This is a genomic window from Tepidiphilus olei, from assembly GCF_006980705.1.
Taxonomy (GTDB): domain Bacteria; phylum Pseudomonadota; class Gammaproteobacteria; order Burkholderiales; family Rhodocyclaceae; genus Tepidiphilus; species Tepidiphilus olei.
Genome location: NZ_SBHO01000006.1, coordinates 1 through 56,546, shown reverse-complemented (window position 1 = coordinate 56,546; position 56,546 = coordinate 1). Strand labels below are relative to the sequence as shown.

51 protein-coding genes, 1 tRNA gene and 1 rRNA gene (1 of these 53 running past the window's edge) are annotated in these 56,546 nt (G+C 63.4%); 38 read left to right on the top strand and 15 right to left on the bottom strand.

What is annotated here, in order from left to right:
- A protein-coding gene (locus EPD80_RS07650; protein ID WP_142810830.1) for a UvrD-helicase domain-containing protein crosses the window boundary here: on the top strand, window positions 1-760 show its final stretch. It extends 1,427 nt beyond the left edge of the window; only the last 760 of its 2,187 coding nucleotides appear in the window; its start codon lies beyond the left edge, outside the window; it ends in the stop codon at window positions 758-760.
- Here EPD80_RS07650 and EPD80_RS07645 read toward each other — a convergent pair.
- The 4 genes from EPD80_RS07645 to flgA all read right to left on the bottom strand — a co-directional run bounded on the left by EPD80_RS07645 (window position 757) and on the right by flgA (window position 3,233).
- Window positions 757-1,551, bottom strand: a complete 795-nt coding sequence (locus EPD80_RS07645) for a ParA family protein (protein ID WP_142810828.1) — start codon at window positions 1,549-1,551, stop codon at window positions 757-759. The genes EPD80_RS07650 and EPD80_RS07645 overlap by 4 nt on opposite strands.
- A 71-nt stretch (window positions 1,552-1,622) precedes the next feature.
- Window positions 1,623-2,108, bottom strand: a complete 486-nt coding sequence (locus tag EPD80_RS07640; protein ID WP_142810826.1) for a flagella synthesis protein FlgN — start codon at window positions 2,106-2,108, stop codon at window positions 1,623-1,625.
- A complete protein-coding gene (gene flgM, locus EPD80_RS07635; RefSeq protein ID WP_142810824.1) occupies window positions 2,105-2,416 on the bottom strand; it encodes a flagellar biosynthesis anti-sigma factor FlgM in 312 nt (103 codons plus the stop codon). The genes EPD80_RS07640 and flgM overlap by 4 nt, the downstream gene beginning before the upstream one ends.
- Window positions 2,417-2,537: 121 nt before the next feature.
- Complete coding sequence (gene flgA, locus EPD80_RS07630) at window positions 2,538-3,233, bottom strand: flagellar basal body P-ring formation chaperone FlgA (protein WP_142810822.1); 696 nt, start codon at window positions 3,231-3,233, stop codon at window positions 2,538-2,540.
- 171 nt (window positions 3,234-3,404) lie between these two features.
- Here flgA and flgB point away from each other — a divergent pair, with 171 nt between their 5' ends.
- The 12 genes from flgB (at window position 3,405) to EPD80_RS07570 (ending at window position 14,297) form a co-directional block, all read left to right on the top strand.
- Window positions 3,405-3,806 (top strand): flagellar basal body rod protein FlgB, encoded by a 402-nt coding sequence (flgB, locus tag EPD80_RS07625; protein WP_142804386.1) that lies wholly within the window; start codon window positions 3,405-3,407, stop codon window positions 3,804-3,806.
- A 22-nt stretch (window positions 3,807-3,828) separates the two neighbouring features.
- Window positions 3,829-4,233: a flagellar basal body rod protein FlgC gene (gene flgC, locus EPD80_RS07620; protein WP_142804387.1), complete on the top strand. Its 405-nt coding sequence runs from the start codon at window positions 3,829-3,831 to the stop codon at window positions 4,231-4,233.
- 58 nt (window positions 4,234-4,291) lie between these two features.
- Window positions 4,292-4,969 carry a flagellar hook assembly protein FlgD gene (locus tag EPD80_RS07615; protein ID WP_142810820.1) on the top strand — a complete coding sequence of 226 codons (678 nt, stop codon included), beginning with the start codon at window positions 4,292-4,294 and terminating at the stop codon, window positions 4,967-4,969.
- 14 nt (window positions 4,970-4,983) lie between these two features.
- Complete coding sequence (flgE, locus tag EPD80_RS07610; protein WP_142810818.1) at window positions 4,984-6,264, top strand: flagellar hook protein FlgE; 1,281 nt, start codon at window positions 4,984-4,986, stop codon at window positions 6,262-6,264.
- 25 nt (window positions 6,265-6,289) lie between these two features.
- Entirely contained in the window at window positions 6,290-7,033 is a 744-nt protein-coding gene (gene flgF / locus EPD80_RS07605) for a flagellar basal-body rod protein FlgF (RefSeq protein ID WP_142810816.1), read from the top strand.
- Window positions 7,034-7,179: 146 nt separating this feature from the next.
- Window positions 7,180-7,962 carry a flagellar basal-body rod protein FlgG gene (gene flgG / locus EPD80_RS07600; RefSeq protein WP_142810814.1) on the top strand — a complete coding sequence of 261 codons (783 nt, stop codon included), beginning with the start codon at window positions 7,180-7,182 and terminating at the stop codon, window positions 7,960-7,962.
- 12 nt (window positions 7,963-7,974) lie between these two features.
- Window positions 7,975-8,679: a flagellar basal body L-ring protein FlgH gene (locus tag EPD80_RS07595; protein WP_142810812.1), complete on the top strand. Its 705-nt coding sequence runs from the start codon at window positions 7,975-7,977 to the stop codon at window positions 8,677-8,679.
- Between the two features lie 10 nt (window positions 8,680-8,689).
- Window positions 8,690-9,838 carry a flagellar basal body P-ring protein FlgI gene (locus tag EPD80_RS07590; protein WP_142810810.1) on the top strand — a complete coding sequence of 383 codons (1,149 nt, stop codon included), beginning with the start codon at window positions 8,690-8,692 and terminating at the stop codon, window positions 9,836-9,838.
- A 14-nt stretch (window positions 9,839-9,852) separates the two neighbouring features.
- Window positions 9,853-10,944 (top strand): flagellar assembly peptidoglycan hydrolase FlgJ, encoded by a 1,092-nt coding sequence (gene flgJ / locus EPD80_RS07585; protein ID WP_142810808.1) that lies wholly within the window; start codon window positions 9,853-9,855, stop codon window positions 10,942-10,944.
- Window positions 10,945-11,010: 66 nt separating this feature from the next.
- Window positions 11,011-12,675, top strand: coding sequence for a flagellar hook-associated protein FlgK (gene flgK, locus EPD80_RS07580; protein ID WP_142810806.1), 1,665 nt, complete (start codon window positions 11,011-11,013; stop codon window positions 12,673-12,675).
- Between the two features lie 14 nt (window positions 12,676-12,689).
- Window positions 12,690-13,736, top strand: a complete 1,047-nt coding sequence (gene flgL / locus EPD80_RS07575) for a flagellar hook-associated protein FlgL (RefSeq protein ID WP_142810804.1) — start codon at window positions 12,690-12,692, stop codon at window positions 13,734-13,736.
- 9 nt (window positions 13,737-13,745) lie between these two features.
- A complete protein-coding gene (locus tag EPD80_RS07570) occupies window positions 13,746-14,297 on the top strand; it encodes a hypothetical protein (protein WP_142810802.1) in 552 nt (183 codons plus the stop codon).
- On the opposite strand, the gene EPD80_RS07565 is transcribed toward EPD80_RS07570, so the two are convergent.
- A complete protein-coding gene (locus tag EPD80_RS07565; protein WP_142810800.1) occupies window positions 14,264-14,830 on the bottom strand; it encodes an NUDIX hydrolase in 567 nt (188 codons plus the stop codon). The genes EPD80_RS07570 and EPD80_RS07565 overlap by 34 nt on opposite strands.
- A gap of 190 nt (window positions 14,831-15,020) precedes the next feature.
- On the opposite strand from EPD80_RS07565, the gene EPD80_RS07560 reads away from it, so the two are divergent.
- The 5 genes from EPD80_RS07560 to EPD80_RS07540 all read left to right on the top strand — a co-directional run bounded on the left by EPD80_RS07560 (window position 15,021) and on the right by EPD80_RS07540 (window position 21,105).
- On the top strand, window positions 15,021-16,271 hold the full coding sequence (locus tag EPD80_RS07560) for a tyrosine-type recombinase/integrase (RefSeq protein WP_142810798.1): 1,251 nt from the start codon (window positions 15,021-15,023) through the stop codon (window positions 16,269-16,271).
- On the top strand, window positions 16,261-17,040 hold the full coding sequence (locus EPD80_RS07555) for a hypothetical protein (RefSeq protein WP_142810796.1): 780 nt from the start codon (window positions 16,261-16,263) through the stop codon (window positions 17,038-17,040). Before EPD80_RS07560 ends, EPD80_RS07555 begins: the two co-directional genes overlap by 11 nt.
- Window positions 17,041-17,146: 106 nt before the next feature.
- Window positions 17,147-17,344 carry a helix-turn-helix transcriptional regulator gene (locus EPD80_RS07550; protein WP_141056590.1) on the top strand — a complete coding sequence of 66 codons (198 nt, stop codon included), beginning with the start codon at window positions 17,147-17,149 and terminating at the stop codon, window positions 17,342-17,344.
- Between the two features lie 3 nt (window positions 17,345-17,347).
- Window positions 17,348-20,101 carry a hypothetical protein gene (locus EPD80_RS07545; protein ID WP_142810794.1) on the top strand — a complete coding sequence of 918 codons (2,754 nt, stop codon included), beginning with the start codon at window positions 17,348-17,350 and terminating at the stop codon, window positions 20,099-20,101.
- 233 nt (window positions 20,102-20,334) lie between these two features.
- The gene (locus EPD80_RS07540) at window positions 20,335-21,105 is read left to right on the top strand and encodes a hypothetical protein (protein WP_142810792.1); all 771 of its coding nucleotides are present in this window, start codon (window positions 20,335-20,337) and stop codon (window positions 21,103-21,105) included.
- A 540-nt stretch (window positions 21,106-21,645) separates the two neighbouring features.
- On the opposite strand, the gene EPD80_RS07535 is transcribed toward EPD80_RS07540, so the two are convergent.
- Window positions 21,646-21,738: transfer RNA gene (locus tag EPD80_RS07535), tRNA-Ser, on the bottom strand.
- Window positions 21,739-21,797: 59 nt separating this feature from the next.
- On the opposite strand from EPD80_RS07535, the gene EPD80_RS07530 reads away from it, so the two are divergent.
- The gene (locus EPD80_RS07530) at window positions 21,798-22,034 is read left to right on the top strand and encodes a sulfurtransferase TusA family protein (protein WP_142804399.1); all 237 of its coding nucleotides are present in this window, start codon (window positions 21,798-21,800) and stop codon (window positions 22,032-22,034) included.
- 180 nt (window positions 22,035-22,214) lie between these two features.
- Here EPD80_RS07530 and EPD80_RS07525 read toward each other — a convergent pair whose 3' ends face one another.
- A complete protein-coding gene (locus EPD80_RS07525; RefSeq protein ID WP_142810790.1) occupies window positions 22,215-22,877 on the bottom strand; it encodes a TetR/AcrR family transcriptional regulator in 663 nt (220 codons plus the stop codon).
- A 113-nt stretch (window positions 22,878-22,990) separates the two neighbouring features.
- On the opposite strand from EPD80_RS07525, the gene EPD80_RS07520 reads away from it, so the two are divergent.
- The 15 genes from EPD80_RS07520 to EPD80_RS07450 all read left to right on the top strand — a co-directional run bounded on the left by EPD80_RS07520 (window position 22,991) and on the right by EPD80_RS07450 (window position 41,487).
- A complete protein-coding gene (locus EPD80_RS07520) occupies window positions 22,991-24,604 on the top strand; it encodes a long-chain-fatty-acid--CoA ligase (protein WP_142810788.1) in 1,614 nt (537 codons plus the stop codon).
- Window positions 24,601-26,154, top strand: coding sequence for an acyl-CoA synthetase (locus tag EPD80_RS07515; RefSeq protein WP_142810786.1), 1,554 nt, complete (start codon window positions 24,601-24,603; stop codon window positions 26,152-26,154). Before EPD80_RS07520 ends, EPD80_RS07515 begins: the two co-directional genes overlap by 4 nt.
- A gap of 14 nt (window positions 26,155-26,168) precedes the next feature.
- Window positions 26,169-27,788: an acyl-CoA carboxylase subunit beta gene (locus tag EPD80_RS07510; protein ID WP_142810784.1), complete on the top strand. Its 1,620-nt coding sequence runs from the start codon at window positions 26,169-26,171 to the stop codon at window positions 27,786-27,788.
- Window positions 27,789-27,817: 29 nt separating this feature from the next.
- A complete protein-coding gene (locus EPD80_RS07505; RefSeq protein ID WP_142810782.1) occupies window positions 27,818-28,978 on the top strand; it encodes an acyl-CoA dehydrogenase family protein in 1,161 nt (386 codons plus the stop codon).
- The gene (locus EPD80_RS07500) at window positions 28,975-29,823 is read left to right on the top strand and encodes an enoyl-CoA hydratase/isomerase family protein (RefSeq protein ID WP_142810780.1); all 849 of its coding nucleotides are present in this window, start codon (window positions 28,975-28,977) and stop codon (window positions 29,821-29,823) included. The genes EPD80_RS07505 and EPD80_RS07500 overlap by 4 nt, the downstream gene beginning before the upstream one ends.
- 9 nt (window positions 29,824-29,832) lie before the next feature.
- Complete coding sequence (locus EPD80_RS07495; protein ID WP_142810778.1) at window positions 29,833-31,788, top strand: acetyl/propionyl/methylcrotonyl-CoA carboxylase subunit alpha; 1,956 nt, start codon at window positions 29,833-29,835, stop codon at window positions 31,786-31,788.
- A 32-nt stretch (window positions 31,789-31,820) separates the two neighbouring features.
- Window positions 31,821-32,969, top strand: a complete 1,149-nt coding sequence (locus tag EPD80_RS07490; RefSeq protein WP_142810776.1) for an acyl-CoA dehydrogenase family protein — start codon at window positions 31,821-31,823, stop codon at window positions 32,967-32,969.
- Window positions 32,970-32,981: 12 nt separating this feature from the next.
- Window positions 32,982-34,826: an acyclic terpene utilization AtuA family protein gene (locus EPD80_RS07485; RefSeq protein WP_142810774.1), complete on the top strand. Its 1,845-nt coding sequence runs from the start codon at window positions 32,982-32,984 to the stop codon at window positions 34,824-34,826.
- Complete coding sequence (locus EPD80_RS07480; RefSeq protein ID WP_142810772.1) at window positions 34,819-36,000, top strand: acetyl-CoA C-acetyltransferase; 1,182 nt, start codon at window positions 34,819-34,821, stop codon at window positions 35,998-36,000. The genes EPD80_RS07485 and EPD80_RS07480 overlap by 8 nt, the downstream gene beginning before the upstream one ends.
- A gap of 103 nt (window positions 36,001-36,103) precedes the next feature.
- The gene (locus EPD80_RS07475) at window positions 36,104-36,874 is read left to right on the top strand and encodes a 3-hydroxyacyl-CoA dehydrogenase (protein ID WP_142810770.1); all 771 of its coding nucleotides are present in this window, start codon (window positions 36,104-36,106) and stop codon (window positions 36,872-36,874) included.
- A gap of 73 nt (window positions 36,875-36,947) precedes the next feature.
- Window positions 36,948-38,597, top strand: coding sequence for a class I adenylate-forming enzyme family protein (locus EPD80_RS07470; protein WP_142810768.1), 1,650 nt, complete (start codon window positions 36,948-36,950; stop codon window positions 38,595-38,597).
- Window positions 38,594-39,067, top strand: coding sequence for a PaaI family thioesterase (locus EPD80_RS07465; RefSeq protein ID WP_142810766.1), 474 nt, complete (start codon window positions 38,594-38,596; stop codon window positions 39,065-39,067). The genes EPD80_RS07470 and EPD80_RS07465 overlap by 4 nt, the downstream gene beginning before the upstream one ends.
- Entirely contained in the window at window positions 39,064-39,507 is a 444-nt protein-coding gene (locus EPD80_RS07460) for a PaaI family thioesterase (RefSeq protein ID WP_142810764.1), read from the top strand. The genes EPD80_RS07465 and EPD80_RS07460 overlap by 4 nt, the downstream gene beginning before the upstream one ends.
- A 67-nt stretch (window positions 39,508-39,574) precedes the next feature.
- Window positions 39,575-40,210: a CoA pyrophosphatase gene (locus EPD80_RS07455; RefSeq protein ID WP_142810762.1), complete on the top strand. Its 636-nt coding sequence runs from the start codon at window positions 39,575-39,577 to the stop codon at window positions 40,208-40,210.
- A gap of 92 nt (window positions 40,211-40,302) precedes the next feature.
- Window positions 40,303-41,487 carry an acetyl-CoA C-acyltransferase family protein gene (locus tag EPD80_RS07450; RefSeq protein ID WP_142810760.1) on the top strand — a complete coding sequence of 395 codons (1,185 nt, stop codon included), beginning with the start codon at window positions 40,303-40,305 and terminating at the stop codon, window positions 41,485-41,487.
- A gap of 28 nt (window positions 41,488-41,515) precedes the next feature.
- On the opposite strand, the gene rsgA is transcribed toward EPD80_RS07450, so the two are convergent.
- Complete coding sequence (rsgA, locus tag EPD80_RS07445; protein WP_142810758.1) at window positions 41,516-42,424, bottom strand: ribosome small subunit-dependent GTPase A; 909 nt, start codon at window positions 42,422-42,424, stop codon at window positions 41,516-41,518.
- Between the two features lie 87 nt (window positions 42,425-42,511).
- Between rsgA and orn the strand changes: the two genes are divergently transcribed.
- A complete protein-coding gene (orn, locus tag EPD80_RS07440; protein ID WP_142805270.1) occupies window positions 42,512-43,078 on the top strand; it encodes an oligoribonuclease in 567 nt (188 codons plus the stop codon).
- A 9-nt stretch (window positions 43,079-43,087) separates the two neighbouring features.
- Here orn and pgi read toward each other — a convergent pair whose 3' ends face one another.
- From pgi to rpmE, 3 genes are all read right to left on the bottom strand, one after another.
- Complete coding sequence (gene pgi, locus EPD80_RS07435) at window positions 43,088-44,716, bottom strand: glucose-6-phosphate isomerase (RefSeq protein WP_142810756.1); 1,629 nt, start codon at window positions 44,714-44,716, stop codon at window positions 43,088-43,090.
- On the bottom strand, window positions 44,709-46,334 hold the full coding sequence (locus tag EPD80_RS07430) for a hypothetical protein (RefSeq protein WP_142810754.1): 1,626 nt from the start codon (window positions 46,332-46,334) through the stop codon (window positions 44,709-44,711). Before EPD80_RS07430 ends, pgi begins: the two co-directional genes overlap by 8 nt.
- Before the next feature lie 130 nt (window positions 46,335-46,464).
- Window positions 46,465-46,683, bottom strand: coding sequence for a 50S ribosomal protein L31 (gene rpmE, locus EPD80_RS07425; RefSeq protein ID WP_028874876.1), 219 nt, complete (start codon window positions 46,681-46,683; stop codon window positions 46,465-46,467).
- Between the two features lie 133 nt (window positions 46,684-46,816).
- On the opposite strand from rpmE, the gene trmB reads away from it, so the two are divergent.
- Window positions 46,817-47,527 (top strand): tRNA (guanine(46)-N(7))-methyltransferase TrmB, encoded by a 711-nt coding sequence (gene trmB / locus EPD80_RS07420; RefSeq protein ID WP_142810752.1) that lies wholly within the window; start codon window positions 46,817-46,819, stop codon window positions 47,525-47,527.
- On the opposite strand, the gene EPD80_RS07415 is transcribed toward trmB, so the two are convergent.
- The 4 genes from EPD80_RS07415 to acnA are packed head-to-tail and all read right to left on the bottom strand — an operon-like array spanning window position 47,477 to window position 53,222.
- Entirely contained in the window at window positions 47,477-48,328 is an 852-nt protein-coding gene (locus EPD80_RS07415; protein ID WP_142810750.1) for a phosphorylase, read from the bottom strand. The two genes, trmB and EPD80_RS07415, sit on opposite strands and share 51 nt — an antisense overlap.
- A gap of 2 nt (window positions 48,329-48,330) precedes the next feature.
- Window positions 48,331-50,058, bottom strand: a complete 1,728-nt coding sequence (locus EPD80_RS07410) for a potassium channel family protein (RefSeq protein WP_142810748.1) — start codon at window positions 50,056-50,058, stop codon at window positions 48,331-48,333.
- A gap of 12 nt (window positions 50,059-50,070) precedes the next feature.
- Entirely contained in the window at window positions 50,071-50,454 is a 384-nt protein-coding gene (locus EPD80_RS07405) for a DUF6394 family protein (protein WP_142805276.1), read from the bottom strand.
- Window positions 50,455-50,504: 50 nt separating this feature from the next.
- A complete protein-coding gene (gene acnA, locus EPD80_RS07400) occupies window positions 50,505-53,222 on the bottom strand; it encodes an aconitate hydratase AcnA (RefSeq protein WP_142810746.1) in 2,718 nt (905 codons plus the stop codon).
- A 256-nt stretch (window positions 53,223-53,478) separates the two neighbouring features.
- Between acnA and acnB the strand changes: the two genes are divergently transcribed.
- A complete protein-coding gene (gene acnB / locus EPD80_RS07395; protein WP_142810744.1) occupies window positions 53,479-56,076 on the top strand; it encodes a bifunctional aconitate hydratase 2/2-methylisocitrate dehydratase in 2,598 nt (865 codons plus the stop codon).
- A 399-nt stretch (window positions 56,077-56,475) separates the two neighbouring features.
- A 16S ribosomal RNA gene (locus EPD80_RS07390) occupies window positions 56,476-56,546 on the top strand; the annotation flags it as partial.

Genomic DNA, 56,546 nt, shown 5'->3' with positions numbered 1-56,546 from the left:
ATTGCCTGAGCTCGTCGAGCGGGTGATCGGCGGCTCGGGGTTGCGCACGCACTACGCCGCCGAGCGCGACGGGAGCGACCGGTTGGAGAACCTCGACGAACTCGTGAGCGCGGCGAGCGATTTCGTCGCCCAGATGGCGAGCGAGGGGATCGAGGCGCAGGGACACGAGATGCTCGCCTTCTTCCTGCAACACGCCGCGCTCGAATCCGGCGAACAGCAGGCCGAGGAGGGCCGGGCGGCGGTGCAACTGATGACGGTGCACGCCTCGAAGGGGCTGGAGTTCGACGTCGTCTTCCTCACCGGGCTGGAGGAGGGGCTCTTTCCCCATCAGAACAGCCTGTACGCCGACGGCGGGGTGGAAGAGGAGCGGCGCTTGATGTACGTGGCGGTGACCCGGGCGCGCCAGCGCCTTTATCTCTCCTGGGCCGACATCCGCATGCTGCACGGGCAGACCGAATACCATCAGCCCTCGCGCTTTCTCGAGGAGATTCCGGCGGAGCGCTTGCTGTGGCTCAACGCGAGGCGTCGCGAGCAGAAAGCGCCACAGCCGACACCGTCGCGCGCTTCCGCCCCGGCGCCGGCGACGACGGCAGGCAACGGTTGGCGCAGCGGCGAGCGGGTGCGCCATCCGCGCTTCGGCGAGGGGGTGATTCTGGCGGTGGAAGGCGCGGGGGCACACGCTCAGGCGAGCGTGCGCTTCGGCTCCGCGGTGGGCATCAAGCGGCTGTTGTTGTCGGTGGCGCCGCTCGAACGGCTCTAGGCAGCGTTTCCCTGGCCGGTTGTGCGCGCTTCGATCGCCTCGAAGAGGGCGGCGAATTCCTGCGCCAGCCGATGGCCGGGTTCGAGCGCGACGAGCGGCAAGCTCTTCTGGTGCGACTCTTTCACCTTGACCGAGCTCGAGAGGTAGGGCGAGAGTATGGGCAAACCTTGGGCAGCGAGTTCGTCCACCGCCTGTCGCGGCAAGGTGGCGCGGCTCTGGAATTGGTTGACCACGATACCCGCCAGTTGCAGTTCGGGGTTGTGGTCGGCGCGGACCTCTTCGAGCGTTTCGAGGAGTTGCAGGAGGGCGCGCCGGGCGAATTCGTCGCAGTCGTAGGGGATGAGGCACCAGCGGGCGGCGATGAGCGCCGAGCGGGTGTAGAAGTTGAGCGCCGGCGGGGTATCGATGTAGATGCGGTCGAACCGGGCGGAGAGCTCGCGCAGGGTTTCACGCAGCTTGAAGATTTTGTAGCGGGATTCGAGCTTGCCCTGGAGTTCTTCGAGCGCCCCGTGACCGGCGAGCAGGGCGAGATTCTCGTGCGCCGTGGGCAAGACGAATTCCTCGGTGCTCCTCGGGTTGAGCTTGAAGTTGAGCGTCTGGTCGAAAAACTCGGCAAGCGTCGGTTCGGCGGTTTCCGCGGTTTCGCCCAGCAGGTAGCGCGTGGTGTTCGCCTGCGGGTCGAGATCGACCACGAGGGTGCGCAGCCCGCGTCGGGCGGCGATGGCGGCGAGATTGACGGTGATGGTGGACTTGCCCACCCCGCCTTTTTGGTTGAAGACGACGGTGATCATGACGCGAGGCTCCGGCGATCGGCCAACGGGTTGCATTGTGGCAGAAAATGCCCGTTTCGACGACGGGGCGTTCAGGCCGAGCCCAGCGGACGGCGGGTGGCGGTGCGCAGGCGCGTGGTGCCGAGCGCGTCGTAGGTGGTGAGGCGCTCCTGGGCGCCGAGGAGCACGTCGAGCGCCTGCTGGTTGAGCGCGAGTCGCTCGCGGATGAAGGTGCCGTTCTCGAGGTTGGCGCGCTGGCAGCGTTCGGCGAGCGTTCGGATGCGTTCCCATACGGGGGCGATCGAAGGCTCCTGCATCCATTGCTGGAGCACGGCGGCGGCCTCCTGCTCGGTTTTGCCGGTGCTTTTTGCCGCCAGCAGCAGTTTCTGCCGACCGCAGTTTTGTAAGGATTCGGTAATCTCGTTCTTACGCTCCACGCTCGACGTGATCGCCTCGACTTCGCCTGCGAGAAGGGCCCGGCGCTCCTCTTCGAGCACGGCGAGGAAACGTTCGAGCGCACGCTCTTCTTGCGCGAGCAGTTGGGAGAGCAGGGCGAGGGCGGTGGGAGAGAGGCTCATCGGTTCTCTAGGATGAGGAAATCGCGTACGCCGGCAAGCAGGCCGTCGGCGATGCGCTCGGGGTCGATGTGAAAGCGCCCGTCGCGGATTGCCTGGGATATTTCCTGGACGCGGGTGGCGTCGATTTCGGCAGTGGTTTCCATCGCGCGTTCTCCCTGCGCCAGCAAATCCGCCAGGCGTGAAACGGCCACCGAGTCGTTCGTGCTGCCAGCACGCGGCGTGGCAGAGGGCGCCTGGCCGCCGGCAGGGCTCGGCCTCAGGGCTTCCGCCCCTCCCGTCGTGGGCGGCGTAGGGGTTCCGATCTTCATCGCCTTTCCTCTTCGAATCCGGTGCGTCGATGGGGGAGGTAACGGCAAGTCATGAGAAAACTTTAGCATTTTCCGCACGGAATCGCACGATGCCGCCGTACGGTGGGTGATGCTCGCCACCCTAAGGGCCGAGCGCTACCGAGCCATCTGGTTGGGCTTGACCCGAAACGACGCGCCCGCCCTCGAGCCGCACCCGTACCGTCTCGCCCGGGGCGGCGCGATTGAGCGCCTTGCCGCGATTCTCCACCACGAAGCCCGGGCCAGTGGCGCGGACGACGACGTCCATTCCCGGCGAGACGACGTCGGGCAACACGATCTGGCTCTGGCGCAGGGGCTGGCCGGCCGCGAGGCTGCCACGCAGGCGTGCGCCCACCACGCGGGAGGCATCGAGCACCACGTCTTCCGGCAGCGCCGTGAGTTCTCCTTCTTCACGGCGCAGATCGTCGGGCGAGAGGACCTGCCCCGCGCGCAAGGGGCGGGCGCTCTGGTAATAGGCCCCGAAAACCGCGACCCTGGCCGTGAGATAGGCCGTCCATGGCGTGGGTTCGGTGCAGCGCACGCCCACCGCCACCCGTCCCCACAGCCGCACGTTCTCCGGCACGAAGGCCTGCAGCTGGCGGCAGGGAGGGAGCTGATTGTAGGGGTCGAACGGATCGACCTCGATCTGCACCCGCCCCGGCAGCCCCGCCGTCGCCTGCTGCAGGAAAGCCCGTACGGTCTGCTCCACTGCCTGCGGCTCCTGGCGCGCTTCGGCCGCAAGGCTACACAGCCCGAGGGCGAAGGCAAAGAAAAAGGCGAAAAGGCGGACGGCGTTCATGGGCCGAAGTTCTAACACGGATCGGCAAGCCCGGCAATCCTTGCCGGCAGGCAAGCGCGAATTTGCCGGGAAGAATCCCGTATGTTCCGCCCTTTGCCTTGACGGGCAGGGACTTATCCTGTCAGGCATGGAAAGTGCTCATTACCCGTCGTCCCAAACCGGAGGATGACCATGTTGGAAAAACTCGAACAAGCCCTCGCTTTTCAGCGCCATGCGCTCGAAGTGCAAGCCCGCAGGCAGCAGCTCATCGCCTCGAACATCGCCAACGCCGACACGCCCGGCTACAAGGCGCGCGACCTCGATTTCCGCGCCGCCCTCACCCAGGCCCAGTCGAGCCGCAGCGCCCCGGGGCTCAAGAAAACCGACCCCAAGCACCTCTCGGCCGGGGGCGAGGATCCGCTTACCGAATACGAGGGCTACCGCACCGAAGTGCAGTCGTCCGTCGACGGCAACACCGTCGACATGGACCAAGAACGCACGGCCTTCGCCGAGACGGCGTTTCACTACGAGGCGAGCCTCAATTTCATCAACCGGCTGCTCAAAGGGATGCGCACCGCCATCACCGGGCAGTGAGTGATAGGGCAGGGAGATCGTCATGGCAATGCTCGACGTGTTCAAGGTGGCGGGCTCGGCGCTCACGGCGCAGTCGGTTCGCCTCAACACCACCGCCTCCAACCTCGCCAACGCCGAGAGCGTCGTCGGCCCCGACGGCCAGCCCTACCGCGCCAAGCAGGTGGTCTTCCGCACCATCCCCATCCGTGACGGCGAGGCCCAGGGCGTGCAGGTGAGCCAGATCGTGCAAAGCGCCGCCCCGATGCGCCTCGTCTATGAGCCCAACAACCCGGCGGCCGACGAGAACGGCTACGTGCAGATGCCCAACGTGAACGTGGTCGAGGAGATGGTCAACATGATCTCCGCCTCGCGCTCGTACCAGAACAACGTCGAGGTCATCAATACGGCACGAAGTTTGCTACAGAAAACCCTGACGATCGGGCAGTGAGTGGGGTGCGGGTTACGGCACCGTCGCCGATCGATGACGAACCCACCGGAGACGGACGATGAGCACGATCAATTCTTCTACCGCCACCACGGCGAATTCGATCCTGGCGCAATACGGCCAGCGCGAGACGAGCAAGAGCGTAACGGCTGGCGCCATCGAGGACATGCAGAACCGCTTCCTCACGCTCCTGACCACCCAGCTCAAGAACCAGGATCCTTTGAACCCCATGGACAACGCCGAGGTGACCTCGCAGCTGGCGCAGATGAGCACGGTGCAGGGCATCGAGAAACTCAACCAGCTCGTTTCGGAGCTCGCAGGCACGGCGCAGATGACCGACATGGCGTCGCTCGTGGGGCGCGGGGTGCTGGTGGCCGGCAACCAGATCATGCTCACGAATTCAGGAGGCATCGCTGGGGTGGATCTGCCCCTCGCGGCGAGCAGTGTCAAGGTGACGATCACGGATCAGGCCGGAGTGCTCGTGCGCACGCTCGATTTGGGATCGCTCGACGCCGGTAGCCACAATTTCGTCTGGGATGGCAAGGCCGACGACGGACAAACCGCCCAGCCCGGCATTTACAAGATCAAGGTCGAGGCCAAGAACGGCAGCGACACGGTCAATGCCAGGCCGCTGCAGCTCGGCCAGGTCACTGGCGTGGTCAAGGGCCCCAAGAGTATCGACCTCCAGGTGGGTGATCTGGGTATCTTCACCCTCGACGAGGTCAAGCAGATCATCTGACAAAGGAGAAGATTATGGCATTCCAACAAGGCTTGAGCGGCCTATCCAGCTCCTCGCAGGCGCTCGACGTCATCAGCCACAACGTGGCCAATGCCAACACCAGCGGCTTCAAGGCGAACCAGGCGGTGTTCGCCGACGTCTATTCCTCCACGCTTGGGGCCGATCCATACAAACAGGTGGGCAGCGGCTCGCGTGTGGTCGCCGTACGGCAGAATTTCAGCCAGGGCAGCATCACCGAGACGGGCAATTCGCTCGACATGGCGATCAACGGCGATGGCTTCTTCATGGTGAAGCGTCCCGTGCTGGGCGACAACCAGACGTTCTACACCCGTGCCGGGGAGTTCCAGCTCGACAAGGATGGTTACGTGACCACAGCCACGGGCTACCAGCTGCTCGGCTATCCCGGTACTGCTGGGGCCGGGGATGCAGTGCCGATTCAAGTGCCCTACGATACTGGCACGCCGCGGGAAACTTCTACCGTCAGCTTGACGTTCAATTTGGATGCCAACCAGCCGGTAATCGATCAAACTGCCAATCCATTCAACCCCAGTGATCCCAAAACCTATAACTTCTCCACGACGGTCGTGACCTACGACTCGCTTGGAATCGCCCACAACTTAAATTTGTATTTCGTGCGAACAGGACCGACAGAAAATGACCCAAACTCGACGTGGGATGTCTATGGCACCCTTTCAGGTGATGAGTCATCAGATCCTTCGCTTGTCTCACCACCAGTATCACTAACGCCTCTGGAAACTTTGCAATTCAATGCTTCGGGGGCTTTGACCAGTGGTTCTTCCTTGTCTTTTTCTGGTATTACGCTGGCCAATGGCGCCACGATCGGTGGCGACGGAGACGGTAGCATCAACATCAACCTCAACGCCACCCAATTCGCCCTCGCCTCCGCCGTGAATACCATCAGCCAGGATGGCGTTCCCGCTGGGGAACTGGCGAGTGTATTGGTGATGCCTACCGGTCAAATCCAGGCGCGGTATACCAACGGTAACGTGGTCACGGTGGGGACGGTGGCGATCGCTGCCTTCCGCAATCCGAATGGCTTGGTGTCGATGGGCGACAACCTGTGGATTTCCTCGCTTGAATCGGGACCGGGCGTGGCGGGAACGCCCGGCGCGGGCACGCGCGGCTTCATCAGCGGCGGTGCGGTCGAAGCCTCCAACGTCGATCTCACCGCCGAGCTGGTCAACATGATCGTGCAGCAGCGCGCCTATCAGGCGAACGCCCAGTCGATCCGCACGCAGGATCAGATCCTGCAGACCATCATCAATCTGCGCTGATATCCGGCGCTGAAGGAGGACCGCGATGGATCGCATGCTCTACATCGCCATGACCGGCGCGAAGTACACCCTGGAGCAGCAAGGGGCGGTGGCGAACAACCTCGCCAACGTGGATACCGCCGGGTTCAAGGAGGCGATGCACCGGCTGCGCGCGGTCGAGGTGCAGACCGAGGCGCTGCCCTCGCGCGCCTTCACGGTGGATGCCACTGTGGCGACCAACTTCGAATCCGGCCCGCTCGATTACACCGGGCGGCCGCTCGACGTGGCGATCGCAGGCCCTGGTTGGTTCGCCGTGCAGATGCCTGACGGCGGTGAAGCCTACACGCGCGCCGGCAATTTCCAATTGAGCCCCAACGGCATCCTGCAGTTGCCCGGCGGCCAGCCGGTGCTCGGCGAGGATGATCAGCCGATCGCGCTGCCGCCGGATCGGGAGTTTCTCGTAGGCAAGGACGGAACGATCTCGGCCATGGACCCGGCCGACACCCAGGTCGTGGAAGTCGTGGGGCGGCTCAAGCTGGTCAATCCCCCGGTGGAGAATCTGCAGCGCGGAGACGACGGACTCTTCCGCCTGCAGGGCGGAGGAGGATCGCCTCCCGATCCCAACGTGGCGGTGAAAGCCGGCTACGTGGAGAAATCGAACGTGTCGCTCGTCGATCAGATGGTACGCATGATCGCGCTCTCGCGCCAGTTCGAAATGAACACCAAGGCGATCACCACCGCCCAGGAGAACGACGCCCGGGCCTCGGCCATCCTCTCGCCGGCACGCTGAGGGAGCAGCCGGCGGAAATGAGGCGGCAAAACGCCGGTTTTCCAGCGACGGGCAGCGAGGCGGCGGACGTAAGATGAAATCATGCAACGTAGCAACCGCGCCGCTCCGTTTTCCTCGAACGTGGCGGCGCCCATAGGAGAACGATCATGATCCGTTCGCTCTGGATCGCCCGCACGGGGCTCGACGCACAGCAGACCCAGCTCGACGTCATCTCGAACAACCTCGCCAACGTGTCGACCAACGGTTTCAAGCGCCAGCGCGCCGTGTTCGAGGATCTGCTCTATCAGACGCTGCGTCAGCCGGGCGCGCAGCAGACGCAGCAGAACCAGATCGGCAGCGGCCTGCAGATGGGCACCGGCGTGCGCCCCGTGGCCACGGCGCGCATCTTCACTCAGGGAACGCTGCAACAGACGGGCAACCCGCTCGACGTCGGCATCCAGGGGCGAGGCTTCTTTCAGATCGAAATGCCCGACGGCACCCTCGCTTACACGCGGGACGGATCCTTTCAGCTGGACAACCAGGGGAACGTGGTCACCGCCTCGGGCTATCCGCTGGCCGATGCGATCAACATTCCCCCGGACGCCCTCTCCGTGACCATCGGCAAGGACGGCGTGGTGAGCGTGTTGCAACCAGGGGCGGTCGCGCCGGTACAGGTGGGACAGATCCAGCTCGTCACCTTCGTCAATGAAGGCGGCCTGCAGGCGCTGGGCGAGAACCTCTTCGCCGAGACGCAGTCGAGCGGCCCGCCGGCGGTGAACATTCCTGGCAACAACGGCGCCGGCGTGCTCAACCAGGGCTACGTGGAAAACTCGAACGTGAACGTGGCCGAGGAACTGGTGAGCATGATCATCACCCAGCGTGCCTACGAGCTCAATTCCAAGGCCGTGCAGACCTCGGATCAGATGCTGGGGCGTCTGACCCAGCTGTAAGGGGGAATGGCCATGAGACGGCGAACCGCTACCTTGCGTGCCCCGTTCGAGCGCGCCAACCCGTGGCTGCTGCTCGGAGTGCTCGTGCTGTCGGGCTGTGCGGCGCTCGACACCACGCCGCCTGCCATTGTGCATCAACCGATGACGGCGCGTCCGGCGCCTCAGTCCGCGCCGCCCAACAACGGCGCCATCTATCAGGCAAGCGCCGTGCGTCCGCTCTTCGAGGATCGCAAGCCGCGCTACGTGGGCGATACGCTCACCATCAACCTCGTCGAGAATACCTCGGCAAGGAAGAACACCGGGGCCAATGCCAGCAGGAACACCAATTCGGAAGCCGGTATCAGCGGAATGACGCGACTTCCCTTGTCAGGCCTGGCCGGTCTGAGTCTGAACGCCGGGTCCGATCAAAGCCTCGAAGCCAAGGGCGGCGCCTCGGCCGACAACAGGTTTCAGGGCACGATCACCGTCACCGTGATCGACGTCTACCCCAACGGCAATCTCCTCGTCTCCGGCGAAAAGCAGCTGGCCATCAATCAGGGGCGGGAGTACATCCGTTTCTCCGGCGTGGTCGATCCGGTGACCATCAGCGGCAGGAACTCGGTCGAATCCACCGCGGTGGCCGATGCGCGCATCGAATACGTCGGCAGCGGCTACATCGACGAGGCGCAGCGCATGGGCTGGCTGCAGCGCTTCTTCCTCAACTTCCTGCCGTTCTGAGGAACTGGTCATGAATGGGACTTTACGCGTGCGCGAATTCCTCCTCGGGCGAACGCTCCTCGCCGTGGCGCTCGTCTGCACCTTGGGCTTATTCGGGCTCGGTGCGGCATGGGCTGCCGGAGAGCGCATCAAGGATCTCGCCACGATCGGAGGGGTGCGCGACAACCAGCTCGTCGGCTATGGTCTGGTGGTGGGGCTCGATGGCAGCGGCGACCAGACCACGCAAACGCCGTTCACCGTGCAGAGCGTGGTCAACATGCTGCGCAGCCTGGGCGTGAACCTGCCGCCGGGCAACATGCAGCTCAAGAACGTGGCCGCCGTCATGGTCACGGCCGAACTGCCGCCTTTTGCTCGCGCAGGCCAGCGCATCGACGTGACCGTTTCGTCGCTGGGCAACGCCAAGAGCCTCAAGGGCGGCACCTTGGTGATGACGCCGCTCAAGGGGGCCGACGGGCAGATCTACGCCATCGCTCAGGGCAACGTCGTCGTCGGCGGGGCCGGCGCACGATCCGGGGGCGCGGCGCAGCAGATCAACCATCTCTCGGCCGGGCGCATTCCGGCGGGCGCGACGGTGGAGCGGGAAGTCGGGAACAATTTCGCCCAATCCGAGATCATCCAGCTCGAGCTGGAAGAAATGGATTTCGGCACGGCCGCAAAGATCGTGCGGGCGATCGAGACCGCTTTCGGCTTCGGCACTGCCCAGGCGCTCGACGGCCGTACCATCGCCGTTCGCTCTCCGCCCGACCCCAACGCGCGTATCGCGTTTCTTGCCCGCCTTCAGAACCTCACCGTAGAGCCCGACGTACAACGTGCCAAGGTGGTGGTCAACTCCCGCACCGGTTCCGTGGTGATGAATCAGGCCGTGACGTTGCAGCACGTGGCGGTGGCGCACGGCAGCCTCAAGGTCACCATCGGACAGGATCTGGCGGTGAGCCAGCCGGATACGCCGTTTGCCGGTGGAGCCGCGGTGGCGGCCCAGCAGGGGCGGGTGGAGATCGAGCAGCCCGTCGCCGTGATCCAAGACGTCAAGGGCGGGGCGAATCTGGCCGATGTGGTCAAGGCGCTGAATGCGCTCGGCGCCACCCCCATGGATCTCATCAGCATCTTGCAGGCGCTCAAGTCTTCGGGCGCCCTGCGGGCCGACCTCGAAGTGATCTGATAGGGAGAGGGAAGATGAGCGTGCCGAGCGTTCCCGCTTTCGATCCGCGTTCCCTGCGCTCGCTGCAGAATCTGGCGCGTCAGGGCGACTCGCCCGAAGCGTTGCGCGCCGCCGCCAAACAGTTCGAGGCGGTGATGCTGCAGCAGATGCTCAAGGCCATGCGTGCCACCGTGCCCGCCAACGCCTTCACCTCGAGCGATGGCGAGCGGACCTTTCAGGACATGAGTGACCAGCAGCTCGCCCAGAATCTCGCCATGGGCCGCGGCATCGGGCTCGGTGAGATGCTCGCGCGGCAATTGGAACAGCGTCTCGGGAATCAGAACGAAGCCGCGGCGTCTGCCGCGGGCGTCGGTGAGCAGGGCGAACTCCCCCCGAGCGGAGGTTTTTCACTCGCCAACGTGCTGCGTCGCCCGGCAAATCCTGCCGGCAACCGGCAAGGAGTGGCAACGGAGGAAGCCGCTGCGCTGGAAGAAAAGGGCTTTTTTGCCGCCCTGGGCGGTGCCTCGGGCAAGGTCGGGGACGAGGCCGTGCCGCTCGTGTCCTTGACGCAAGACGACCCGACCCCCCTCTTCCCCTCCTTGGCCGAGACTGCCTCGGCGGTGCGCCGCGCCGAGACGAACGAGACGTCGGTGCCGGAGAAGATCCGTCGCTTCGTGCAGGAGACCTTGCCACAGGCCCGGCGAGCCGCCGCCCAACTGGGCGTACCGCCGGAATTCCTCGTCGCCCAGGCTGCCCTCGAGACGGGGTGGGGGAGCGCAGTCATCCGCACCCCGGATGGTCGCTCCAGCCACAATCTCTTCAACATCAAAGCGGGCAGCAGTTGGCGCGGGCCAACCGTGACCCTGCCGGTTACTGAATACGACAACGGCCGGGCGGTGACCGAAAACGCGAAATTCCGCGTCTATTCGTCCTACACCGCTGCCTTCGACGATTACGTTCGCCTCATTCAGAACAACGAGCGCTATGCCTACGTCCCCGGCAGCCGCACACCGCGTGACTTCGCCGCGGCGCTGGTGCGCGGCGGCTACGCCACCGATCCCCGCTATGCCGACAAGATCGTCTCCATCCTGCAGGACCAGCGCTTCCGCGCGGCCTTGCCCGGTTGATCTCGAAAGCATGGCACATAAATTGCTAGTTTACTGGCGACATCCTTCTCGCGCCGGGAGCAAACCATGGCCGATTTTCTCAACATCGGATTGACCGGGCTGATGGCCGCGCAGGCCAAGCTCACCGTCGCCAGCCACAACATCGCTAATGCCGACACGCCCGGCTACAGCCGCCAGAGTGCGGTGCAGACCACCCAGCCGTCGCAGTACATGGGCTACGGCTACGTAGGGCAGGGCGCGCGCGTCGTGGACGTGCAGCGCAGCTACGACCAGTTCCTGCAGCGGCAACTGCTGCAATCGCAGAGCCAGGCGAGCTACTACCAGATCTATCGCGACCTCATCGCACCGATCGACGATCTCATCGCCGACCCGGATCTGGGGATTTCCTCGGCCATGGCGCAGTTCTTCGACTCCGTGAACGAAGTGGCGAACAACCCCTCCAGCATCCCCGCGCGGCAGACGATGCTCTCGCAAAGCGAGGCCCTGGTCAATCGTTTCCACCTGCTCTCGGGCAGGATCAACGAGATCGACGCTGCGTTGCAACAGAACGTCTCACTTGCTACCCAGCAGATCACCCAGTACGGGCAAGAAATCGCCCGGCTCAACCAGGAAATCACGCGGGCGCTCGGCGTGGGCAACGGCGCCGCGCCCAACGACCTGCTCGATCAGCGCGACCAGGCGCTCGCCGAACTCTCCAAGCTCGTCAACGTCCATGCGGTGGTCGATGATCGCGGCATCATGAACGTGTTCATCGGCAACGGGCAGGCGCTGGTGCAGGGAATGGAGAGCGCCACGCTCGCCACCCGGCCCGATCCCGCGCAGCCCATGCGCACCCAGGTCACATACCAGATCGGCACCGGAGCGGCTCAAGTCCTCCCCGAGCAACTCATCACCGGAGGCGAACTGGGCGCCATGCTCGCCTTCAGGCGCGACACGCTCGAACCAGTGCAAGACCAGCTCGGTTTTCTTGCGCTCGCTCTCGCAGTGAAATTCAACGAAGTGCATGAGTTGGGCTATGGATTGGATGGATCGACCGGGAACGCCTATTTCTCCGGAATCGATCTCTCCCAGCCCGTGGAGACCACCGGTTCGGCCGGCAGCGACGTCACCGTTTCGTTTGTCTCTCCGGTCGACCCTGGGGCGCTTCGCCTAGACACCTACATTATTCTGAGCGAGAACAATGGCACGCTCAGGGTGACGCGGCAGAGCGACGGTAAAATTTTCGATGATTTGACCCAGCCGATCGACGGCCTCGATTTCTCCAGCGTGGTTTTGGAGCCGGGCGAGACCGCCGTCATCGCGCCCACCTACCGCAACGCCGCCTCCACGATCGGTGTGGCGATCACCGATCCGAGACAGATCGCCGCGGCGGAAGAAGACCCGACCGGTACGGTCGCTCCTGGAAGCGGTCCGGCCGACAATCGTAACGCGCTCAAGCTCGCCGGCATCCAGACCGACAAATTTCTCTACGATGAGACCGCCACGCTGCAGTCCGCCTACGCGCGCACCGTGTCTATGGTCGGCGCCAAGGCGAGCGAGGTGATCAACGGCGCCACCGCTTCTCGGGCGCTGCACGAGCAGATCCAGGCGCAGCGAGACAGTCTCGCCGGGGTCAATCTGGATGAAGAGGCCGCCAATCTGATACGCTTCCAGCAAGCCTATCTGGCCGCGAGCAAGGTGATGCAGATGTCACAGAGGCTCTTCGATTCCGTGCTCGCCATCGCCAGCTGACCGGGAGAACGACCATGCGCATCTCTACTGCCCAGATCTTCGACCGCAACATCGCGGCCATGATGAACAACCAGACGCAGCTCGCGCAAACCCAGTTGCAGGTTGCCACGGGGCGCAAGATGCTTCGCCCCTCGGACGATCCCGTGCGTGCTGCGCGCAGCCTCGAGCTGCAGCAATCCCAAAGCGTGAACAAGCAGTTTCTCGCCAATATCGGCTATGCCAAGGATCAGCTCGCGCTCACCGACACGCGGCTCTCCACCATGACCGACACGCTGCAATACATGCGGCAGAAATTCATCCAGGCGGGCAACGGCGGGCTCAGCGCCCAGGACAAGGCGGCGATCGCTTCCGACCTGCGCAGCCAGCTCGACAACCTCGTCGCGCTCGCCAACAGCAAGGACGGGCAGGGTGAATACCTGTTCGCCGGCTACAAGAACGACACGCCGCCGATCGTTTTCGGCGACCACGATGGCGACCCAGACACGCCCGATCTCTATTACTACCAGGGCGATGTCGGCACCCGGCAGATGCAAGTCGGCCCCGAGCGGCGGATGGACATCGGCATCCCCGGTTCGGCCTCTGGCGGAGGAGGGTTGTTCGAGGTGGATCAGAGCGCCTATGTGCCAGCGATTGCGCCGACCGATCCATCCGATCCTACGACCGGCACACCTCCCCAATACCCCCCCGCCGAATTCTTCAACCGTTTGAAGACCGCGATCGACGCGATCGACAACCCGGACACGACGACGCTACCGCCGGAATACGTGGATCCTGAGACGAACGTTCCGGATCCCACCAGTTATGGCCTCGACATAGTCGACGCTTTCATGGAACGCATCGCCGTATATCAATCCAAGGTCGGCTCGCAGCGCGCCGAGCTCGATTCGCTCGACTATGCGGGGCAGACGCTCGATCTGCACTATGCCACCGCCCGTTCGCGCATCGAGGATCTGGATTACAACGAAGCCCTGAGCCGGCTCGCCCAGCAGCAGCTCGTCCTGCAGGCGGCGCAGCAGTCCTTTGTGCGCGTGGCCAATCTCTCGCTCTTCCAATACCTCTGAGAGACCGCGATGCGCACCCTCGGTCGTTCGATCCCGCTCGCCGCACTGATCCCGCTTGCACTCGCCGGCTGTGCCGGTTCGAGCGCGGACTGGGCCAAATACGACGCGCCGCTCGCCGGGGCCGTGGGAAGCGCCCTGATCCTGTCGGAATCGTCGCTCAACATCGACGGCGGAGTCACCGCGGCCGGAGGAGATGCAGCGGCGGGCGGAGGTGCCGGTGCAACCTCCTCGGTCACCTCCGTCTCCCACGCCGCCTTGCTGCGTCAGCTCGGGGGCGCAGCGCTCATCGCGTATGCGCTCTACGACCCCTTCGAACCCAACTGGCGCATCCAGGTGCTCGAATCGCCCGACGCCAAGGTGGCCCGCATCCGCATGAACATGCGCACGCTCACCACGGGCGGACAAGGCGAAGCCTATACCGTGTTTCGCCGCGCTGCTCAAGAAATCGTCACGCGCCGCGGTGCCACCGGATTCGAAATCCTGAGCTACGAAGAAGGGGTGCATTCCACGCGACCGCTCGCGCAGCGCTATGCCGTAGGGGAAGTGCGCCTATGGCGCTGATCCGACGAGCCTTTCGACCCCAGCGAGGTTACCAGGATTCCCCCGCCGGGCGCATCCACCTCGTGGCGCAGCGCAAGGCGCACCGTTTCGAAAGCCAGTTCGCCCCAAGGGATGTCGTCTAGACGGAACAACCGGGTTTCCAAGCTTTCCTCGCCCGGCGCAATGTCGAGCCGCAGCAAACGCGCACGGTAGAAGAGGTGCACTTGCTGGATGGGCGGTACGTCGATGAGCGCGTGCAGATCTTCCACCTCGATGAGCGCCCCGGCTTCTTCCCAGGTTTCGCGCATGGCCGCTTCCATGGTGGATTCACCGTTTTCCATGAAACCGGCCGGCAGGGTCCACCAACCCAAGCGCGGCTCGATCGCCCGGCGACACAGCAGGACGCGATCTTCCCAGCGAGCGATGGCGCCCACCACGACTTTAGGGTTCTGATAGTGTACCTCGCCGCAGTGACCGCATACGTGCCGTGGTCGATTGTCGCCTGGGGGGACGGCCACCCGTAAAGGATGGCCGCAAAGGGAACAATATTTCATCACGGCCGCCTCGATGCTGCGGGAGAAGGGGCTTGGATGTTGGCGGAGATGGAGACCGCCATAGACGTATAATACACCATTTCACGCCGTTTCAAATAGTATTGTAAATCAAGACACTTAGGCTACAATCTGCCTCATCGTGTTTCGCCATGCGCCGTAAAATGATAAGGCAAGCGATAAGGCAGGATTTATGCCAACGGTAATCAACCGGCTCACCCCCCGGACGCTGGCGAGGCTGCCGGACGGCTACCACGCCGACGGCCGCAATCTCTATTTGCGGGTGCGCGGCGTCTCGCGTAGCTGGGTGCTTCGCTACCGGTTCAACGGCAAGATCAACGAGCTCACTTTGGGGTCGCTCGATGTGCTGGCGCTGGCCGATGCGCGGCAAAAGCGCGACGAGCTCTTGCGCGTGCTCAAGCTCGAGAAGCGCGACCCGGCCGAGACGCTGCGCGTGAAGCGTCATGTCGCGCTCACCTTCGCCGAATGCGCCGCCAGGCTCATCGAGGCCAAGCGCGCCGAATGGACGAACGCCAAGCACGTGCAGCAATGGGAAAACACCCTTGCGCAGTTTGCTTTCCCCATCATCGGCCACCTGCGCCCCGCCGAGGTCGAGACGCGCCACGTGCTCGCCATCCTCGAGCCGATATGGACGACGAAGACCGAGACGGCATCGCGCTTGCAGAAACGCATCGCGGCCGTGCTCGACTGGGCGGCGGCTCACGGACTGCGCGGCGGCGAGAACCCGGCGCGGTGGAAAGGGCATCTCGACAAGCTGCTACCGGCCCCGTCCAAGGTGGTCGAAGGCGAGAACATGCCCGCGCTCGACTACGCCGAGGCCGCCGACTTCTGGCGGGTGCTCGACGCCAAGACGAGCACGGCCGCCCGGGCGCTCGCGCTGCTCATCCTCACGGCCGTTCGACCCCTCAACGTGCGCTTTGCCCAATGGCAAGAGTTTGACTTCGAGGCGCGCGTCTGGCGCATCCCCGGCGCCAGCGACTACGGGCAACGCATGAAGACCAAGCGCCCCCATGCCGTGCCCCTGTCGGCGGCCGCGCTCGAGCTGCTGCACGCCCTGCCACGCTTTACCGATTGTCCTTGGGTGTTCCCATCGCGCGGCGGCAAGCCCTTGTCGGACATGGCGCTCACCAAACTATTGCGCGACCTGCACGAAGCCAAGCACGCGGCCGACGGCGTGGGTTGGATCGACCGGCGCCAGGGTGGGCGCGTCATCGTGGCGCACGGCTTTCGCGCGACCTTTCGTACCTGGGGCGAGAACGAGACCCACTATCCCCGCGCACTGCTCGAAGACGCGCTCGCGCATGACTTCAAGGGTGAGGTCGAAGCCGTCTATGCCCGCGGTGACCTTGTCGAGAAGCGGCGGCCGCTGATGGAGCAATGGGCACAGTTCGTCACTACGGGAGCAAACGACGATGGTCGATGACTTGAAACGGTGGCGCAACATCCCCGACGACTTCGTTTTGCCGGTGCCCGAGGTGGCGCGCATCTTGGACGTGTCGGAAGAGGCGATCTATTCGGGTGTTCTGGGTGGGTATTATGTGCTGCTGGCGCCGTGCGGCCGTTTTGTTCGCTTTCAAAACACGGGGCTTCATTATTTCGGCGGCATCCCCCCGCATTCTATACCAACGGTTTTGAAAGATCGGGGTCATAACCTGATTGAAAAACCTAAACCGCTTTTTGGTAATGACCACGAAAGTTTTTTAACGTGGATAGATGTTGATCATCATAGCATTATTCAATGGATGAACGATAAGACAATACCTTCTGAATACAAATTATTGGAAAATAAGCCAGAATCAATATTATTAACCCGCGTAGGCGAAATTTGGGTAGTAACTAGTTGGATAGGTAAATTTGCCGACAAGCTGCCTTACTATAAGCCCCCATTCCTTGGCGTCTCTGGCGCCCTTCTCAAGCGATTCCTCAACGAAGGATTCCCCCCGCCTGCCGATTCGCCCAAGGTGCAGGAAATTGAACCGCCCGCCAGGGAAGATGCCCGCGAGACGATGCGCGCCATCGTCGCCGGACTGCTCGAAGAGGCAGGCGCGGCGTTTCTGATCGAGCGACCCACCGAGGCCGAAGCGTCCAAGGCATCGGCCTTGCTCGAAGCCATCGAGCGGCGCCGCGGGAAGACCATCGCCCCCAAGACGCTATCGCGCTATCTGAGGAATTGGCTACGCGCCGAGGATTGATCACGTTTGAAAACGGACATGTCCAAGCGGCGGCGGACATGTCCAGAAAACCCGGCTCTTGGTGAAATATCTTTGGTGTCGCGTCAATTCTCTATGGAGCGGCACCATGCAACGTGTTTTATCCCAATCCGAAGTCTGCGAGCTCATCGGCCGCTCGCGTGTGTGGGTTTATCGCCACGCGCGCAACGGCACTTTCCCCGCGCCCCGCATGGCCGGTTCCCGGCTCTTTTGGCTGGCCGAAGAGGTCGAAGAATGGCTGCGCACGGCCCCCGTTCCCACGTGGGCGGCACGGAAGAGGGCGTGAGCGATGGAGGCCCTGAACGAAACGGCCGCCCCGGGTGGAGCTCCCGAGGCGACCGACAAGAACGAATGCACGCTCGCCCAGTATAGCACCCCTTTGACCCTCACCGTCTTCGAGGCAGACCGCCCCATCACAAAGACGGTGCGGCTTGACGGTAACGGCGAGCTCGACAAGAAAACGCCCCCGCAAATGGCGCGCGGCAAGGCGCGACGTTACCGGCTCGAGAACGTCGGCGAGTTCGTCGAGCTGCTCGAATGCCTGGAACCCCGGCACGCGCTCGCCTTTGGCGAACCTTGCGACCCGGCGCGCGACGAGTTCGCCGTCGTCGTCAAGGACAAGTTGCCCGCCGTGCCCCCCTCCGGCGTCATCGCCCGCTCGCGCGAGTTCTTCCAATGGGCGAACGCCCCCGGCGTGCTGCTGCTCGACTTCGACGCGCCCAAGGACGGCGAGCCCCTGGGGATCGACGCGGCGCTCGACGCTCTCTTCGTGGCGGTGCCAGAGCTCGAGGCCGCCCCGATGGTGATTCGCCCCAGTTCGTCATCTTGTATCTGGCACGGCGAACGCGAGCTTGCCGGGGTGCGCGGCTTTCACATCTACGTCATCGTCGCGGACGCGCAGCGCATCCCCGAGCTGGGCGAGACAATCAAGGGGCGGCTGTGGCTGGCGGGCTTCGGGCGCTATGAAGTGTCGAAGCGTGGCGCCTTGCTCGAGCGAACCTTGGTCGACGCCAGCGTGTGGCAACCCGAGCGGCTTGTCTTCGCGGCGGGTGCGCACTGCATCGCCCCGCTCGAACAGCGGCGCGGCTCGCCGATCGTGCGCCACCCCGACGCGCCCCCGCTCGACGGCCTGCCCACGCTCACCCAAAGCGAGCGAAAACGGATCGGCGAATTGCAGCACGCGGCCCGCCAAGCCGTCGCCCCGCTGGCGCGCGAGAAACGCGAAGCCTTCACGCAAGAGCTCGCGGCCAAGCTCACGGACGGCAGCGACTTAGAGCACGCGGCGCATCTCGCGCATCAGGCAATCGAACACAAAGTCTTGTACGGCGACTTTCCCCTCATCCTCAAGGACGGGCGCACCGTCACCGTCGGCGAGGTGCTCGACCATCGCGCCAGATACCACGGCGCAGAGTGCCGTGACCCGCTCGAACCCGACTACGACGGCGGGCGACTGGTCGGCAAGCTCTTTTTGGTCGGCATGCGACCGACGCTAAAATCGTTCGCTCACGGCGACACCAAATACAAGCTCATTCGCGCGCCGCGGCGTGTCGAGATCGTGGGCGGGCGCACGCGCGAGCTTACCGACTGGCTGATCGAGTATCTGCGCAACGCCCCGGACGTCTTTGATTTTGGCAGCGAGCTTGCCACCGTCAGCGACGGTCGCGTGATCCCCTTCCGACGCGAGCGGCTGTCGTACTATCTCGGCGGCGAGTTCCAATTCTTCGGCAAAAAGAAAAAGAGAGACGGAAGCATTGTCGAGGAAGACCGCGACCCGCCCCCCAAGGTCATCGAAAACCTGCTCGCGCTTGGCGCCGAACGCAAGCTGAAACCGCTCGAGGCCGTCGTCTCGGCCCCGCTGGTGCGGCTGGACGGCCAGGTGCTCACGGCCCCCGGCTATGATCCCGTCTCGCGCCTGTTCTACGACACCGGCGCCGAGACGCCCCCGATCGTGCCCGAGGCGCCCACGGCCGAAGAGATCGACGCGGCGCTCGACGCGATCATGGCGCCCTTCGAGCACTTCCCCTTTGCCGGGGTGCTCGACCGTAGCGTGCTGCTGGCGGCGCTACTCTCGGCCGTCGAGCGCCCCGTCCTGCCGACCTGCCCCGGCTTTGGGTTCGACGCGCCCGTGCAAGGCAGCGGCAAGACGCTATTGGCAAGCGCCTTATGCGTGCTCGCCACGGGCGAGCCCCCGACGGTATGGCCCCACGTCAAGAGCGAACGCGGCGACGACGCCGAAGTGCGCAAGCGCTTGACGACGGCGCTGGTGTCGGGCGAGCGGGCGATCGTGTGGGATAACGTGGTCGGCACGTTCGACAGTGCGGCGCTTGCGGCCGCGCTCACGGCCCCCATCTATCGCGACCGCATCCTTGGCGTGAGCGAATCCGCGACCGTACCCAATCGCGCCCTATTCTGCGTGACGGGAAACAATCTCATCCTTTCCGGTGACCTGCCCCGGCGCTTCCTCGTCTGCCGGATCGACCCGCAGACCGAGCGCCCCTTCGCGCGGCGCTTCGCCTTCGACCCGGTGGAGCGGGTGCAGCGGCAACGCCAGCGGCTCGCGGCGGCCGCCTGCGTGATCATTCGCGGCTGGCTGAGCTCGAGCGACTACCGCGACGGTATCCGCGCCCCCGGCAGCACGGCATCGTTCGAGCGCTGGGATGACCTGGTGCGCCAACCCGTCGCATGGCTCGCCCGGCGCGACCCGCAACAATGGCGCGACCCGATGGACGCCATCACGGGCGCGACGGCCGCCGACCCCGAGCTTGACAATCTCGGCGACCTGCTCGAGGCGCTGGCCGCGGCCTTCGGCGACAAGCCCTTCATGACGCGCGACGTGTTCCAGCGACTCGAAGGCTACGGGCGCGCCCCTGAGCTTGCCGAGGCCGTCGCCGGGTTCCTGGGCGGCGAGCCGCGAAGCGCGAAACAAGTCGGCCGCCTGCTGCTCAACCGTCGCGACCGTATCGCCCGCGGCTTGATGCTGCGGCGCTTCGGCGATGACCTTCACGAAAAGGTCGCGAGATGGATCATTCAGCGGGTGACGTGACCCCCGTTTGCGGGGTTTGTCGGGATTTGCGGGGATTGGTGCACTCCAAAAACTTTTCTCGCAAAACCCCCGTGCGGGTTATGGCGGGATATTGCGGGGAAGTTTGGCATCTTCGCGCGAGACAAAAAATCCCATTTCTATGGTGTGGTTATTGGGCGTTACGTGAAAAAGTTTTGGACTGCCGGGAACCCCGCAAACCCGGCAAACCCCGCGAAGTTTTCCAAGAGGCAGGTATGACCACGCTTGACGAGCTCTTCACGCGATCCCGGCGGCGCACCGGCGCACGCCCCGCGGACGGCGCCCCGAAGCGCAACGGCGACGGCGCACGTGCCCACGGCGGCGGCAGCACCGACGCCCCGAAACGCAACGACGACGGCGACGACGGCACCCTCGACGGCGCGCGTGCCCCCGGCGCCCCGCAACGCACCGGCGGCCCGACGACGGCGCCCACGCCCCGACCCGCACGCCCCGCGGCCACCATCGCCGAGGCACGCCCCGCGGCCACCGACGCCACCCCAACCGTCCCGACGCCACGGCCTGCCGACGACGCCCCCGCCACCACATGGCGCATTCGCTACATCGACGGCACTGAGCGCGTCATCGCCTTTTCCCCCGCCAAGACGCGCGAAGAGGTATTGCGCGGCGAAGCTGGCGCGGTGGAGGTGGTGGCGCACACGCCAGGGAAAACGCCACCCGAACGGCCGTTGCTCGAAGACGAGCGCACCCGCATTCGGCGCTGGCTCGAGCTGATCGGCGAGACCGACCCGGCGGCGGTGCATCGCACGCTGCAAGCCTGCGAAGGCGACACCGTGGCGCGAGACTACTTCCTCGATCGCGCCGAGGCACTCGAAGAACGCGCGGCCGTGGCCGAGTTCGACGGCGGATTGCCACGCCAAGAGGCCGAGCGGCTGGCGGCGGCGCATCCCTTCGAAGCCACCGAGGAATCACGCGCGGCACTACGAGCGGCGCGCCAGGCGTTTGAACACCCCACGCTAAGGCTTTGATCATCCCCCCGTGAAGCGCGCTTACGGCGGCGATAAGCCCACTTCACGGCCACGCCAGGCGGCGGCGTAGGTTCTCCGACGGGTTCCCCTGTTGGGGTGATGCAATCCGCGTTGGTCGGCAGTTTTCGCATCCTGAAACTTGAATATGCCCGACGCATCGCGCCAGAATGGGAAACGGCACGCGGCGATGCGATGCGCTCTTTTTGACGGCTTTAGCGTGGCGCTTGCGGCGGCGCTATGGCGGCGCTGCGGGGGACCCTGGGGCATCGCCAGTGGTGCGGGTGCGCAAACCCGCGGAATCGCGCTAGGGCGCGTGGTTGGCGCATATGCAACTGTACGAACTGGCGTCTTGGCTTGCCGAACGCGCGGCTTGGCGCGGGGGTGCGGCGGCGGCCAGAAGTTGGCTCATGCCGACCACATCAACAAAAACGGGACGCGCTGCAAGCCGATAAGGCAGGGAAAACGATAAGGCAAGCGATAAGGCAGGAATTTTTTGCTTGCCGTTTTTTTCTTTGAAATCAAGCAATTATTCGCATGTAATGGCGGAGATGGAGGGATTCGAACCCTCGATACCGGTTTTGCCGGTATGCTCCCTTAGCAGGGGAGTGCCTTCGACCTCTCGGCCACATCTCCAAAGAAGAAGTGCTATTCTAACCGACGTGAGCAAATCGCGTCAAATTCCGGAGGACATCGTGGTCGTCGACGCCGATCTCGAACTCGACGCGCGCGGGTTGCGCTGCCCACTGCCCATCCTGCGCACGAAAAAAGCACTCGCCACGCTGCACTCGGGGCAACGCCTTCGGGTGCTGACCACCGATCCCGGCTCGATGAAAGATTTCTCCGCCTTCGCGCGCCAAAGCGGCAACGTGCTGGAAGTGGCGCACGAAGTCGGGGAAGGAGAATACGAATTCGTGTTGGTGCGGCGCTGAAAGGAGCATGCGGGCGGGTTCGTGATGCATGCTTCTGGCGAATTGGATTGCCCGTAAGAAGGTGGCTACACCTACTCCTGCGACGAACTCCCTTCCTCAACCCGACGTCTTGATCTCGTCCAACTATCGGACAGTGCTCGTTGCTTGGCAGATCGACGGAGAGAAGATGTAGGGAGAGTATCAGCGGCTGGTAGATGCCAACGACAAGCGTAATACCTCTTGGGCGATTTCATCCAAAGTCATCGGGCCGTCCGAGCGGTACCAGTGTACGGTCCAAGCGAGGGCGCCGGTGAGCAGGCGGCGCACGAGACCGGGCGGGCTTGGTAATAGCCCTCGTTCGTGAAGCTGGCCTAGGGTATCGAGCCACAAGCGTTCGTATTCATCGCGCAGAGAGAGGATGGACGCTTGCCCTTCTTCGCTGAGGCTACCCCATTCATGGAATAGCACGGCCATCGCTTCCCCCGTCTCACCGTTGATCGCGTGGAGTTCGCAGCGGATCAGCACCAGCAATCGAGCCACAGGATCGGGGCCAACCTTTTCCAGCGCCTGTCGCATACGGGTGAGATTCAAGGTGATGGCCTCGGTCATCACCGTGCGCAGGATGTCGTTTTTGCTGGGGAAGTGATGAAAAATGCTACCTGATTGAATGCCGGTGGCAGAGGCGAGATCGCGCACGGTCGTGCGTTCGTAGCCCTTCGTCCGGAACAGACGGGCGGCATGATGTAGCAGTCGGCCACGGGGACTCGCGGGATCGGTGAGTTTTCCCTCCTGGATCAAACGGTCCTGCAGTTCGCTGATCGGGGGAAGGGGATCGGTCGTGATCGAGGTAAGGGTTGCAGTCATGTCGATTCCGGTGGGTTGGCGATAGGGTATTGACCAAGCGCTTGCTTCAGTCTAACATCGACTTCAGAAGAGTGCACCCATAAACCATAAAATCCACACCAGGAGGAGACGTCATGGCAGGAATCTCAACCGCCGCGGCGGATTTGGGGCGGCACCTCGTCGAACGTGTCTGCGTCGGCGACATTCTTACCCGCAGTGCAGAGAGCCACGGGAATCGCACGGCGCTCATCGACGGGGATCGTACGTTCAGTTTTCGCGAAGTCAATGCCATGGCCAATCGCTTGGCGTCGGCCTTATTGGCGCGGGGGTTGCAGCGGGGCGACGTGGTGGGCGTGATGGCGCGCAATTGCGCTGCCATGTTGATCGCCTATTTCGGCTGTGCCAAAGCCGGTCTGATATGTGCGCCGGCCAATCTCGGTCTGCGTCCGGAGGAGATCGCTTACTGCCTGAAGGATTCTCGGGCGAAAGTGCTTTTCGTCGAAGAAGCGCTTGCTGGTGCCGCGGCCAAGCTACCGCAGATGCTGCCCGATCTGCAAGCGGTGTACTGGATCGGTGCTTCGGCGCCCGACGTTCCCAAGACGGTCGGCACTTTCGAGGCGTTACTCGATGCCGGTAGTCCCAGCGAGGTGGAAGTCTACGTCGGGGATCGTGATCCGGTGCAGCTGCTCTACACGAGCGGTACCACCGCCCATCCGAAAGGGGTGCTCACGAGCCATTTGGCCGTGACCTTCACCGCCTTGTCGGCCGCGCTTGCCAACCGCATGACCCATGAGACGACTTCCCTCATCGTCTTGCCACTCTTTCATTGTGCACTCTTGAACGGTGGAGCCGTCCCGGCGCTGACGATCGGGGCAACTTCGGTGCTGTTGACGGGTTTCGATCCCATTCAGGTTGCTGCCGCAATCGAGAAACATCGAGTCCGCAGCCTGGTGCTTCTGCCGATGATGTACGCTGCCCTGCTGCAGCATCCGGAGGTGCTCGGCTTCGACTTTTCTTCGGTCGAGCGCGCAATCTATGCCATGGCGCCGATGCCGCACGAGCGACTCAAGGAGATCCACGAGCTCTTTCCCAATGCCGATGTGGTGCTGGGTTCTGGTCAGACCGAATTCACCCCGCCCACCACGTTCATTCGCCCCGAACATCAATGGTCCAAGGCAGGTTCTTGGGGATCACCCACCGTGATGACTCGCGTCGGCATCATGGACGACGAGGGAAATCTTCTGCCGAGGGGTGAAGTGGGAGAGCTCGTCTATCGCGGCCCCCAGGTGATGAATGGCTATCTCAATCTGCCCGAAGAAACGGAGAAGTCCTTCCGCTTTGGTTGGTTCCACAGTGGCGACGTGGCGTGGATCGACGAGGATGGCGTGGTTTGGTTCACCGACCGCAAGAAAGACATGATCAAGACCGGCGGGGAAAACGTCGCTTCCGTCGAAGTCGAGCGCGTCTTGATGGAACATCCCGGTGTGTCCGAAGCGGCGGTGATCGGCGTACCCCATGAATATTGGGGTGAGGCGGTGTGTGCCGTGGTAGTGCCGAAGCCAGGTGTCGAGCTCGATGAAAACGAATTGCGGGCGTTTGCGCATGAGCGCTTGGCGGGGTTCAAAGTGCCCAAAGCCTTTCGTATCGTCGAGGCGCTGCCGCGCACCGGCACGGGCAAGATCCAGAAGCACATTTTGCGCCAGCAGCTGCGTGCCTTATTCACGGGTGGCGAAGGGGAAAGGGCATGAACGACGAGGTCCACTATTTAGGCGGTATCGCCGATTGGATCGAAACCCATGCCCGTTGGCGCGGAGATCGAATCGCGCTGATCGAAGGGGATCGTCGTCTGCGCTACGGGGAGTTGTCCGACCGGGTCGATCGCTTGGCGGGTGCGCTCGCCGAGCGGGGCGTCGGCAAAGGGGATCGCGTGGCTGGGTTGTTGCTCAATTCCATCCCCTTTCTCGAGCTGACGTTTGCGTGTGCCCGCCTCGGCGCAATTTTCGTGCCGCTCAATTTTCGCCTGAGTCCGGCAGAGATCGGCTACATCCTCGCGGATTGTGGTGCCCGCATCGTGATCCACCATGCGATCTTTGCCCCCTTGTTGGCACCCGCGCAGGCCGCCGATGCCTCGCTGATGTCGGTGGTAGTCGATCCTGCCCAAGCGGAGGAGGGAAAGCAAACCTACGACGATTGGATGGCGCGTGCCCAACCTTTGGCCGTCAAACCCATGGTGTCCCAACAGGACGTCCTCGTCATGATGTACACCTCTGGGACCACGGGGCATCCCAAAGGGGCGATGCTCACCCATGGCAACACGACCTGGAACGCCATCAACCTGATGCTCAATGAAAACGCGCTCACCGCCGAGGACGTAGTCTTGACGGTGGCGCCGATGTTTCATATCGGGGGGCTCAACATCCATACCCTGCCGGCGTTGTACAAAGGCATCCCCGTGGTGCTGCTGCCGCGTTTCGATCCGCACGAGACCTTGCGTACGATCGAACGAGAGCGTGTCACTTCGCTCTTCCTCGTTCCTTCCATGTGGCTGATGCTGAGCCAACTGCCCGATTTCGACAACTATGACCTCTCTTCGCTACGGGTGCTTGTCTCCGGAGGGGCGCCGTGTCCAATCCCCGTGATCGAGTTTTTCCAGCGGCGGGGGTTGCGCTTCGTCGAGGGGTTCGGCATGACCGAGACCGCGCCCAATGCCTGCATCCTCGACAGTGCCGATGCGGTGCGCAAGAACGGCTCCGTCGGTAAGCCGCTGATGCACATGCAGATGCGTATCGTCGACGATCAGGACCGCGACGTGATCCCCGGTGAGGTTGGTGAGCTCGTCGTACGCGGGCCCAACGTCTTCGTCGGCTACTGGAAACGCCCCGAAGCCACCGCCGAAGCGTTTCGCGGCGGGTGGTTCCATACGGGCGACCTTGCCCGACAGGACGAGGAAGGGTATTTCTACATCGTCGATCGCAAGAAAGACATGCTGATTTCGGGCGGCGAGAACGTCTATCCCACTGAAGTCGAGCAGGTGCTGTATCGCCACCCCAAAGTGGTCGAGCTGGCTGTGGTCGGAGCGCCAGACCCTCTGTGGGGAGAAGTTCCGGTGCTGGTGGTCGTGCCCAAGGAAGGGGAGCATCTCACGCTCGAGGAGGTTCGCACCTTCTGTGAAGGCAAGCTTGCCCACTTCAAGATTCCCAAACGCCTCGTCGAAGTACCGGCCTTGCCGCGTAACGCCGCGGGCAAAGTGCTCAAGCGCGAGCTGCGTCGCCTCGTCGCTGGCGAGTCCCTTTCGTAACATCGAGGAATTCCATGGCCGTCATCGAAAGCCGCATCGATCCCAACAGTGAGACTTTTCGCACCAACCGCGAGGCAATGCTTGCGCTCGTCGAGCAGTTCCGTGCGCTCGAGCAGAAAGTGCGTGACACCTCGAATGCGAAGAAAGCCCTCTTCGAGAAACGGGGGCAACTTCTGCCGCGTGAGCGCATCGCCCTACTGCTCGATCGAGGGTCGCCGTGGGTGGAGTTGTCCACCTTGGCGGGTCTGGGGATGCATGATGACGATGGCAAGGAAAACGTGCTGGGGGCGGGCCTGATCGTGGGGATCGGTTATGTCTGCGGGGTGCGCTGCCTCGTCAAGGCTTCCGACAGTGCGATCAAGGGGGGCACGATCGCACCCATGGGGTTGCGCAAGAATCTGCGGGCGCAGGAAATCGCGCTACGCAACAAGCTGCCGATCATCGACCTGGTCGAATCGGGTGGGGCGAACTTGCGTTACCAGGGTGAGATCTTCATCGACGGCGGGCGAGGCTTCTTCAACCAGGCGCGCTTGTCGGCTGTCGGCATTCCTCAGATCACCGTCGTGCATGGTTCCTCCACCGCGGGCGGGGCGTACCAGCCGGGGCTGTCCGATTATGTGATCATGGTACGCGGCAAGGCCAAGGTCTTTCTCGCGGGCCCTCCTCTGTTGCGCGCCGCTACCGGCGAAATCGCTACCGACGAGGAACTTGGCGGGGCGGAGATGCACGCGACGCGCTCCGGAGTGGCGGACTATCTGGCCGAAGACGACGTCGATGCCATTCGCTTGGCGCGTGAGATCGTCGCCAAGCTCGGCTGGAACGATCGGCTGCCTGTGGCGGCCAAGCCTTCGTTTCGCGAGCCGCGCTACAGCCCCGAGGAGCTCGCCGGCGTGGTGCCGGTCGATTACCGCAAACCCTACGACGTGCGCGAGGTGATCGCGCGCTTGGTCGACGATTCCGATTTCACCGAATTCAAGCCGACCTATGGCGTGCAGACGATCTGCGGGCAGGCCGAGATCGAAGGGCACGCCTGCGCCTTGATCGGCAACAACGGCCCGATCGACGTCCAGGGGGCAACGAAGGCGGCGCAGTTCATCCAGCTGATGTGCCAGGCCGACACGCCCATCATCTATCTGCAGAACATCACCGGCTACATGGTCGGGACCGAGGCCGAGCAAAATGGCATCGTCAAGCACGGCGCGAAAATGATTCAGGCGGTGAGCAACGCCACCGTACCGCAGATCACCTTGCACATCGGTGCGAGTTTCGGGGCAGGGAACTACGGCATGTGCGGGCGAGCCTACGAGCCCCGCTTCATCTTCGCGTGGCCCAACAATCGGGTGGCGGTGATGGGCGGAGAGCAGGCGGCCAAGGTGCTGTCCATCGTCACCGAAGAGAAACACCGCCGCAGCGGTGAGCCGCTCGATCGGGCGGCGCTCGAGGCGATGGAGCGTCAGATCATCGAGCAGGTCGAGCGGGAGTCCACTGCCCTCTATGCAACAGCGCATCTGTGGGACGACGGCCTCATCGATCCGCGCGATTCACGCAAGCTGCTGGCTTTTTGTCTGTCCGTGTGCCGCGAAGCCGAGCTGCGACCGCTCAAGCCGATCACCTTCGGCGTGGCCCGTATGTAACGCACTCATTGACCTGGAGGGAGGAGACCATGCAATTTACCGAAGAACACAAAGCGTTGGGCGAGGCAGTGCGCAAGTTCGTCGCCAATGAGATCAACCCCTACGTCGACGAATGGGAACGTGAAGGAATTTTTCCGGCGCACGAGCTCTTCCGCAAAATGGGCCAACAGGGCTTCCTCGGCATCACCAAGCCGGAGCGATTCGGCGGCATGGGGCTCGATTGGAGCTATGAGCTGATGTTCTGCGAGGCAATGGGGGAGGTCAATGGCGGCTCCATTCCCATGGCCGTCGGCGTGCAGACCAACATGGCCACGCCGGCGCTGGCCCGCTACGGCTCGGACGAACTGCGCGAAGAGTTTCTCAAGCCCGCCATCAGCGGCGAGTACGTCGCCTGCATCGGTGTCTCCGAGCCCGGCGCAGGTTCGGACGTGGCTTCCATTCGTACCACGGCGCGCAAGGACGGCGGCGACTACGTGATCAACGGCGGCAAAATGTGGATCACCAACGGTACCCAGGCCGATTTCATGTGCATGCTGGCCAATACCGGTGAGGGTGAGCCCCATCGCAACAAATCACTCATCATCGTGCCGATGAAAACCAAAGGGGTGACGATCGCGCGCAAACTCGACAAACTGGGGATGCGGGCTTCCGATACCGCCCAGATTTTCTTTGAGGACGTGCGGGTGCCGCAGCGCTATCGCATCGGCGAGGAGGGCATGGGGTTCATCTACCAGATGCGCCAGTTTCAGGATGAGCGCCTGTGGGCTGCGGGCAGTGTCCTGCGTTCCATGGAGATCGCCATCCGCGATACGGCCGAATACACGCGCCAGCGCATCGCCTTTGGCAAACCCTTGCTCGACAATCAGGTGATCCATTTCAAGCTCGCCGAGCTACAGAGCGAGGTCGAGGCGCTGCGCTCACTGGTCTATCGCGCCGTCGAGAACTACATCCACGGCGAAGACGTGACACTGCACGCCTCGATGGCCAAACTCAAAGGGGGGCGGCTGGTGCGTCAGGTGGCCGACAGTTGCCTGCAGTTCTACGGCGGCATGGGCTTCATGAACGAGACGCCGATCACGCGGCTCTACCGCGACGGGCGCTTGATGTCCATCGGCGGCGGGGCCGACGAGGTGATGCTCGGGATCATCGCCAAGTACATGGGAATCCTTCCTGGCAAGGCCAAGTCATGAGCGGGCAGGCAGACCCAACCCGGGAGCCTGAGTTTCCTGCTTGCCGGACATTGGCGCTGGATCTGCGCGACGGGATTCTCTGGCTGAGCTTGAATCGACCGGAGAGCCGCAATGCCCTGAGCGACGAGATGCTTGAGGAACTGATGGCGGTGGTGTCGGTGCTGGAGAACCGCCCAACCGTGCGCGCCGTGGTCGTGCGCGGTGCGGGCGGCACTTTCTGCGCCGGCGGGGACATCCGCGGGTTCCGTGCTTCCTTCGAAGCCCCTCCACCGCCTGCCGGCGAAGCGGATCCCATCGCACGCCACAACCGTCGCTTCGGTGCCTTCATGGCAGCCTTCAATGCGCTACCGCAAACGGTGGTCGCGGTCGTCGAGGGGGCTGCTTTCGGTGGGGGTCTTGGTCTGGTGTGCGCAAGCGACGTCGCCCTGTGTATGCACGAGACGCGGTTTGCTCTCTCCGAAACTGGGCTCGGGATTCCTCCTGCCCAGATCGCGCCTTTTGTGGTTCAGCGCATTGGTCTCACGCAGGCTCGCCGGCTCGCGCTCACGGGGGCGCGCTTCGATGGACGCGAAGCGCTGCGCATCGGGCTCGTCCATCATAGTTTTGCAGACCGGCCGTCGCTCGAGGAGGGGCTCACCGCAGTGCTCGCCTCAATCGGCCGGTGTGCTCCTGGCGCCAACGCGGCCACCAAGCGGATTCTTTTCGAGAGCCTCGCCTTGCCTTTGCCGGAAGTGCTCGATCGGGCGGCCGAGGTTTTTGCTTCGTGTCTGCGAGGCTCGGAAGGACGGGAGGGCGTACAGGCATTTCTCGAGAAGCGGGCCCCTGCCTGGGTGCCGAAGACGTGAGGAGAGGGGATGTTTCGTAAGATCCTGATCGCCAATCGCGGTGAGATCGCCTGCCGTGTCATACGGACCGCCCGAGCGCTGGGCTATCGTACCGTAGCCGTCTATTCCGATGCCGACCGCGAGGCCGAGCACGTGCGCCAGGCCGATGAAGCGGTTCCTTTGGGGGGATCGGCGCCTGCCCAATCCTACCTGTCCATCGAACGCCTGCTCGAGGCGGCCCGCCGCAGTGGTGCCGAAGCGGTACATCCCGGTTATGGTTTCCTCTCGGAGAATGCCGAATTCGCCGAGGCGTGTGCCGCGGCCGGTCTGATCTTCATCGGGCCGCCGCCCGAGGCGATCCGTTTGATGGGCAATAAGGCTGCGGCCAAGCGCCGCATGATCGAGGCGAACGTGCCCTGCGTTCCCGGCTATCAAGGAGCTGCGCAGGATGATGCCACGCTGATCGCCGAGGCGCAGCGCATCGGGTTTCCCCTGATGGTCAAGGCTGCGGCTGGCGGTGGCGGACGCGGCATGCGCTTGGTCGAGGATCCCGCCGATCTCGTGGCTGCGCTCGCGGCGGCGCGCTCTGAAGCAACCACGGCCTTTGGTTCCAGTGAGTTGATCCTCGAGCGCGCCATCCTGCGTCCCCGTCACGTCGAGATCCAGGTATTCGCCGACCGCCATGGCAACGTGATCCATCTGGGAGAGCGCGACTGTTCGATCCAACGACGACACCAAAAGGTGATCGAGGAGGCCCCTTCGCCGGCCGTGACGCCGGCACTGCGCGAGCGCATGGGCGAGGTGGCGGTGGCGGCGGCACGGGCGATCGGCTATGTGGGAGCAGGCACCTTGGAGTTTCTCCTTGCCGAGGACGGTTCGTTCTATTTCATGGAAATGAACACCCGGCTGCAGGTAGAGCATCCGGTTACCGAAGAAATCACGGGGCAGGATTTGGTCGCCTGGCAATTACAGGTCGCTGCCGGTGAGCCGCTGCCGCTTGCCCAACATGAGATCCGTTGGCAGGGTTGGGCGATCGAAGCGCGTCTCTATGCCGAAGACCCTTATCACGGCTTCTTGCCCCAAGCGGGGCGATTGATCGCTTGGGATCCGCCGGCAGGGGTGCGGGTCGAACACGGCTTGCGTGCCGGGCAGGAGATCCCTCCATTTTATGATCCCATGATCGCCAAGCTCGTCGCCCACGGTCGGACCCGCGAAGAAGCGCGCCGCCGTTTGTTGCATGCCCTCGAAGACTGTGTGGCCTTGGGGGTCAATACCAACCGGTCTTTTCTCGCCGCTTGTCTCGACCATCCCGAGTTTGCCGCTGGTCGAACTTCCACCGCCTTCATCGATACCCATTTTCCCCCTCAGGAACTCACTCCTCCACCCCCTCCTCCTGTGAGCGTGGCCTTGGCAGCGGTCTTGGCGTTCCGCCGCATGGAAGAGGGCGTTGCGCCCTCTTTGCGTGAATGGCGCAGCACGGCCCCCGTGCCCGTTCCGCTGAAGCTTGCTCGTGGTGATCAGCGCCATGAGCTCACCCTTACGGTCTGTGCTCCCGATCGTTACCGCGCAGTGAGCCGAGAAGGGGAATGGACGCTCGAGATCCTTGAGGCTCAGGACGGTCGAGTGGTGTTCATGGCCGACGGAGTGCGGCGCCAAGCCCGCTATGTTTTCGACGAAACTCGTGTGTTCCTGCAACAAGGGGGCGGGGAATGGTGCTTCGAGGACGTGACGCTCGTGAGCACGCGTGCCTCCGAGCACGAAGGCGAGGCGCGCGTCACGGCACCGATGAACGGGGCCGTCGTGGCCGTCTTCGTCGAGGCCGGGCAGCAGGTACGTCGAGGCGAGCGCTTGCTCGTGCTCGAAGCGATGAAGATGGAGCATGAGATCACTGCGCCGCGCGATGGTCGTATCCTCCGGCTCACCGTCGCCCCGGGCAAGCAAGTGAAACAGCGCGAGCTACTGATCGAACTGGAACCGGCGAGCTGATGCGAGCGGCGCCTTTACTTGAGGAATGAACGATGAACTCCAGCAAAAGCCCTTATTACACCCCCGAACACGAGGCCTACCGTGAGAGCCTTCGGCGCTGGGTCGCGACCGAGATCGAACCCTATGCCGACCAATGGGATGAAGAAGGTACGTTTCCCCGCGAACTCTACCGTAAGGCCGCTCAGATCGGTCTCATTCCCATGGGTTATCCCGAAGAATATGGGGGCATTCCTGCCGATCTCTTTTATCTCATCATCGGGGCGCAGGAACTCGCCCGGGCTGGGGCAGGGGGAGTCAGCGCCAGTTTGCTGAGCCACACCATCGGTACGCCGCCGATCGTGCGCGGTGGCAGTCCCGAGCTCAAAGCGCGCGTGCTGCCGGGCATCCTCTCCGGCGAGAAGATCAGCGCGCTGGCGATCACGGAGCCGAGTGGTGGTTCGGACGTGGCCAACCTGCGCACGCGGGCGGTACGCGACGGCGATCACTACGTCGTCAATGGATCGAAGACCTTCATCACCTCGGGGATGCGCGCCGATTACTACACCGTGGCGGTGCGCACTGGCGGGCCGGGGCGCGATGGCATCTCGCTGCTCCTCATCGAGCGGGATCGGCCGGGGTTTTCGCGCACGGCGCTGGAGCGCAAGATGGGCTGGTGGGCATCCGACACGGCCACGCTCTACTTCGAAGACTGTCGCGTGCCGGTGGGTAATCTGCTCGGCGAGGAAAATCGCGGTTTTCGCCTCATCATGGAGAATTTCAACCAGGAGCGGATTTTTCTCGCTGCTGGGTGCAATGGGTTCTCACGCGTGTGTTACGAGGAGGCTCTGAACTACGCGCGCCAACGCCATACCTTCGGTCGTCCCTTGGCCGAACACCAGGTCGTGCGCCACAAGCTCGTCGATATGCTGATGCGCATCAACGCGACCCAAGCCTACTTGGAGAGTCTCGCTTGGCGTATCGAACAAGGGGAACGCCCGATTGCCGACGTTTGCCTCTTGAAGAACCAGGCAACGCTCACGATGGAATTCTGCGCGCGCGAGGCGGTGCAGATCTTCGGCGGGGCGGGATACCTGCGCGGCAACAAGGTCGAGCGCATCTATCGCGAGGTGCGAGTCAACGCGATCGGCGGCGGGGCCGAAGAGATCATGCGCGACCTCGCCGCGCGCCAACTGGGCATTTGAGGAGAAAACGAGATGGGCGAGAAAATCGTACGCATCGGCGGGGGGGCCGGTTATTGGGGGGACACGCCGAGTGGCCCACGCCAGCTCGTGCGCCAGGGGAACATCGATTACCTCATCCTCGACTATCTGGCCGAGATCACCATGTCGATTCTCGCCAAGGCAAAGGCGAAGGACCCTCAGGCAGGGTATGCGACCGATTTCATCACCTTGGTGATGAAACCCCTCTTGCGCGAGATCGCGGAGAAACGCATCAAGGTGATCGCCAATGCCGGCGGGGTCAATTTGCCAGCTTGTCGGCATGCCCTCGAGGCGCTGGCGCAAGAGGCGGGGGTGCGGCTGCGCATCGGTACCGTCGAGGGCGATGACCTATTGCCGCGCGCGGGGGAGCTTGCCGCGGAATCGATCCGGGAGATGTTCACTGGGGCGCCTTTCCCGGCCAAGCCGATGAGCATCAACGCCTATCTCGGCGCTTTTCCGATCGCCGCGGCGCTCGATGCCGGGGCTGACGTGGTGCTCACGGGCCGCTGCGTCGACAGCGCCCTGGTGGCTGGTCCGCTCATTCATGAATTCGGCTGGGGACCGCAGGATTACGACAAGCTCGCCGCCGCGGGGCTTGCGGGGCATCTGCTCGAATGCGGTGCCCAGGCGACCGGCGGCAACTTCACCGACTGGGAGGACGTGGTCGATGATTGGCCGACGATGGGTTTTCCCATCGCCGAGGTGCGCGCCGATGGCTCCTTCGTCGTCACCAAGCCTGAGGGCACGGGCGGTTGCGTCTCGCCCTTGTCGGTGGGCGAGCAGATGCTCTACGAGATCGGCGATCCCGCCGCTTATGTCCTGCCAGACGTCATTTGCGATTTTACCGGCGTGCGCCTGCGCCAAATCGGCCCCGATCGCGTCGAGGTCACGGGCGTACGTGGGCTTCCTCCTACCGATACCTACAAGGTCTGTGCTACCTACCCCGATGGGTTCGGGACCGTCGGCACTTTGGTGCTCGCCGGCCGCGATGCGGTCGCCAAGGCGCAGCGCTATGGCGAGGCGATTCTTGCCAAGGTGCGCAATAGTCTGGAAGAGGCGGGCCTGCCGCCGCTCAGCGACAGCGCCATCCAGCTGGTCGGGGCGGAGTCGCTCTATGGCCCATACGCCCAACCAGCGGCGCGCACGCTGCGCGAGGTGACGTTGCGCGTGGCGGTGCATCACCCGAGTCCGGCCGGCATCGAGGTCTTTTCGAAGGAATTCATGGGCGCGGCTTTGGCGATGAGTACCGGCCGTACGGGACTGGCGCCTGGTCGCCCCAAGGCGAGCCCCATCGTGCGCCTCTTCTCCTTCCTCTACCCCAAGAAGAATGTCCCCGTCGAAGTGCGCGTCGATGGCGAGGCGCTTACCGTACAGCATCTCGTCGGCGGCGGGGGCAGGGTACCGACGTCGCGCCCAGGGGATGAAGAAGAATCCTATCCTCTGGGCGAGAGTGAACCGGTGCCGCTCGTGTATCTCGCGGTGGCGCGCAGCGGCGACAAGGGTAACCATGCCAACATTGGCGTCATCGCCCGTCGACCCGAGTATTTGCCCTGGATCCGTGCGGCCCTCACGCCGGCGGCGGTACGCGCCCGCTTCGCCCATTTCATTACCGGCAAAGTCGAGCGCTTCGACCTTCCTGGTATCCATGGGTTAAACTTTTTGCTGCACGATACCTTGGGCGGGGGAGGTGTTGCCTCGCTGCACCTCGACCCGCAAGCCAAGACCTACGCCCAGCTGCTCCTCGACATGCCGATACCCGTGCCGCCAGCCATGGCGCGTCTGGCGCAAGAGGAGCGATCCCACTTCACTTTTAAACACCAAGGAGAACGCAATGTCTGAAGCCTATATCGTCGCCGCGGCTCGTACCGCCGGAGGTCGCCGCAATGGCCGTCTTTCGGGATGGCATCCTGTCGATCTCGCGGCGCAAGTCTTGAACGCACTGCTCGATCGCGCTCAGGCCGATCCGGCTCTCGTCGAAGACGTCATCATGGGGTGCGTGAGCCAGATCGGTGAGCAGGCGGCCAACGTCGCGCGCAACGCCGTCTTGGCTTCTCGCCTGCCCCAATCGGTGCCGGGGACCTCGGTCGATCGTCAGTGCGGTTCCTCACAGCAAGCGATCCACTTCGCCGCCCAGGCGGTGATGTCGGGCGCGATGGACGTCGTCATTGCTGCTGGGGTCGAGAGCATGACGCGCGTACCGATGGGCAGTCCCATCGCTCTGCCACACAAAGCCGGCATGGGCCATTACATGAGTCCGGAGATCCGCAGCCGCTATCCCGACGTGCCCGAATTCAGCCAGTTCATGGGGGCCGAGATGATGGCGAAGAAATACGGCCTCACCAAGGACGAGCTCGACGCCTATGCCTTGCAGAGTCACCAGCGGGCGATCGAAGCGACGAAGTCTGGCCGATTCAAGGATGAGATCGTGCCGGTGGAAGTGCGCACGCTCGAAGGCGGCGCTTCGGGTGAGATGCACACCGTCGACGAAGGGATCCGCTTCGACACTTCGCTCGAAGCCATCCAGAGCGTCAAGACGCTCCAGGAAGGAGGCGTCATTTCCGCGGCCAATGCCAGCCAGATCTGCGATGGCTCGGCCGGGGTGATGATCGTCAATGAGCGGGGGCTGAAGAAGCTCGGCGTGGAGCCGTTGGCGCGCATCCATCACATGAGCGTCATCGGCCACGACCCCGTGATCATGCTGGAAGCACCTTTGCCCGCCACCAAGGCGGCGCTGAAGAAAGTCGGCCTGTCGATCAATGACATCGACCTCTTCGAAGTGAACGAGGCTTTCGCCTCGGTGACGATGGCCTGGCTCAAGGATACCGGCGCCGATCCTCAGCGGCTCAACGTCAACGGCGGTGCCATCGCCTTGGGACATCCGCTCGGAGCCTCAGGGGCGAAACTGATGACCACCCTCGTGCACGCCTTGCGCCAGCGCGGCGGACGTTACGGTTTGCAGACGATGTGCGAAGGCGGCGGCATGGCCAACGTCACGATCATCGAACGCTTGTGAGGATTCATCCCGGGCGCATGGATTGAGGAGGATCGTGCGCCTATGCACCGTCCGTCGAGAAAGACGGGGACAGTAACTACCTATTTTTTGCAGAGGAGAGAACATGGATATCAAAGATCGCGTTTTCATCGTCACCGGTGGGGCATCGGGCTTGGGAGGCGCGACGGTTCGCCGGATGGTCAAGCTGGGTGCGCGGGCGATCATCGCCGACGTGCAGGAAGAGCTGGGTAAGAAGCTCGCTCAGGAACTCGGGGAGGCTGCGCGCTTCGTGCGTTGCGACGTCACGAGCGAAGAGGAGGGCAAGCGGGCGGTGGCCACTGCGATCGAAGCTTTTGGTGGTGTGCACGGCTTGGTGAACTGCGCTGGCATCGGCGTGGCCGAGAAAGTCTTGGGCAAGGAGGGGCCGCACGATCTCGCCCGTTTCAATCGGGTGATCCAGGTCAATTTGGTGGGCACTTTCAACATGATTCGGCTCGTGGCCGAGGCAATGTCTCGTCAAGAGCCGCTCAACGCCGATGGCGAGCGCGGCGTCATCGTGAACACTGCCTCGGTGGCCGCCTTCGATGGGCAGATCGGCCAGGCGGCTTATTCTGCGTCCAAAGGAGGCGTGGTCGGGATGACCCTGCCGATCGCGCGGGAACTCGCTCGTTTTGGGATTCGGGTCGTGACCATCGCTCCGGGTCTATTCGAGACGCCGATGATGGCCGGTCTGCCCAAGGAAGCGCAAGAATCGCTCGGTAAACAGGTTCCCTTCCCTTCGCGCTTGGGGCGGCCGGAAGAGTACGCCATGCTCGTGGAGGCGATCGCCGTCAACCCCATGCTCAATGGCGAGACGATTCGGCTCGACGGTGCCATTCGTATGGCGCCGCGTTGAGATCGTTGCCGACGGTAGAGCCTATGCACGTGCCGTCGGCCGTTTCCCGCGAAACATCGCTGAGGAGAGCACGATGATCCTGCATTCAGCCGAAAAGATCGCCCAGTACACCCAAGCAGGCTATTGGGGCCAAGAAACTTTGCTCGATCGGTTTTCTGCTCACGTCGAGCGTCACCCTGAACGAATGGCGGTAGTCGATCCGCCCGATCGAGAGGATTTGGTCGGTAGCGCTCCCCAGCGACTCGACTGGAAGAGCCTGGGTCAGGCCGTGCGGAACATGACCGCGGCGCTACAGCGCCTTGGTGTCGGGAAAGACGACGTCGTGGTGGCGCAGGTGCCCAACGTCTGGGAACTCGCCGCCCTCTACCTTGCGGTCGCCCAGGCCGGTGGGGTGCTCAGCCCTCTGCCGCTACAGTGGCGTGAGAAGGACGTCGACTACGTCCGCACCCTGACGGGAAGTCGCTACTTCATCGCGCCCGAGCGCTTCAAAGACTATGCTCAAGCCGAACTGGGGCGGCGTGTCGGGTTCGAACATGTCGTCACTTTGGAAGAGGTCGCCGACTGGGCGCGCACGCCAGGACAGCCTCAACCCGTCCCCGTCGATGCGAACGATGTCTTCACACTGTGCTGGACTTCGGGGACCGAGGCCGAGCCGAAGGGATGCCCCCTCACGCACAATAACTGGTTCTTCATGAGCGGCATGTTGGTGCGCACCTGTCACGTGCAGGAGGGCGATCGCATCTTGGCGGTGGCGCCCATGGTCAATATGACTGCCGTCGGGGTCAACTACATCCCCTGGTTGCTCCAGGGCGGGACGCTCTATCTGCACCACCCCCTCAACGTCGAAGTCCTCCTGCGTCAGCTCGTCGAGGAAAAAATCCAGTTTACCATCCTCGTGCCGGCGATGCTGTTGATGATCCTGAAGCTTCCGAACGTCGATTCGCTGGATCTTTCCGCCGTGCGTACCATCACTACCGGTTCCGCTCCGCCCTCTCCGTGGGCGATGCAGGAATTCAAGCGGCGCTGGGGCATCGAGATCGTCAACATCTGGGGGCAGAACGAGGGTACGGGTTTGGTTGCCGGCCCTGACGACGTCCCCGATCTCAATCTGCGCTCGGACCATTTTCCTTGGTGGGGTAAGCCGGGAATCGAATGGCCCAGCGGTATCCGCGGCATCGAAGTGAAAATTCTCGACGACGAAGGCAACGCCCTCACTGCACCCGGTCAGATTGGCGAGCTTTGTTTCCGCAGCCCTGGCGTCTTCCCCGGCTACTTCAATCGACCAGATCTTACGGCAAAGGCTTTCACTGAAGAGGGCTTCTTCCGCACGGGTGACCTCTTCGTGATCCACGACGAGCGTCACGTGGGTTTTCACGATCGCAAGAAAGACATCGTGATCCGTGGGGGATTCAACATCTCCACTGCCGAGGTCGAAAACGCCGTGTTGGGGCACCCCAAGGTCTTGGAAGCGGCCGTCGTACCCGCGCCCGACGAAATTCTCGGTGAACGAGTGTGCGCCTTCGTCGTACCGCGCAATCCTCAGGATCCACCGACTCTGGAGGAAATCGTCGCCTTCTTGCGTGAGAAAGGCATGAGCGTCTACAAGTTGCCCGAGCGGTTGGAGCTCATCGAGGCGATTCCGCGCAATCCCGTGGGGAAGATCGTCAAACATCGATTGCGGCAAGAACTGAGGAAACGCCTCAATCCCGGAGAGAATGAATGACGGAAAAGAATACTGGATCACCGTTTATCCAGCGCTGGCGGGAATTTATCCCTTCCTCTCCTTACAACCGAGCCATGGGTTTCGTCGGCACCGGCGTGGAGGGTGATTGGTGTATCCTGTCGGTCCCTTATCGGGAAGAACTGGTGGGCGACCCCAGCACCGGGGTATTGCATGGGGGGGTGATCACGGCTTTGCTCGATGCTGCCTGCGGTCTCGCCGTGTTTTTACGTTTACCCGAAATGAAACCCATGGCAACGCTGGATTTGAGATTGGACTACCTCAAACCGGCCACGCCGGGGCGTGACGTTTTGGGTCGGGCGCAATGTTACAAACTCACGCATGATCTCGCCTTCGTACGCGGTTGTGCTTACCATGATACGCCGGACGAGCCGATCGCCATGGCGGTTGGTGTGTATATGTTCATCGGCAAAGGCGCAGCGAATCCAGCACAAGAAGGGGGGAAGCGATGAATTGGATCGAGCGCGTCGAACAGGCACGGGCGCACAACCATTGGCAGCCCTTGGTGGAAGCGGTACCGTTTGCCCGTTTTCTCGGCTTGTCGATCGATGTCAAAGGGGAGGAGTTTACTTGCATTCTGCCCTATCGCGAGATGTTGATCGGTAATCCCATTTTACCGGCTTTGCATGGCGGGGCCACGGGCGGCTTTCTCGAGTGTGCTGCGCTTTTTTATCTTCTATGGCGCATGGAAAGCACGGATCTGCCACGAACGATCGATTTCAACATCGACTACCTGCGTTCTGGCCGACCCCGCGATACTTTTGCCAACGTCCACATGGTCAAACAAGGGACACGGGTGGCCAATCTGCGTATCGAAGCGTGGCAGACGACGCCGCAAGAACCGATTGCGCTCGCCCACGGCAACTTTTTGTTGCGCAATGCCGTTTCTTGAGGAGGGGTAGGATGGCCGATCCATTCCTTGATGGAAAAAGGCCGGGTTTCTGTGCCACAATGTGAATATGAGTAAAGATGTCCGCCTCGAGGAGCTGCTCGCTTCACCCGAACGGTTGCGCGCGTATATTAGCGAGCGCTTGAGCCAGGCGGCTGATCGGACTTTTCCCCTTTTGAACGGAGACGAGGGGGCTCGCGAGGTCCGCTGGCCCGCTGCGGTGCTCGCCCCTCTGGTCGCCGGCGAAGACGGCCCTCGGGTGTTGCTCACACGCCGCACGCCGCATCTTGTCCATCACCCCGGTCAGATCAGTTTCCCCGGCGGACGGGTGGAACCCGAAGATCCCGGTCCAGTAGAAGCCGCTTTGCGCGAGACCAAGGAAGAGATCGGGCTTGCGCCTCAGCGGGTGCAAGTGTTGGGTGCTTTGCCACCGTACGTCACCATCACCGGTTATCGCGTCACGCCACTCGTGGGTTGGGTGGAAGACCCGGGTGATCTGCGACCGGACCCCTTCGAGGTGGCAGAAGTCTTCACCGTGCCCTTGGAGCACGTGCTCGACCCGCGCCGCTACGTTCGTCATTCCCTGATTTATGGCGATCAGCGTCGCTACTATTGGGCCGTTCCTTGGCGACAGTATTTCATTTGGGGAGCGACGGCGGCCATGCTACGCATGTTTCTCGAGCTGCTTCGCGCCAAGGTAGACTGAGCACGACGTCCAAGGTGACAATCGTCGCATTTTCGTCGTATGATGAATCGAGCCGCATGGAACCATTTCACTGACCAGCAAGGAGAAAGGCGATGTCGAACAAGGATGTCGTAGTATTGAGTGCCGTTCGTTCCGCCATCGGGACCTTCGGCGGGACCCTGTCGCAGATCGAGCCGGCCGAACTCGCCGGCCAGGTGATGAAGGCTGCGATCGAGCGCTCGGGCGTCGATCCCAACGAAGTCGAATACGTCACGGTCGGCAACTGCATCCCGACGGAGTCGCGCTATGCCTACGTGCCTCGGGTGGCGTCCATCCAGGCGGGGCTGCCGATGAGCTCGGTGGCGATGCAGGTCAACCGCCTGTGTTCTTCTGGCCTGCAGGGGATCGTGACCACGGCGCAGAACATCATGCTCGGCGACGCAGCCATGGGCGTGGGTGGCGGCGTGGAAGTGATGTCGCGCGGTGCCTACCTCTCCCCGACGATGCGCAACGGCGCGCGCATGGGCGACACGACCATGATCGACGCGATGGTGGCGGTGCTCACCGATCCTTTCGGCGTCGGTCACATGGGCATCACGGCGGAGAATCTCGCCGTCAAGTGGGGGATCACTCGGGAAGAGCAGGATGCCTTTGCGCTGGAATCGCAGCGCCGCGCCGCGCGTGCGATCGAGGAAGGGCGCTTCCGCTCCCAGATCGTGCCGGTGACGATCAAGACGCGCAAGGGCGACGTGGTGTTCGAAGTCGATGAGCATCCCAAGCCCAACACGACGATGGAGAGCCTGGCCAAGCTCAAGCCGGCGTTCAAGAAAGACGGCACGGTCACGGCTGGTAACGCCTCCGGGATCAACGATGCGGCTTCCTTCCTCGTGCTCGCCGACGCCAAAATTGCGGAACAGAAGAATCTGAAGCCGATTGCCCGTATCGTGGCCTACGCCGTGGCGGGGGTGCCCAACGACATCATGGGTGAAGGTCCGATCCCGGCCACCAAGAAAGCGTTGGAAAAGACCGGCCTCAAGCTCGAAGACATGGACGTGATCGAGTCGAACGAGGCCTTCGCCGCCCAATCGCTGGCGGTCATGAAAGGGCTCGGCCTCGATCCGGCCAAGACCAACCCCAATGGTGGAGCCATCGCCCTGGGGCACCCGGTGGGCGCGACCGGCGCGATCATCGCCACCAAGGCGATCCATGAGCTGCATCGCATCGGCGGGCGCTACGCGCTGGTGACCCTGTGCATCGGCGGCGGTCAGGGTCTGTCGGTGATCTTCGAACGTCTCTGATCTCGGGCATGGGTCGCGGGCAAGGTGCTTACTTGCCCGCCTTGGATCGCCGCATCAGCGCCTCGAGTTCGGTGCGAATGCGGCGGTAATGTTGCCAACGTTCGGGGCTGATCGTGCCGCACTCGGCCAGCGCGCGCAAGGCGCACCCCGGTTCGGCGTCGTGGCGACAATCACGAAACCGGCACTCTCCCAAGGCCGGACGCAGTTCGGGGAAACAAGCATCCAGCGCCTCCAGCGGCACGTGCGCCAAGCCGAAGGTCTGCAGGCCGGGACTGTCGATGAGCCACCCTTCACGATAAGGGTAGAGCCGCGCGTCGGTGGTGGTATGCCGCCCCGCGTCAAGGGCGCGCGAGATTTCTCCCGTACGTGCCCGGGCTTCCGGCACCAAGGCATTGACGAGGGTCGACTTCCCCATCCCCGATTGTCCGACGAGAAGGGATTTCCTCTGGGCCAAATGGGGCTCGAGAGGGGAGACGTCCTGTTTGGCCGAGAGCTCGAGCACCCGATAGCCTGCAGCGCGAAAAGGTTCGAGCTGCGCGCGTGCTGCATCCAGGCCGTCCGCGAGATCACACTTGTTGAGTACGATGCTCGCTTCGATTCCCTGGTATTCGGCAGCCACGAGGCAGCGCGTCACCAGCTCGGGTGAGAAGGGGGGCTCGACCGCGGTGACGATGACGACATGATCGACGTTGGCGGCGATCAGCTTTTGTCGCACCCCATCGGCCCGCCAGAAGAGCGAGGAGCGCGGTCGATGCCGTTCGATCACCGCCTGGCCGGGAGCCGTGGCACGCGCTTCGACCACGTCGCCACACGCATAGTCGTGGCGCTTGCCGCGCGTGACTGCGTGCCAGGGCGGCTCGTGCCAGGGAATCTCCCGGGCGAGCTCGTAGCTGCGGCCGTGCGCGGCGACGACGGTGGCAAGGAAGGATTCGTCCATGGGCGGAAAAATACGGAGTGATTCGCGCCATCGGGCACGCGGCCGTGGCAGTATAACGCACCCATCCCTTGGAGAAAGGAAAACCGCATGAGCGAGAAGAACGACGCGCCTTCAAGCAAATTGGTCTGGCTCGATCTGGAGATGACCGGGCTCGATCCCGACCGCGACCGCATCCTCGAGATCGCGATCGTGGTCACCGACAACGATTTGAACGTGCTCGCCGAAGCACCGGTGATCGCGGTGCATCAAAGCGACGAGGTGCTCGCGGCGATGGACGAATGGAACCAGAAGACGCACGGGGCTTCGGGTCTGATCGAGCGGGTGCGCGCTTCGCGCATCGACGAGGCAGAGGCCGAGGAAACGCTGCTCGAATTTCTACGGCCGTGGTTGCCACCGCGTTCGAGTCCCATGTGCGGCAACACCATCTGCCAGGATCGGCGTTTCCTCTATCGTTACATGCCGCGACTCGAGGCCTGGTTCCACTATCGCAATCTGGACGTTTCCACGCTCAAGGAGCTCGCGCGCCGTTGGGCGCCCGCCATCGTGCAGGGCTGGGAGAAAGAGAGCAAACACACGGCGCTCGCCGACGTCCATGAGTCGATCGAGGAGCTGCGCCGCTATCGGGCGTCTTTCTTGCGGCTCCCCGAAAACTGAGCGTTCGTTTCAGCGGTGCGCATCCAGCCGGGCGGCGAGCGCGCGCGTGGAAGGATCGAAGTCGGCGAGCGTTCCCCCGGCAGCGAGCGTGCGCGCCAGTTCTTTTCCGAGTTCCACGCCGTATTGGTCGAACGGATCAATGCCCCAGATCCAGCCGCGCACGAACGTGGCATGCTCATGGGCGGCGAGCAGCTCCCCGAGCACGCCGGCATCCCAACCGTCGGTGAGCAAGACGGAGCTCGGCCGATTGCCGGGAATCTCATGGTGCGGTGCGAGCGCTTCGATCTCGGAGGGAGACAGCCCCTGCGCCCGTAGCGCCGCGCGTGCCTCGTCGCGCGTGCGCCCGAGGAGCAGCGCGCCGGCCTGTGCGAGGGCGTGTTGCGCCAACGCCCGCCGTCCGGCATCGAGCGGGCGGGGCAGCGGTACGATGAACTCCAGCGTGATGCGTCGCGTACCCTGATAGAAGAGCTGATGGAAAGCGTGTTGTCCCAGAGTGCCGTTCATGCCCCAAACGACGGTGGCCGTCGAATAGGGCACGAGCGAGCCATCGCGCCGGCAGCGCTTGCCATTACTCTCCATCTCGAGTTGCTGCAACCAGGCGGGAAAGCAGGCGAGCCCTTGATCGTAGGGGAGCACGGCGCAAGAAGGAACATCGAGCAGGCTCGCGTTCCACAGGCCAAGCACGCCGAGCCACACCGGTAGGTTGCGCTCGAGCGGCGCCGTGCGGAAATGCTCGTCCATGCGGCGCGCGCCGGCGCGCAGTTCGAGGAAACGCTCCCAGCCGAAGGCGAGCGCCACCGGTAATCCCACGGCCGACCACAGCGAATAGCGCCCCCCTACCCAGGGCGGTAGCCACAGGATGCGATCCGGACCGAACCCCAGCGCCTGCGCCTTGTCCGGATTGGAGGTGACGGCGAGGAAATGTGCCGCCGTTTCGTGCGTTCCCAGTTCCTGGGCGAGCCACGTCCGCGCGCGCTCGAGATTGGCGAGCGTCTCGGCGGTGCCGAAACTCTTGGAGGAGACGACGAAGAGCGTGCGCGCCGCTTCGAGCCCGCGCACCGTCGAGGTGAAATCGCTCGGATCGAGATTGGCGACGAATCGCACCCCATGGCGTGGCGGTTCGAGATGGGACAGCGCTTCACAGGCGAGCCGGGGTCCGAGGTCTGAACCGCCGATGCCGAGGTTGACGACGTGACCGAGCGGTGCGCCCGTGGCGCCCCGCAACGCACCGGCATGAAAGGCGGTAACGAAGGACTCCAGCCGCTCTTCCGTGGCAGTGAATTGCGCACGATCGCTGGGCGGTATCTCCGCCCCGCCGCGACAAGCCATGTGCAGCGCCGGTCTGCGTTCGGTGAAGTTGACCTCCGCGCCGCTGAAGAGCGCTTCGATTCCTTCCGGCAAATGCACCGCTCGAGCCAGCGCGAGGAGTCGTTTACACACCTCGACATCCCAAGCCTGTTTGCTCGTGTCCAGCCACAGAGACCCTGCCTGAAGCGAGAGGGAATCGACTCGGTCGGATTGGCTCTCCAGGGCAGTGCGAATGGAGCGGACCATCCATGAATCGGCCGCCATGAGGAGATCCAGCCACGGAGCCGTGTGCTCCGCGGGGATGAAAGGTGGTACCGTGGCGTTACTCATCGGCAGACCCCGTGTTTATCCTGAGCAACCAGATTTCTTGTCGTTTCTCTTGGCCCCGGCTCATGGACCACAGAATGGAACCGTCCGGCTGGAGCGCCTGAGGCGAGCGTATCCGCTCGAAACGGATCGGGCAGCGCTCATCGAAGTGCGCCGGTACTCCAGCGAAATAGATCAATGCCGCGCGCACGTCGGGTTCGCGCCGTGGTACCGACACACAGTGGGGGGCATGGGCCTGCAGAACGGGTTGCATCCGTTCGATGATCGGACGGAGATTGCGCGTGTGTTCGAACCATGGCGCGAGCAATACGACCAACATCGACCACATGAAACTCACGCTGAGCGCCCAGTGAATGGTTGGACGAAGCGGCGATGCCGGCGTGGAAATGCTCGAGACGACCCAAGCGAACAAGAGTATGCCTGCAAGGATGAGTCGTTCGAACGAGTGGCTCATCTCGAACTCCGGCGCAACACGGGCGACGTGGCGTGCCAGACCGGGCGGCCAATCGGAATGCAGGGCGCTCCATGCGAGCCCGGTGAGCACGACGATCGTAATCGCCGTGGCGACCGAGAACCAGGAAAAGGCAGCCTGGGCGCCACGCGGCATGCGCTTGAGCCGCGTGGTGGCCAGGAGCGTCAAGGACGGGAGCAGGATGAGAAGGTCGCTCGGATTGCTGGGAGGCCAAATGGCGACGACGATCAAACCGGCCCCAAGTATCGCCCAGTTCAGCGCACTAAGGCGTGAGATACGTGGATCGGAGGCACGGCGTAGTGGCCAGAGCGCCAGTAGCCATAAAGGCCACGTGACCCAGGTGGCGTCGTTGCCGGCGTCGAGAAGATTCCCTCGGATGAACACCGGATCGATATGAGGCGTTTGCAGGGCGAGCCAGGTACTTCCGTTCGGTGATGCCAGTACGGCCATGAGCCACGCAACCGGGAGAGCCAGGAGGGCAACGGTGACCAGTGCCAGGGGCAGACGCTTCGCGGGTGGCACGATGCTCCAGGCGGGAAACGTCGCGAGCCATGGGATCAACGACACGGGCAGGATCGCGAACCCTTGGGCGAGGAATCCGAGCGAGAACCCTGCCGTGGCGCATAACCACGCGCGTGCTGGGTGATGGAGCGCCCATGCGGCACCGGCAAGCGTCATTCCCAGCGTGGCCGTGCTCGCCAACAAGGACTGGTGTTGATGTGCCTCGAGCATCCATCCCAAGGTTCCCAGCCCCAGCAGTACTGCCCCGGCGTGCCAGGGTTTGCCGCAGGCAGGTAGCGCCGCCATCGCGACGCAACCCAGCGAAATCAGTACGAAGAGGGGAGATGCAAGTCGGGTCGCGTCGTGCAGGGCCAACCCGAGTGGCTCGAGCGCCATTCCCAGAAGCGCGGCCACCCAGTAGTAGAGGGGGGCGGCTGCCGGCACGGTACCGTCGACGAGGGCGGTGGGTAATAGCCATTCACCCTGCAACACTTGCCAGACTGCGAAAAAATGGCGTAGGTCGGCACCACGCCAGGGGTCGTGCCCCACCGTGCCGACGAGCAGGAATGCGAGCAGCAGTCCAGCCAGGCCCCATTTTCCGTAGACTCGTTGCTGCCAAGGTGGGGTCGGGCGCGGATCGAAGAACATGCCTTTGCCAAGCGTCGTATCGAAGGATTGATTATAGACTTTCGTCGTTCGGTCGCCTTGGACACGGAGAAACGGAAGGCACAAAAAAGGCAGCACCCGGCTGCCTTTTTTCTTTCGGGAGGGACGACGCTCAGCCGCGGTTGGCGAGGTTGCCGTATTTCTGGCGGAAGCGCTCGACGCGACCCGCGGTATCGACGATCTTCTGTTTGCCGGTATAGAAGGGGTGGCATTCGGAGCACACTTCCACGTGCAACGCCGGCTTGCCGATGGTGGAACGCGTCACGAAGGAATTGCCGCAAGAGCAAGTCACTTGAACTTCGGCATAATTTGGATGAATGTTCTCTTTCATGGGGCACCTCGGGATCGGGCGGACGGCGGATTTGGCCGTCCCTTTGCTTGGAAAAACGGGAATTATCGCCGAACGATCCAGTACAGGCAAGAGGTTTTCGTTAAAATCCCCTTTTCTCTGCGATCGGGTCCCCATGAGCTACGGTATCTCTCGCATTCCCACCAGTGCCCAAGCCGACGTGCATGAGCGCCTGGACGGACTGGTGCGTCGCCATCTCGCGCAGCCCTTTCGCAAACCTTATGCGCCGTACAATCTTGCTGCCTTCGAGGAAACGCTCGCCGCTTGGGATGGGCGTTCGCCGTGGATCCTCGATTCCGGCTGCGGCGTGGGGTGGTCGACGATCCTGCTGGCGCGGCGCAACCCCGATGCCTTCGTGGTCGGCGTGGACCAATCGCAAGAGCGGCTCTCGCGGCAGAAACCCTACCCCCGCGCGAGCTGGCCCGAGAATTTGCGGTTCGTGCGGGCCGACGTGATCGACTTCTGGCGCCTGGCGGTGGAGTCCGGCGTCCCGGTGCGCAAGCATTGGTGGCTCTATCCCAACCCCTGGCCCAAGATCGGGCACCTCGGGCGGCGTTGGTATGCCCATCCAGTCTGGCCTGCCGTGCTGCGGCTCGGCGGGCGCTTCGAATGCCGCACGAATTGGTCGGTCTATGCCCGCGAGCTCACCGCTGCGCTGGCACTTTCAGGGATAAAGGGCGAATGCACCCCATTCGTGCCCGAGGAGCCGATGACGCCTTTCGAGCGCAAGTACCGCGATTCGGGCCAGACGCTGTGGCGCGTCAGGGCCGATCTCTCAGCGTTTGCCCGAGGCGAGCTCGGCGCGAGGCCAGCCGAGGGTACATAGTCCTTCGACGAGATCGAGCGCGGCGAGCGCGCGCAGTTTTTCGGGGGAGGAGGCAAAGAGCGAGCCAGCGTAGCCCAGCGCGTTGACCGACACGCCGGCGAGCCGTTCGACTCGCCGCGGGATGAAGAACAGGCGATCGAGCTGCAGCAGGAGGTCGTAGGGCGGTAGCTGAGACGCATCGGGGCGCCATCCCATCGCGGCCAGCGCGGTGCAGTAGGCACGATGGGCCGCCGCGCCCCAGTCGGCGCCTTCGGCGTACAGGGGCAGCGGCTCGCGCCAGGCCGCCCAAGGAAGTTCCGCCCAGCCGGTTTCGCCCGGTGGCAGGAACGCATGCAGTTGTTCCTTGCCCAGATGGCCGTCCGGGATCCACTGCAGATGCCGGTGCGATTGACTTGCCCCGGCGATCTCGCCGCCGTTGTAAAACCCCAGCCCACCTTCGGCGAGCAGCGCGTACCAGGCGAGGAAGTCGTCGCCGGAAAGCGGGGCCGTCTGCGGTTCGAAATCGCGCGTGACGATGAGCGTGTGACCAGAGAAAACGGGGTATTTGTTGAGCACCACCAGGTGTCGAGCCCCCAACGCCCCGACCGTGAGCTCCGGTTCGGGGGGCAAGAAGGGGTTGTGCCTTTTGGATTCTTGTGTGCTTGCAGGGGGCGGCTTGCGCGCGAGCGTCGAGACCCAGCGCAATACGAAGGGGAAACCGTGCTCACACCGTTCGATCGCGTCCGTGGCGATCGGCTCCAGAGCGCCACGGACCAGCGCCCGTTGCGCAACGGCATGGATGCGCTCACTCCATCGTTCCATGTTCAGGCTCCCCGCGTGCGGCTCTCCCACCAGCGTCCCAGCCAGGTCTGCGCTCGTTCACGGCCTTCGAGCAGGTAATGGAGCGTCGGCTCATAACCGCAGATTTCTTTGAGGTCGGCCAGGGCCCCGGCAGTACCACTTAGCAGCAATACATCGCCGGGACGCAACGGGGTCGTGGCTTCGGGCAAGGGGCGCCAATGTCCGTCGTGCGCCATCGCTAGCACGTGCAAGGCCAGAGGTTCAGGTTTCGGAGTCGGTGATCGCAGTAAACGCTCAAGGGTGATTTCTTGGCCCTCGGCCAATGCGCCCCACAACGCCGGAGTAGTCTGGGGCAAGACCGGCAACTTGAGATTGCGCAAGGGACCTTTTTGCTTCAATTTCATCAGCTGTTCCAGCAGCTTTTCGGCTTCGGCATGCGTGGCATTGGCCAGCCAGCCGAGGAAGGCGAGGAGCTCCGGAAGGCGAAGCCAGGCAAGCGCTTCGGCGGCGACGAGGTGACGGGGAACGACGCGGAGGTCGTATGCGAACGATGAAAAGAGTACCCCGTTGCGTCGCCGATTTTGCCGTACTATGGTGTAGAGGGAAGGATTGAGGTTGCGTGCAGTGGCAATGATGGCGAGGTTATCCACGTCATGAGCCGTCGCGGCGACGATGCCGACCGCTTCTTCGATGCCTGCTTCGCGCAAGACCTCCGGCTGGGTGGCATCGCCATTGATCCACTTCGAATGTTTTCCTACGGCCATGGCGGAACGATCGATCATCACCAGTTCGATGTCACTGCTGCACAGCGCCGCTTGCGCTGCTTGTCCCAGGCGGCCGGCGCCACAAATGATCCATTTGCCCCTCGGTGGTGGTCTCTCGGTGCGGATTTCGTCGAGTGGCATGTCGAGCAGGATCTGGCGAATCCGCCAAGCCGCCTGATGTTCGAGCGCAAGCGCCAGGTCTTTCTGGAAGACGTGGAAAGGATCGATGATGACCGAAGTACCGAAAGCGGCCATTTTGGCCACCGTCGCATCATGCTCGGCGCGACACACGGCGGGCAAATGAGGCGCGAGCAAGCGTTGCGCTTCGGCTACCGTGAGGTTGGCCATATCGTCGTCGGTCATCGCCGCAACGGCCGCACAACGCGGCTGAATCAGTCCAGCGGCGAGTAGCACGTTCGGGTCGCTCGCATCCTCTACCAAGGTCAGCGGTGGGTGGATGAATTCCATCATTTCCGAGGCTTCGATTTTTTTGGGATCGAGGTCGAGCGCCACGGTCGCGATCCCTTCACGGTCCAGAGCCTGGGCGAGATGCACGCCCGTTTCACCGAAACCCGCGATCAGTACGAAGGGTTGATGCAGACGGTGTACCTTCCGCGCAAACGTGAGCGCGGCCACCGCCCGGCGCAGCGCCTCGTCCTGCATCAGCGTGATCGCTTGTTTGAGCAAGTAAGCCCATGACAGCACGCTCAAGTAAATGACGACGATCGTCCACAAGCGCTGAGCGTCGGAAAAATCGTTCGGTATTTCGCCAAAACCGATGGTGGTGGCGGTGTAACTGACGAAATAGAAAGCGTGAAAGAGACTCATGCGCGTCGGGCGCCCTTCGGTGTCGGGCAAGCCGGGAACGAGCGTCAGACCGAGTACCGACAAGGCGAAGAGGCTGACCATGAGGATCAAGGGGCCCCGCATTCGGCGCAAGACCAGCAGAATGACGCTGAAATTATGCTCGAACCCTTCGATGTTCATGGAGCGGGTGCCTCAACGCCGTTGCATCAGCGTCTCGGCCACGAGGATGGTGACCGATACCAAGTTGGCGAGCAAAGCGCCCCCCGAAAGAGAGACGATGCGCGCAAAGATCGCCGGGGTGACGCCAGTAGGAGAGACGTGCTCGGCGTAGGCCCAGACGATGGCTGCAGTGATCAGCTGCAGGTCGGCCACGAGCGAAGTAGCGAGGTGCACCGCCCCGATCTGGGTGCGATCGCCCAGTTTCAGGATGGTGGCGATCAGGCTCACGACGAGGGCGGCAAAAAGCTCATAGAGATCGTGATGTTCGGCTACGTCGATCTCACCGATGAAAAAACCGAAGTTGAGCGTGGCGGCCAACAGGATGAAGAAACCGAAGACGACTTTTTCTGGGTTCACGGCAGTTCCTACCTAAAAGGAGCCCCCACCCGAAGGCGGGGGCGGATCGATCAAACGCGCGCCAGGATCTGGCGCAGCACGTAGGGGAGGATCCCGCCGTGGCGGTAGTATTCCACCTCGATCGGTGTGTCGATGCGCGAGAGCACCGGCACGTCCTGCGTGCTGCCGTCGGCCCTGCGGATGCGCAAGCTGAGCTGCTGCTGGGGTGCGAGCCGTGCTTCATCGAGCCCCAGGATGTCGAAAGTCTCGGAGCCGTCGATGCCCAGCTTCTGCCAGGAATCCTCGCCCAGGAATTGCAAAGGCAGCACGCCCATGCCCACGAGGTTGGAGCGGTGGATGCGCTCGAAGCTGCGGGCGATCACCGCCCGAATGCCCAACAGCATCGTTCCCTTGGCTGCCCAGTCGCGCGAAGAACCTGTGCCGTATTCCTCGCCGGCGAAGACCACCGTGGGGATGCCGCGCTCGCGGTAGGCCATGGCCGCCTCATAGACGGTGGTTTGCTGGCCATCGAGCAGCGTATAGCCCCCTTCGATGCGGCTGCCGTCGGGTTTGGGCGGCAGCATCAGGTTCTTCAGTCGGACGTTGGCGAAGGTGCCGCGCACCATCACCTCATGGTTGCCGCGCCGTGCTCCATAGGAGTTGAAGTCCTTGCGCTCGACGCCGTGCGCCTTGAGCCATTGACCCGCGGGGGAATTCTCGGGGATCGAACCGGCCGGAGAAATATGGTCGGTGGTCACCGAGTCGCCCAGCAGCAGGAGGGCCTTGGCGCCCGTGATCGGCTGCACGCCCGGCGGTTGCATGGAGAAACGATCGAAGAAGGGCGGGCGGGCGATGTAGGTCGACTTCGGCCAGTCGTAGACTTCACCCGTGGGCGCCGGGATGGAATTCCATAGGTCGTGATCCTTGGTGAAATCACGATACAGACGCCGGAAGACCTCCGGATCGTTGGCGTAGGGCAGGATGGCATGGATCTCCTCGCTGCTCGGCCAGATGTCGCGCAGATAGACCGGTTTTCCATCCGACCCCATGCCCAGCGGCTCGCTCGAGAGATCGACGTTCACCCGTCCGGCGATGGCGAAGGCCACCACCAAGGGCGGCGAGGCGAGGTAGTTCGCCCGGATGTTGGGGTGGATGCGCGCCTCGAAGTTGCGGTTGCCCGAGAGCACCGCCGCCACCACGAGATCGTTCTGCGTGATCGTCTGGTTGAGCTCGGGGGCGAGATCCCCGGCGTTACCGATGCAGGTCGTGCAGCCGTAGCCGGCCAGCGCAAATCCGAGCTTGGCGAGCGGATCGAGCAGGCCCGCTTTCTGCAGATATTCGGTGACCACACGAGAACCGGGGGCGAGCGAGGTCTTGATGTGCGGCGCCACGCTCAACCCTTTTTCGACCGCTTTTTTCGCCAGCAACCCTGCGGCGATGAGCACTGCCGGGTTGCTCGTGTTGGTGCAGGAGGTGATCGCGGCGATGAGCACGTCGCCGTGTCCGAGGGTGAGCCCTTCGCGCCCCGGCACGGGGTAGCGCTTGCCGAGCTCCTGGGCTGGCTTGCCGAAGCCGTTCTCGCCCACCGGTTTGGAGAAAAGCGTCTCGAAATTCGCTTTCATCGCCTGCAGTTCGATGCGATCCTGCGGGCGTTTCGGGCCGGCGAGCGAGGCGCGTACCGTGGAGAGGTCGAGCTTCAGCGTGCGCGTATAGTCGATCTCGCCCGCGCGCGGCATCCCGAAGAGGTTCTGGGCGCGGAAGTAGGCTTCGAACGCGGCGATTTCTTCCTCGGTACGGCCAGTCGCACGCAGGTACTCCACCGTCTTTTCGTCCACCGGGAAGAATCCCATGGTTGCACCGTATTCGGGAGCCATGTTGGCGATGGTGGCACGATCGGGCACGCTCAGGCTCGCAGCCCCCTCACCGAAGAATTCAACGAACTGCCCGACCACTTTCGCCTTGCGCAGCATCTCGGTGATCGTGAGCACGAGGTCGGTGGCGGTGACCCCTTCGGGGAGCGAGCCGACCAGTTCCACCCCGACCACGTCAGGTGTGAGGAAATACATCGGCTGTCCGAGCATGGCCGCCTCGGCCTCGATTCCGCCCACGCCCCAGCCGACCACGCCCACGGCATTGATCATGGTCGTATGGCTATCGGTGCCCACCAGCGTGTCGGGATAATAGACGGGGCCTTCGGGCGTATCCTGCCGACGAACGCCGCGGAAGAGGTATTCGAGGTTGACTTGGTGGATGATGCCGACGCCCGGCGGGATGACGCGGAAGGTGTCGAACGCCTGCATGCCCCACTTCATGAACTGATAGCGCTCGCGGTTGCGTGCGAACTCCAGCTCCATGTTTTTGCGCAGCGCATCCGGCGTGCCGTAATAATCCACCTGCACGGAATGGTCGACCACCAGATCGACGGGTACGAGCGGCTCGATCGCTTTGGGGTTTTTCCCCATTTCGGCCGCCGTCGAGCGCATCGCCGCCAGGTCGCACAGTAGCGGCACGCCGGTGAAATCCTGTAGCACCACCCGGGCGACGACGAAGGGAATCTCGTCGGTGCGTTTCCCTTGCGGTTGCCAGTTGGCGAGCTCGCGCACATGGTGTTCTTCGACGCGTACCCCGTCGCAATTGCGCACGAGCGATTCCAGCACCAGACGGATCGATACCGGCAGGCGTTTCACCGAGCCGATACCGAGCGCTTCCAGCGCCTGTAAATCGTGGAATTTCCCCGTCCCGACGCCCGGGATGTGGAAGGTCTTGAGCGTAGCGGCAGCAACGGACATCGGACACCTCCTATGAAAAACGCTCGTCAAACAACGCTCGTCAAACGGTTTCGCCGTCTGGCAATAGTCTAGAACATCTTCGACCCGATTGCCGTCCAAGGGGCGATCGAAGTGAATTATCGTTCCGATCGAGGGTTTTTTGCGCCTTGCCCTTTGGTACAATGAGCCGGGAGACGCTTGGGTCTTATAAAAGACATATAATATCGAACCTGTCCTTTTTCGCGGTCTTTGCCCAAACCCAGATGAGGTGATCGTCGTGCTAGAAGCCTATCGTGCCCATGCCGCCGAACGCGCCGCGCTCGGCATTCCTCCCCTGCCTCTGTCGAAAGAACAAACCGAGCAGCTCGTCGAGCTGCTGCGCCATCCGCCCGCCGGCGAAGAGGCTTTCCTGCTCGAGTTGCTCGAACAGCGCGTGCCGCCCGGCGTCGACGATGCCGCCAAGGTCAAGGCCGAATTCCTCGCGCGCGTGGCCAAGGGCGAAGAGAACAGCCCGCTGCTGTCGCGCGAGCGTGCCACCGAGCTGCTCGGCACCATGCTCGGCGGCTACAACGTCCAGCCCCTGATCGACTTGCTCGACGATGCGCTCGTCGGCCCCATCGCCGCCGAAGGGCTCAAGAAGACGCTGCTGGTGTTCGACTATTTCCATGACGTGAAGGAAAAAGCCGACCAGGGCAACGCGAACGCCCAAGCCGTGCTGCGCTCCTGGGCCGAAGGCGAATGGTTCACCTCCCGGCCCCCCGTGCCCGAGCGCATCAAGATCACCGTCTTCAAAGTGCCCGGCGAGACCAACACCGACGACCTCTCCCCCGCGCCGGACGCCTGGTCGCGCCCCGACATTCCGCTGCACGCGCTGGCGATGCTCAAGAATCCCCGCCCCGGCATCGAACCGGACGAACCCGGCCAGCGCGGCCCCATCCGCCTCATCGAGGAACTCAAGAAGAAAGGCAACGTGGTGGCCTACGTCGGTGACGTGGTCGGCACCGGCTCCTCGCGCAAGTCCGCCACCAACTCCGTGATCTGGTGGACCGGTCAAGACATCCCCTTCGTACCCAACAAGCGCTACGGCGGTATCTGCCTTGGCGGCAAGATCGCCCCCATCTTCTTCAATACCCAGGAAGACGCCGGCGCCTTGCCCATCGAGATCGACGTCAGCAAGATGGAGATGGGTGACGAGGTCGAGCTCGTCATCGACCACGACACCGCCGAAGTCAAAGCCTACAAGAACGGTGAGCTGATCGCCGAGTCTCGCCTCAAGACCCCGGTGCTGCTCGACGAAGTACGCGCCGGCGGCCGCATCCCGCTCATCATCGGCCGTGGGCTCACCGCCAAGGCGCGCGAGGCGCTGGGCCTGCCGCCGAGCACGCTCTTCCGCCTGCCGCAGCAGCCCAAAGACACCGGCAAGGGCTTCACCCTGGCGCAGAAGATGGTCGGTCGCGCCTGCGGTCTGCCCGAAGGGCAGGGCGTGCGTCCCGGCACCTACTGCGAACCGCGCATGACCACCGTCGGCTCGCAGGACACCACCGGCCCCATGACGCGCGACGAGCTCAAGGACCTCGCCTGTCTCGGATTTTCCGCCGACCTCGTGATGCAGTCCTTCTGCCACACCGCCGCTTATCCCAAGCCCGTCGACGTCAAGATGCACCGCGAACTGCCGAAATTCATCACCGAGCGCGGCGGCGTGTCGCTGCGCCCGGGCGACGGCGTCATCCACTCCTGGCTCAACCGCATGCTGCTGCCCGACACCGTCGGCACCGGCGGCGATTCGCACACCCGCTTCCCCATCGGCATCTCCTTCCCGGCCGGTTCGGGGCTGGTAGCCTTCGCCGCCGCCACCGGCGCCATGCCGCTCGACATGCCCGAATCGGTGCTGGTCAAGTTCAAGGGCGAAATGCAGCCCGGCATCACCCTGCGCGATCTCGTCAATGCCATCCCCTACTACGCGATCCAGCAGGGGCTCCTCACCGTCGAGAAGAAGGGCAAGAAGAACATCTTCTCCGGCCGCATCCTCGAGATCGAAGGGCTGCCGCAGCTCAAGGTCGAGCAAGCCTTCGAGCTCTCCGATGCCTCCGCCGAGCGCTCCGCCGCCGCCTGTACGGTCAAGCTCGACAAGGAGCCGATCATCGAATACCTGCGCTCGAACATCGCGCTCCTCAAGTGGATGATCGCCGAAGGCTATCAGGATCGCCGCACCCTCGAGCGACGCATCAAGGCGATGGAAGACTGGATCGCAAACCCGCAGCTGCTCGAGCGCGATCCGGACGCCGAATACGCCGCGGTGATCGAGATCGACCTCTCCGAGATCACCGAGCCCATCGTCGCCTGTCCGAACGACCCCGACGACGTCAAGCGTCTCTCGGAAGTCGCCGGAGACAAGATCGACGAAGTCTTCATCGGCTCGTGCATGACCAACATCGGCCACTTCCGTGCCGCCGCCAAGGTGCTCGAAGGCAAGACCGACCTCCCGACGCGGCTGTGGATCGCCCCGCCCACCAAGATGGACGAGATGATGCTGCGCGAGGAGGGCTATTACGGCATCCTCGGCCGCGCCGGCGCCCGCATGGAGATCCCCGGTTGCTCCCTGTGCATGGGCAACCAGGCGCAGATCAAACGCGGCGCCACGGCGATGTCGACCTCGACGCGCAACTTCCCCAACCGGCTGGGGCTGGATACGCGCGTCTATCTCGGGTCGGCCGAACTCGCGGCGGTCTGCGCGCTGCTCGGCCGTATCCCGACGGTGGAGGAATACCTCGCGCACCTGCAGCCGGTGACGAGCAAGGCGAACGAGATCTACCGCTACATGAACTTCGACCAGATTCCCGAGTTCGCCGAAGTCGCCGAAAGCGTTGCGGTCTGAGCAGGAACCGAATCCCTGCTCCTCGAAGCAGGGAGGCATCATCCTTGGGACGGCACCCTCATGGGTGCCGTTTTTTATGGATCCGATCAAAATTTCTTGTTTGCGCTCATCGCTGCCATTGCCTAAAATGCGCCCCTCTCCTGCTGCGGCCCTGGTGTTGTGTGGCTGAAGTGGGAGGTGCAGGTCGATTCCCGGTGGTGTGAAAGGTGCGAACCTTGCCGGGGTTGACTGAGGTGGAGAAGTAAGGAATAATGCTGGTTCTGCCGCGCCACTGAGGTGGTGCGGGGTGTTGGAAGAAGTTCTTTAAGAATTTGGGGACAGTCGAGCGGTGTGGGTGTTGGCGCGGGGTTTGGTGCGCTGGCACGCGCATCGCTAGATGCGTGCGAGGTTTTATGGATTGAACCTGAGAGTTTGATCCTGGCTCAGATTGAACGCTGGCGGCATGCCTTACACATGCAAGTCGAACGGCA

What these genes read in the sequence shown, in the direction of transcription:
- EPD80_RS07645 (WP_142810828.1), bottom strand. Translation starts at nt 1,551, where the DNA reads ATGATCACCGTCGTCTTCAACCAAAAAGGCGGGGTGGGCAAGTCCACC.
- EPD80_RS07640 (WP_142810826.1), bottom strand. Translation starts at nt 2,108, where the DNA reads ATGAGCCTCTCTCCCACCGCCCTCGCCCTGCTCTCCCAACTGCTCGCG.
- flgM (WP_142810824.1), bottom strand. Translation starts at nt 2,416, where the DNA reads ATGAAGATCGGAACCCCTACGCCGCCCACGACGGGAGGGGCGGAAGCC.
- flgA (WP_142810822.1), bottom strand. Translation starts at nt 3,233, where the DNA reads ATGAACGCCGTCCGCCTTTTCGCCTTTTTCTTTGCCTTCGCCCTCGGG.
- flgB (WP_142804386.1), top strand. Translation starts at nt 3,405, where the DNA reads ATGTTGGAAAAACTCGAACAAGCCCTCGCTTTTCAGCGCCATGCGCTC.
- flgC (WP_142804387.1), top strand. Translation starts at nt 3,829, where the DNA reads ATGGCAATGCTCGACGTGTTCAAGGTGGCGGGCTCGGCGCTCACGGCG.
- EPD80_RS07615 (WP_142810820.1), top strand. Translation starts at nt 4,292, where the DNA reads ATGAGCACGATCAATTCTTCTACCGCCACCACGGCGAATTCGATCCTG.
- flgE (WP_142810818.1), top strand. Translation starts at nt 4,984, where the DNA reads ATGGCATTCCAACAAGGCTTGAGCGGCCTATCCAGCTCCTCGCAGGCG.
- flgF (WP_142810816.1), top strand. Translation starts at nt 6,290, where the DNA reads ATGGATCGCATGCTCTACATCGCCATGACCGGCGCGAAGTACACCCTG.
- flgG (WP_142810814.1), top strand. Translation starts at nt 7,180, where the DNA reads ATGATCCGTTCGCTCTGGATCGCCCGCACGGGGCTCGACGCACAGCAG.
- EPD80_RS07595 (WP_142810812.1), top strand. Translation starts at nt 7,975, where the DNA reads ATGAGACGGCGAACCGCTACCTTGCGTGCCCCGTTCGAGCGCGCCAAC.
- EPD80_RS07590 (WP_142810810.1), top strand. Translation starts at nt 8,690, where the DNA reads ATGAATGGGACTTTACGCGTGCGCGAATTCCTCCTCGGGCGAACGCTC.
- flgJ (WP_142810808.1), top strand. Translation starts at nt 9,853, where the DNA reads ATGAGCGTGCCGAGCGTTCCCGCTTTCGATCCGCGTTCCCTGCGCTCG.
- flgK (WP_142810806.1), top strand. Translation starts at nt 11,011, where the DNA reads ATGGCCGATTTTCTCAACATCGGATTGACCGGGCTGATGGCCGCGCAG.
- flgL (WP_142810804.1), top strand. Translation starts at nt 12,690, where the DNA reads ATGCGCATCTCTACTGCCCAGATCTTCGACCGCAACATCGCGGCCATG.
- EPD80_RS07570 (WP_142810802.1), top strand. Translation starts at nt 13,746, where the DNA reads ATGCGCACCCTCGGTCGTTCGATCCCGCTCGCCGCACTGATCCCGCTT.
- EPD80_RS07565 (WP_142810800.1), bottom strand. Translation starts at nt 14,830, where the DNA reads ATGAAATATTGTTCCCTTTGCGGCCATCCTTTACGGGTGGCCGTCCCC.
- EPD80_RS07560 (WP_142810798.1), top strand. Translation starts at nt 15,021, where the DNA reads ATGCCAACGGTAATCAACCGGCTCACCCCCCGGACGCTGGCGAGGCTG.
- EPD80_RS07555 (WP_142810796.1), top strand. Translation starts at nt 16,261, where the DNA reads ATGGTCGATGACTTGAAACGGTGGCGCAACATCCCCGACGACTTCGTT.
- EPD80_RS07550 (WP_141056590.1), top strand. Translation starts at nt 17,147, where the DNA reads ATGCAACGTGTTTTATCCCAATCCGAAGTCTGCGAGCTCATCGGCCGC.
- EPD80_RS07545 (WP_142810794.1), top strand. Translation starts at nt 17,348, where the DNA reads ATGGAGGCCCTGAACGAAACGGCCGCCCCGGGTGGAGCTCCCGAGGCG.
- EPD80_RS07540 (WP_142810792.1), top strand. Translation starts at nt 20,335, where the DNA reads ATGACCACGCTTGACGAGCTCTTCACGCGATCCCGGCGGCGCACCGGC.
- EPD80_RS07525 (WP_142810790.1), bottom strand. Translation starts at nt 22,877, where the DNA reads ATGACTGCAACCCTTACCTCGATCACGACCGATCCCCTTCCCCCGATC.
- EPD80_RS07520 (WP_142810788.1), top strand. Translation starts at nt 22,991, where the DNA reads ATGGCAGGAATCTCAACCGCCGCGGCGGATTTGGGGCGGCACCTCGTC.
- EPD80_RS07515 (WP_142810786.1), top strand. Translation starts at nt 24,601, where the DNA reads ATGAACGACGAGGTCCACTATTTAGGCGGTATCGCCGATTGGATCGAA.
- EPD80_RS07510 (WP_142810784.1), top strand. Translation starts at nt 26,169, where the DNA reads ATGGCCGTCATCGAAAGCCGCATCGATCCCAACAGTGAGACTTTTCGC.
- EPD80_RS07505 (WP_142810782.1), top strand. Translation starts at nt 27,818, where the DNA reads ATGCAATTTACCGAAGAACACAAAGCGTTGGGCGAGGCAGTGCGCAAG.
- EPD80_RS07500 (WP_142810780.1), top strand. Translation starts at nt 28,975, where the DNA reads ATGAGCGGGCAGGCAGACCCAACCCGGGAGCCTGAGTTTCCTGCTTGC.
- EPD80_RS07495 (WP_142810778.1), top strand. Translation starts at nt 29,833, where the DNA reads ATGTTTCGTAAGATCCTGATCGCCAATCGCGGTGAGATCGCCTGCCGT.
- EPD80_RS07490 (WP_142810776.1), top strand. Translation starts at nt 31,821, where the DNA reads ATGAACTCCAGCAAAAGCCCTTATTACACCCCCGAACACGAGGCCTAC.
- EPD80_RS07485 (WP_142810774.1), top strand. Translation starts at nt 32,982, where the DNA reads ATGGGCGAGAAAATCGTACGCATCGGCGGGGGGGCCGGTTATTGGGGG.
- EPD80_RS07480 (WP_142810772.1), top strand. Translation starts at nt 34,819, where the DNA reads ATGTCTGAAGCCTATATCGTCGCCGCGGCTCGTACCGCCGGAGGTCGC.
- EPD80_RS07475 (WP_142810770.1), top strand. Translation starts at nt 36,104, where the DNA reads ATGGATATCAAAGATCGCGTTTTCATCGTCACCGGTGGGGCATCGGGC.
- EPD80_RS07470 (WP_142810768.1), top strand. Translation starts at nt 36,948, where the DNA reads ATGATCCTGCATTCAGCCGAAAAGATCGCCCAGTACACCCAAGCAGGC.
- EPD80_RS07465 (WP_142810766.1), top strand. Translation starts at nt 38,594, where the DNA reads ATGACGGAAAAGAATACTGGATCACCGTTTATCCAGCGCTGGCGGGAA.
- EPD80_RS07460 (WP_142810764.1), top strand. Translation starts at nt 39,064, where the DNA reads ATGAATTGGATCGAGCGCGTCGAACAGGCACGGGCGCACAACCATTGG.
- EPD80_RS07455 (WP_142810762.1), top strand. Translation starts at nt 39,575, where the DNA reads ATGAGTAAAGATGTCCGCCTCGAGGAGCTGCTCGCTTCACCCGAACGG.
- EPD80_RS07450 (WP_142810760.1), top strand. Translation starts at nt 40,303, where the DNA reads ATGTCGAACAAGGATGTCGTAGTATTGAGTGCCGTTCGTTCCGCCATC.
- rsgA (WP_142810758.1), bottom strand. Translation starts at nt 42,424, where the DNA reads ATGGACGAATCCTTCCTTGCCACCGTCGTCGCCGCGCACGGCCGCAGC.
- orn (WP_142805270.1), top strand. Translation starts at nt 42,512, where the DNA reads ATGAGCGAGAAGAACGACGCGCCTTCAAGCAAATTGGTCTGGCTCGAT.
- pgi (WP_142810756.1), bottom strand. Translation starts at nt 44,716, where the DNA reads ATGAGTAACGCCACGGTACCACCTTTCATCCCCGCGGAGCACACGGCT.
- EPD80_RS07430 (WP_142810754.1), bottom strand. Translation starts at nt 46,334, where the DNA reads ATGTTCTTCGATCCGCGCCCGACCCCACCTTGGCAGCAACGAGTCTAC.
- rpmE (WP_028874876.1), bottom strand. Translation starts at nt 46,683, where the DNA reads ATGAAAGAGAACATTCATCCAAATTATGCCGAAGTTCAAGTGACTTGC.
- trmB (WP_142810752.1), top strand. Translation starts at nt 46,817, where the DNA reads ATGAGCTACGGTATCTCTCGCATTCCCACCAGTGCCCAAGCCGACGTG.
- EPD80_RS07415 (WP_142810750.1), bottom strand. Translation starts at nt 48,328, where the DNA reads ATGGAACGATGGAGTGAGCGCATCCATGCCGTTGCGCAACGGGCGCTG.
- EPD80_RS07410 (WP_142810748.1), bottom strand. Translation starts at nt 50,058, where the DNA reads ATGAACATCGAAGGGTTCGAGCATAATTTCAGCGTCATTCTGCTGGTC.
- acnA (WP_142810746.1), bottom strand. Translation starts at nt 53,222, where the DNA reads ATGTCCGTTGCTGCCGCTACGCTCAAGACCTTCCACATCCCGGGCGTC.